Consider the following 50,866-nt stretch of genomic DNA (forward strand, 5'->3'; position numbering starts at 1 on the left):
TCAATCAACAGCGTCAGGTCCGGCTCGCGCCCGATCATCAGGTCGTGCAACTGATCCACCGCCGCGCGCAAATCACCGCGGCTCAGGCCCTGATACATCCGCGTGCTATCGGCAAAGCGGTCACAGATCACCACCTTGCCTGCCGCAATCGCCGGGGCAATCGTGCGTTCTAGATGATCGCGCCGCGCAGCCGTGAACAACAGCAATTCGGTCTCCGCCGACCAGCGGTCGCCATCGCCCTCAAGCACAAGTTTTCGGATTTCCTCGGCCCCGGGGCTTCCGCCCGGTTCGCGCGTCAGCACCACCTCGCGGCCCTGCCCGCGCAGCGCCTCGGCCAAAAGCCGCGCCTGCGTGGATTTGCCCGAGCCGTCGATACCCTCGAAACTGATGAACAGGCCCGGCCCCCTCAAAGCGCCCCCTCGGGCCCTTGTTGCAGCCGCGTCAGCAACAACCCCGACACCGTGCGCAGGCGCGCGACAAAGCCGCCCTTTGCCACGCTCTCGGCGGCGACAAGCGGGACGCGCGTTTCAGGCAGGCCCTCGGGCGCAAACACCAGTTCGGCAATCTGGTCGCCCTTGGTCACCGGCGCACGCACCGGGCCGGTAAAGACCACCTCGGCCTTGAGATCACTTCCCCCGAGGACCGGCATCAGCGTGCTGACATCCTCGGCGGGGGCCAGACTTACGCTATCGGCTTCGCCCATCCAGACCGGGGCGCGGGCCACTTCTTCACCCGCCCTGACGACCGATTTCTGAGCGAACTGGCGAAACGCCCAATTGACCACCGCCTCGGCCTCGCGGGCACGCGCCTGCACGCTGTCGAGACCCGAGAGCACGAAGACTACCCGCCGGTCGCCCTGTTTCGCCGATCCGGCCAGCCCATAACCCGCCTGTTGCGTATGTCCGGTCTTGAGGCCATCCGCCCCCACCCCAAGGTTAAGCAATGGATTGCGGTTCTGCGAGTTGCGCGGCGCACGCCCGTCAAACAGAAACTCGGTCTCGGCAAACATCGGATAGAAATTGGGGAAATCGGTGATGATGTGACGCGCCAGAAGAGCAAGGTCGCGCATGCTCATTTCATGGCCCGGCGCGGGCCAGCCATTCGAATTCTTGAAGGTCGAATTTGTCATGCCCATTTGCTGGGCGCGCTGCGTCATGAAGGCGGCAAACCCGGCTTCTGATCCATCCGGGCTCAGGGCCTCGGCGATCACCGCGCAAGCGTCATTGCCCGACAGCACGATGATGCCGCGCAACAGATCCTCGACCCGGACCCGGTCCGTGGTGTCGAGAAACATCGTCGAGCCGCCATAGCTCATGGCATGGCGCGACACCGGCAAACGCTCTTCAAGCGACAGGCGGCCATCGCGGATCGCCTCGAAAGCAACATAAAGCGTCATCAGCTTGGACATCGAGGCCGGCGGCATCGGCACGTCGGCATTCTTGTCAAGCAGCACCGTACCCGTGGTCATGTCGAACACGAAGGCCGCCTTGGCGCTGGTGTCAAAGGCCTTTGCCGGCAGGGCAAGGGCAAGCCCCAGCACAAGGGATGACAATACGGTGCGGATGAAAAGCGTCATGACGCCCCCCGATCAGTTGGTGACAGGATAGGCATCGTCAAAACCGATACCCTTGATCTTCTTGAGCAGAACCCCCCGTTCCGAGCTGTTGGTGGCAGGGCCGACAATCACGCGCCAGAACGTTTTGCCCTGCGATGTCTGCTCGATCACGGTGGGCAGCATACCAGCCTGCCGCATCGCGGTGGCGGTGTTGCTCGCGTTCTGCTCGATGCTGAAAATCCCGATCTGGATGAAGGGCTTTTCAAGCGATGTAGCGCGGGGGGCAGGTGCAGGCGCAGGTGCCGCTTTTGGCGCCGCTGCCGCAGCTTCGGGTTTGGCCTCGTCCGACGCGGCCTGGGCCTCGGCGGCATCAATCGCGGCGGCGGCGCCTGCGATCGGGTCAAGGCTGGTGGCCTCGATCTCGCCTGGCGCGGCAAGCTCTTCGATCGGCGCCTCCTCTGCTGCCGGGGCCGCCTCGGGGGTTTCCTCGCGCCGCAGCGCCGTCACGTTAAGCTGAACCGGCGCGCCGGCCAGCATGCCAAGGGCGTTGGCGGCATCCGACGAGACCTGCAACGCGGGGCCGGGATTTTCACGCTCGCGCCGGAACAGGGCACCGATTACGAATTTGGAATTGTCCGTATTGCGGATGATCACGCGCTCGGGTTCCTTGACATCGGGATGCGCCACCCAGACACCGCCAAGCGAGGGGCGCCCGTCCCAGAGGCCCATGTCGGTCACCTGAAACACATCGGGAGCCTCGACATCACGCTCGACCAGCTTGACCGAGGACGAAGGGCTTGCGCCTTGCGCAGCCTGCTCCGGTTTGGCCTGAAACGGATTGAACCCTCCGGTTTCGTCACAGCCCGCCAGAAAAACAAGCCCGATCCCCGCCATCGCCAGCCCGCGCCACCGTGACCTCTTGCCACCCGATTGAATAAACATGCATTGCCCCTTGCCTGTTGACGCCTTCAAGATGCGCGCCCCGCCGGTTGATCCGGACCTGTTGATACTCGATTGCGGCGTCCCGCCCGCGCGCAGTCTAACGCCTTGCCCCGCGCAAGAAAAGGACGCAGGTGAACCATGGGCGAATTTCCCCGCAAAACAACATCTTTCAGAATCGCAAAAGCCGTTGTAGAGCGGTGACCGTCGGAGGAGTGGCAGAGTGGTCGAATGCACCGGTCTTGAAAACCGACGAGGGTGAAAGTCCTCCGTGGGTTCGAATCCCACCTCCTCCGCCATTACCGGAAATTCCAAATAAAGCACTGATTTAAAAATCTTTTCCGTGGTGTTGGATTTTGCCGCCACACATGAACTGACGCCAATGATTGCCCACGTCGGCTTTCAAAACATGCCAGCTGGCTAGCGCCACTCTGGTGTATTCCACCACTTTGCCGCTCAAACTGTAATTTGGATCTTGGAGTTGCGGGTGGATACGCGGTGGGCCAAAACCGTTCGCGAATGTCCTGGCGATGCCCTCCTGACGGCACAGCATCGAGATGCTTTCTTCGCCGCGCATCCCCGCACAACGACACGGATATTATCCTCTGCCGACCATGTCTGGCGGGTCTTGCGACGGAAGTTCTTTACCAATTCATCTGCCGACGCCTTGCTGCGTCCGAATTTCTTGTTCGTCTTCACCCCATGCAGGTTACGATGAACCCGAAATCCTCGGCTGCGCAATAACGCCGAGCTGTCCCATGGGTGCTGACGTCAGGCACTCCATGACGCGCATTTCAGCTTCTGGTCAGGCCGCGAGCCGTATTGTTGCGACGTTCGGGGCCAACATCTGCGAAATCAGGACACGCGCCTCAGGCGCTCTCAGGCACATGCGCGCCGTGTTGCCATGGGCCCCCGGATTGCTGCGCAGTTGCGGGAAGATGGCAAACATTTCTTCACGCGCCTTGTCCGATATCGCGGCGAGACCCGCGTCGCCTGCATGGAAGCTCTCAGCGGCCGCGCCCTCAGCGTAGATCACCTCGTGCCGGTCAAACATGATGTGGAAATACCTCACCAGACTGCGCTCAACGATGCGCACATCGCGCCCGTCAACCAGATGCTTGGCGGCAACCAGAACCTCATCCGTACCAAACAAAAGCTCGGCCTTGTGCCCGGTGAACAGGACCCGATGCTGTGGCGAGACCAAAAGCGGCCGTCGCGCCCCGTCCAAAACGGTTGGATTGATCGCTATGGGGGCAAACTTGCCGCGCCCTTCAACGGCGCTGTTCCCGATCCAGCGGATCGGCTGGAACCCGTGGTCGCGGGTCAGAACCATATCGCCCTGCCGGAGGGTCTCGATCGCGCGATCTCCCTTATCTGTCAGGATCAACGTGCCGGGGGTGAAGCAGATGATGTTCTCGATTTCCGAGAACGTAACGGTCGTGCCATCGGCCATGGTGAAGCTGCCCGACAGCCCGCCATTCGTATCGTCAGTGTTGGTGAAGATGATGTCGTCGTAGCCGACATCTGGTGTCAGCTGCAGCGTGTCGCCATTTGTTTCGCCTGTCTCACCGCCGATGATTGTGATTGTGGAGGCCCCCGCCTCGCCCAGATCGCCCAGCACGAAGAGGTCATCGCCATCCCCGCCATCGGCGCTGTCACCCTCGGCGACATGCAACTCGTCATCGCCGAGGCCACCGATTAGCTGGTCTGCTCCCGTGCCGCCGATAAGCGTGTCATTTCCGTCCTCGCCCAACACCGTATCGTCGCCGGAGCCGGAGTCGACATAGTCATTGCCCGCGCCAGCCGTGACCGAGTCGTTATTGCCACCCGCAGCACCCGGTTGCAGCGGGTTACCATCATTATTGTCGATCCGGTCGCCTTCGAGATCGCCGGAATAGTTGACGTCGATGATGTCATCCCCGCTGGAGCCTTCGACGATGTAATCGGATGTGGGTTCGGTCACAACGACCTGAAGGTCGATCGCGCCCTGGCCGAAGGAATCCATTTCAGCCTGGGTCGCGCCTTCGTCCGGCAAAAAGGTGAGGCGCATCGTATCCCCGGCGATCGGATAGTCGTGCACGGTGATGGTAAAGACCGTGGAGCCTTCAAACTGGTCCGGGACCTTGCCCGCGCCGTCTTTATTGAGTGTCGGAAGCTGTGCTGCCAGCTCGAAGGTGAAATCATATAGCACGCCGCCAATCATGACCTGCGTGTCAGGATCGGGGGCGCCCGCATTGGTTTCGAGATTCAAATCGCCATTCGCGCCGAATTCGACGAATGTTATCTGCGTCGACGGATCGCCCGTCAGGTTCAACGCCGGATTGTTCGCGGAATTGCTGTCCGTTCTGGCCCAAAAAGTCGACATACCATTACTCCATTTACACTACAGCCAACGGTGCAGACCGTTGTGTCCATAATGGATACAGACTGTTGATGGCGCCAAAACGTACAGTTCTTGTCAAATTTTAGATAAGTTGCGTCACAAATATGGCCACGCCTCAGTTGACGGAAACGAAAGCCACGTCACCACCGGCGCTACTGGTCTGGAAGTTATCGCCGCCATCGCCAAACAATGCCCCGGCCCAAATGCGGCGAAGTTCGGCTGTTTCGAGAGAGGCGCGCGGACGACGGCCGCAGGCCGAAGGTGACGCAGGCCAGCGTGGGGGCCGCCAAGCGCCGCGACGGATCGGATCAAGAAAAGCAGCGCACCGGAGGGCTTTCGTTTTCAGGCCGCCGCGGCACGGCACAGGCAACTTGCACGTATCGGGATATCCGCGCGCGCAATCGCCTGATCAAGCGCGAGCTTCACATGCGGCAGTTCAACACTCTCGCCGCGTCTTGCCAGACACTCATGCAAGCCGTGCAGCGCCCAGACATTGCGCGGGTGCTGGCTCGGGCGCGGCAGCTTGCCGTCGAGGCCCAGATCCGCGCGATAGGCAGCTTCGGCCTCGTTATATTCGCCCGCCTCCATGAGCAGTGCGCCCAAGGCGTGGCGCGTGGGTTGCGGCCAGGACCAAGGTTCTTCGTATTCCAGATTGTCGTCCAGATAGACCGCCTTGCGAAGATGCTCGAGCCCTTCCTCGCGGCGGCCTGCTTTGAACGCGATCTCGCCTTTCATCATCGCTTCGGCCACGGCAAGCACATCGCGCGCCAAGTTGTTGAACAGCATCCGGCTTTCAGGAACCTTCGCATAGGCCGAGGTGAAATTCGCCATCGCTGCCGTGGCGTCTTCGTGTCGGCCAAGATTAGCAAGCGCCACCGCCTTGGCATAATAGATAAGGGCGTTGGTGGTCACATACAGTTCCTTGTCTTCGGGTTGAGCGAGTTCAAGTATCTCGGACCACATACCAAAGCGGATATAGACGTGCGGCGCAGCGGCCACGAAGGTTTCGAAGATATCGGGGTATGTGCGGACAGCCTCGTCGGGAACTTCGTCACGCAAACGTATGGCTGCATCGACCGCCGCGGCCTTTTGGCCAAGAAACATTGCGCCATAGAAGGCGAAATGCAGATTGTGAATGCGATAGAGCGCATAGAAATTTGCCGGACCGGCGTAGGCCTTGAACTTTTCGTCTACTTTGGCGGCCTGAAGATTTCTGTAGAGGACGTTCTGGTATTCACCGCACAGCACATCAATGTGGGTCGCCATATGCACGAGATGGCCGGCATCAGGGACCAAGTCCTTTAGGCGGTCGCCGTGGCGCAGGGCGCGTTCAGGGTACGGCGACATCTCCATCAGGTGGATATACATGTGTAGCAAGCCGGGATGGTCCCAGGCCCCGGACGTTTGATCGAAAGCCCGCTCAAGCACGGCCATCGCCTCGGGCGTCGAGGCATCAGGGTTGGGAACACCCTTATGAAAGTCCCAAAGCTGCCAAGGGGTTCGATTCATCATCGCTTCAGCATAGACAAAGGCGATATCCAGATCATCGGGATTTGCCTCGTAAACCGGCTTCATCGCGGCTGCGAACCCGTCATTGAAGGGCTGGTAATCTTCGATTTCCGGATCAGTCGGGTAACGCGACGCAAGCGCCTGGATCAGGGCGTACTCCAATGGCTTGGCGTTTTCGAGCGCAAGGCCCGCTTCAAGCGCTGCATGTGCGCGTTCCAGGGCCGGTGCTTTTTCCTCTGGCGTAAAAAACTCCCATGGCTTGTTGTAATTCGGACCGATGGCATAGGCGATCCCCCAGTGCGCCAAAGCACAGGCCGGATCGGCCTCCAGTGTCTTTTCAAAACACGCAATGGCCTCTTCATGATTGTAAGCGAACAGCCAGACCAGGCCACGGTCAAACCAGGTTTGCGCAATAGGAACATCACTTGCTGAGCGGCTGTAGTTGCCCAAGTTGAAATAATCTGACATGGAAATACTCCTCGTTGGTTCGAAAACGATACCACAAACTCGAGGGGCAGTCTGCCCAGCCCGATATCCCCGGCACGCTTTGCGACGCCGACACTCCGGGCCCGGTCCTGCCAGTCTTTGCGTCGCGCCTTGGGGCGCAAGGCCAGCGCGCCCCGGAGGTATCCGGCGGCTATGGCGAGCTAAATAAATGGTCCGCTCTGCGGAAAGCAGCGGTTGCCGGGGGCATTCGCCCCATTTTCCGCGTGACCTGCTGCTGTGTGAGATGGCGCGCTTTGCATTGCACGAAAGCGCGCCAAATTTACGATCAGACCTTGAGAGGCGTTGCGCCGCGTTGCCATGCAAGCGGTTTGAACACCTCATCAACCGGTGTTTCCGCAACGTGGTTGATATAGTTTGACATGGTTTTCTGGGCGAGACCCAAGATCACGTCGAGCACCGCACGGTGGCCATACCCTGCATCAAAAAATGCCTGCATCTGGCTCTCGGAGAGATTGCCGCGTTCGCGCACCATGCGAATGGTGAATGTCCGAAGGGCCTCAAGCTTTGCAGTTGGCAGCGGGGCTTCGTTGCGCAGCGCCTCGGAGAGTTCATCCGAGACCTTCATAATCTTGGCGATGCCCGTATGGGCCGGAACGCAATAGTGACAGCCGTGCTCTACATTGATGGATTGCCAGACAACAGTCAGCTCGTCCGCATCAAACTCCGTTTCCGTGAAGAGTTTATGAAGGAGCTGATACGCCTCATATGCCTGCGGGCTTTCGGCCAAAACCTTATGCAAGCCGGGGAGGCGGCCAAAGGCCTTCTGCGATTTTTCCAGGAGTGGCTTTGACTCTTCTGGTGCCGTGTCCTGATCGTGTGAGGGAAAGTTCATCATTTTGGGCGTCTTTCATAAAATTTGAACAGACACTATTTACCCTTTATTGAGCGATCACTCAAGTATATAATTGAGTGATCGCTCAACACCTGGTGACCCAATGCCCCGCAAGCCGAATTATGACCGCAATGAATTGATTGAGCGCTCGCGCGACCTGTTTTGGCGGCGTGGGTGGGCTGGTACCTCTCTGAAAGACCTGGAAGCCGTTTTGCAGATGAAACCTGGCAGTTTCTACGCGGCATTCGGTTCAAAGGATGCCTTGTTCAAACTTGCCATGGAAAAGTATGCCGTTGATGGCCTTGATCGCCTCAAGCGATTGGCAACTGAATACGGCCCGATCAAGGCCCTCCAACGCTTTCCTCAGATGGTCATCGAGAACGAAGAGGCCCCCGCCAAGGCTTGCATGCTGTCAAAGACACTCCTTGAACTCCAAGCGCACAACCACCCGCTGGCGCATGAGGCAAACCTGCATCTTTTGAAGATGGAGAGCCAGTTTGCGGAGTTGTTTGAGCAAGCGCAATCATCCGGCGAAATCGACAGTGCCTACGATCCGCAGGTGCTTGCCCGCAGGTATCAGTCTGACCTTTTGGGCCTGCGCGTCTCTGCCGAACGCGAGGGTGTCGACGCAATGGCGATCGCAGCAGAGATTGCCGACAGCCTGACAAGGCTTTGACGCAACCGTTTCTTCGACCCATCCCGGCCCTTTATGATGCCGCCGGTCTCGTGAAAGCTAGCCCCTCGCGTATCAGCCTTTCACAGGCACACGAAATCCCGCCGCATCAAGGCGGGTCACATCTATATACGCAAACAAATGGCGATCGCGATGGGTATCACTGCATCCGGTTACCGGACGCAGTGATACCCAACCTGACCGCCGCTATGGTACGCGCCAACTGGTCAGAGACAAACATCCGCAAGGTCATGGGTGAGAACTGGCTTGCACTCCTCGATCGCGTCTGGTGACAGACGATATTGCGAGGCAGCCTTGGTAAAGGGCTGCACCATGTTGGTCTGGTTCCATCGTCACGAAAATGTTTGGGTTCGCGACCCGCGATTTCCTCAACAAGGATTTCCGGGTCAAGAGTGTCTGACGTCGGCTAAGGGCTGTCCAGGACACCCGTGAAGCGCGTGCGTGGCACGGATGCCGCAGCGCACAAAGCGGTGGGTTTAGGCCCTGTTTGGGCATTCGTCAGATGCATGATATAATAGAATATGTTCCTATTGTTTAATGACCGGGAGCACCAGCATGGCAGGCAGCGCTGCCGAGTTTGTCGGTAACATTCCCAAACATTACAATGCCGAACTCGGCCCTATTCTCTTCGCGGATTTCGCCGATCGATTGACTGGCGCCTGTTGCGATGGCGCGCCGACACGGGTCATAGAACTGGCAGCCGGGACCGGCATTGTAAGCCGGAAACTTCGGGACCAGCTGCCTGCCGAGACGTCGCTTCAGGTCACCGATCTCAATCCTCCGATGCTCGACGTGGCCCGAGGCAAGTTCGCTGACGGCGAGAACGTGGGTTTCGCTGTCGCAAACGCGATGGAACTTCCGTTTGACGACGCGGAGTTCGACCTTGTGGTCTGCCAGTTTGGTGTGATGTTCTTCCCTGACAAACCCGCCGCCTTTCGCGAAGCGGCGCGCGTTCTCAAGCCGGGGGGCCGCTTTGTCTTCAATGTCTTCAGCGCGATGCAGGAAAATCCCTACTCGCAGATTGCCTATGCGGTTCCGGCACAGTTCTTTACCGGCGAGCCTCCGGGGTTCTACAAGGTACCTTTTCATTATGGAAACCCTGAAAAGGTTCGCGCGGATCTGTCGGCCGCCGGATGGCGGGAGGTGAGCCATGATACGATCCGGTTGAAGAAAAAGATCGCAAATCCGGAAGGTTTCGCCAGGGGTCTCGTTTACGGCAATCCATTGATCGACGAAATCACCAACCGAGGGGACATCGACCCCGAAACGGTCGCCAAAGCCGTGCTCAGGGCGTTAAACGTGACCTTCGGCCCGGCCGACATGACAATGCCGCTGGAAGCAACGATTTTCACCTGCGTCAAGACCTGACAAAGCCGACACGCGACGACGCCAGGCGTAACGCGTTCGACTACATCGAGATGTTCTACAACCCGAAGCGCAAACACACGTACAACGGCTTGCCGTCGCCCGTTGACTACGAAATCAGACAGCAGAAACTGAACGAGGCGGGCGTCCGGTCATCAGGTGCGGAATGGAACCGCCTGGCCTTGCCGGACCAGGCGTCGATACGTATCGCGCACTAAGATGGCGGCGCAACGATCCTTACCGGATGTTGCGCCGCTCGCAGGGTTGCCCTGTCTGGTGACATACCAGATGCAAAGGAAGCCTTCGCACATGCATGGGGCGGCTCGCGCCCTATTTCAATTCTGTCACCGTGAGCTTTCCATTCACCCGTTCCGCGACGAATTCGATGTTGGCGCCGGGTTCGAGCTGACCGAACATAGCCTCGTCGGCGACACGAAAGACCATGGTCATCGCAGGCATCTCCAGATTGATCAGCTCTTCGTGAATGATGGTGACCTTGCCCGCATCAGGGGCCACTTTCTTGACGACACCCTTGGTATAGGCCGGCTCTGCGAAGGCCCCGGTTGCGGTTGTAAGGGCAAGACCCAGCAGGATGGATTTGAACAGCTTCATAGTGTTTCCTTTCAGGTTATGGGGTTAATTCGACGTCACATTAAGCGGGCCGTGCATTCCCATTTCCATGTGGCCCGGTATCAGGCAGGCAAAGTTGAATTCGCCCGCATTGGCAAAGGTCCAGATGATCTCGCCGCTTTCGCCGGGGGCAAGGCGCACCGAATTGGGATCATCATGTTCCATCTCGGGAAACTTGATCATCAGCGCGCGATGTTTTTCGTTATTGGCGAAGGTATCCATGACAAACTCATGGTCGACCTCACCGGCATTGGTGATCTTGAAATGCACGGTCTCGCCTTCGGTGAATTTCAGGTCGCCCGGTTCAAAAAGCATCTCGCCATCGGCGGTTTCCATCATGGTAACCTTGATAAGGCGATCGACGTCATCCGTGTTGCCCGGCATGCCGATCTGCATCATGTCCATTTGGCCCGCGCCATGCGCATGATCATGTACATGGTCGTGACCCTCCTGCTTTTTCATGTGGCCTGCATCATGCCCGTGACCGCCATCATGGCTTCCGGCGGCGATTGCCAGGCTTGCCGATACTGCCAGGATGCCTGTGGCGAGGATAAGTTTTTTCATTTCTGCTCTCCGTTCATTCAGGTTTTCCGCGCCCTGTCCGGGCGGGGTGTGAGGATGGTTTCCGCTTTTGTGTTAGAGGTGAATTCCGGCAGTTCACCGGTCCATTCATAGGCCTGCGTTCCGGGCGGGTTGTCGTACCAGCCGGGATCGGAGTAATCATTTGCCTCGATGCCCTCGCGCACCTTAACGACCGAGAACATGCCGCCCATCTCTATCGGTCCGTGCGGGCCCCAACCGGTCATCATCGGCACGGTGTTCTCGGGCAGTTCCATTTCCATCATGCCCATTTCGGCCATGCCATTGCTGCCCATCGGCATATATTCCGGCTGATGCTTGCGGATCATTCCGGTCAGTCGGCGCTTGTCGGCACCGATGAAGTTCGGCACGTCGTGGCCCATGGCATTCATCGTGTGATGCGACTTGTGGCAATGGATCGCCCAATCGCCGGGATGGAACGCGTCAAACTCATAGGCGCGCATGGCCCCTACCGGGATGTCGATCGAGACTTCGGGCCACCGCGCCTCCTTGGGAACCCAGCCACCATCGGTGCAGGTCACCTCGAAATCATAGCCATGCATGTGGATCGGGTGATTGGTCATGGTCAGGTTGCCGACACGCACGCGCACCCTGTCGCCCAGGCCTACAACCAGCGGGTCGATATCGGGAAACACCCGGCTATTCCAGGTCCAGAGATTGAAATCGCTCATGGTCATCACGCGCGGGATATAGGTGCCCGGATCAATATCGAACGCGTTCAGCATGATGCAGAAATCGCGGTCCACCGGCATGAAGGCCGGGTCCTTGGGGTGGACGATGAACATGCCCATCATCCCCATCGCCATCTGCACCATTTCATCGGCATGCGGGTGATACATGAAGGTGCCCGATTTCACGAGATCGAACTCGTAGACAAAGGTTTTGCCGGGGGGGATGCCGGGATGGCTAAGCCCGCCGACCCCGTCCATGCCCGAAGGCAGGATAAGCCCGTGCCAATGCACCGTGGTATGTTCCGGCAGCTTGTTGGTGACAAATATCCGCACCCTGTCGCCCTCGACCGCCTCGATCGTGGGGCCGGTGGATTGGCCATTATAGCCCCAGAGATAGGCGGTCATGCCATCGGCAAGCTCGCGTTCCACCGGCTCGGCGACCAGGTGGAATTCCTTGACGTTGCCATTCATGCGATAGGGCAGCGTCCAGCCATTGAGCGTGACCACCGGGTTATAGTCGGGACCGGAATTGGGCCTGAGCGGGGATTGCGTGGAGGCATTGTCCATCACCGCGGCCTCGGGGAGGCCCATGTTTCGGGATTTTGCCATTGCGCCGGTGGCCATCAGCCCCGCGCCGGCAGTGAGAAGTTGACGTCTGTTCATCATCTTATGTTCCTTTTCAATGCCCGCCGGTGCCGTCACCGGCCACCGACGCCTGAGCACCGCCACCGCTGCCTGCGCCACCGCCTCCGCCATGCACGGCGGCCACAAGGTTGGCCTCTGCCAGCCAGAAATCGCGTCGCGCACCGGCCTCGGTCAGGTTGGAATTCAGCCGCGCGCGGGTGTCCGCCAAAAGCTCGAATGTGTTGGTGATCATGCCGTTGTAGGACAACAGCGCCTCTTCCTCGATGCTCTGACGCAGCGGCAGGACCGCATCGCGATAGTGACGCGCGATCTGGTGCGTGCCGAGATAAGACGCATGCGCCGCACGCGCCTCGGAGCGCACATTCACCGCCCGTTCGGCAAGCTGATGCGCGGCCAGCATATAGGCCGCCTCGGACCGCTTGAGACGTGCCTTTCCGCTGTCGAAAACCGGGATCGCGAATTCAAGCTCGACCTGTGGCGTGGTCTCTGTTTCAGTCCCGCCGCCATCGTTCTCGCGCTCACGCTCGGCCCCGACCACCAGTTCCAGATCGGTGACGTATCGTGTCGCTTCGGTCATTCCGCGTGCTTTGGCCATGCTGTCCAGTTCAAGTCTCGCAAGCGCCAGATCGACCCGCGACCTAAGTGCGTCGCGCTCGATATGCGGGCGGCTTTTCACCTGTCCGGGCAGGCGTGGCAGGGCATTGGGCACAAAATAATTCACGTCCTGCCCCCAAAGACCCATCTGCCGGGTCAGCGCCTCTTTCGCCAGCGAGGCGGCAAGCCTGGCCTGTGCCCGCTGGCCGGTCAACTCGGCATAGAACGCATGTTCGCGCGCCTGATCCGCCTTGTTGAGATAGCCGGTCTCGCCAAGCCGCGCGGCCAGTTCGGACGCCGCATCGGCGGTGCTCTGGGCCTCGCGGACCAACCCGGCGGCCTCGAAGGCGGCTACGGCATCGACCCAGGCACGCCGGGTGTCGAGAGCAACGCTCAGGGTCTTTTCGACCGCAGCAAGCTGTGCCTGACGGAATTTCACATCCGCCATACGGCTGCGCCCCTGTTGCGTGAAGGCCGCCAAAAGATTGCTGGCGATGGTCGCTTCGATGGAGCGGTACGCGCCCAGCCCATCGGCATTGATCCCCAGCACCCCGATGGAAACCACCGGATTGGGCATCATGATGGATTGCCAGGCCTCGGCCGCAGACACGCCAAGCTGTGCATAGGCCGCCTGAAGGCCTCGGTTGTTCAACAGCGCGACCTGCACGGCGGCATCGGCGTCAAGCGTCTTGCCCTGAACCATGGCATGCACGCGCTTGGCATTGGCCTCGATCGCGGGGGCATCCATCAACAGGGCGGTGTCCTTGCCCAGCACCTTGCGCCCATTGTCCGCGACCGGCGCAAAGGCGGCCTTGGGATCGGCAAACTTCGCCACCTGCTGCGGCGAGGCACAAGCCGAAATCAGCAGGGCGGCAGAAAACGCCAGCCCGGTTTTGCGTGGCACTCTCATTCGTGGCCCCCCTTGTGATCGGGGGATTGCCGGTCATTGAGCGCGCGCCACGAGGCGGGCCCCGTGACCGGACGCGCGGTATAGCCGGTCAGCAGCGACGCAGCGTTGGCGTGGTCATGGCTGGTCTCAGGGGTAGCAGCAGCAGCCAATCGGGCTGGTGGTTGCGGTTCGGTCACCGCGCCACAGGCCGCAAGGGCTATGGGAAAGCCCAGTACAATATAGAATTTCATGATTTTTCCTGATCGAAAGAACGCTATACAGGACCCTCACGTCAACCGTGTGTCCCGCTCATTCAGACCCGGCACGGCCGGGGATCAGGTATTTGGGGGCCTCAAAAGGCCGTCAGCGCGCTCAAGCGCCAAAAGCTGCTGTTCCCGCGAGGAGATCACCACCGACAGCAGAACCGAGATCACAACAGCCTCGGACGGCTCATATGCCACAGCCGAGCACGCGTGCATCATACAGGTCTCGTGATCATGCGCGGATGTGGCGTCATCGCTCGCCGCGGAATGGTTTTCGTGATCCATCACCATCGGCGCAGCCTTCGTCGCATCGGATGCGGCATGCGCACAATGGTCCTGATGCATCACGCCAGTCGAGGCCATCGCCGCACCATTGGCCGCGATCGCCACGATCAGCGCCAGCAGGAAGGTTTGAAAAATGACCCGCAGATACATCATTTCTTTTGGATAAACCGTGGGGTTCTGCCACGCAACCCAAATAAGCCCCTGCCCCGCTTGCGGGCAATTGTCGGCGCATCCCGAAGGCAAAGGAAACCCTCCTTTGCCGCCCTTTGCAACCATCGTCGGACCGTCTGGCCAGGCACGGGACCAAATTATGTCAGGCGCGAAACCGATTATTGTGATAGAAAACAGTCAGGGCGTGTCTGCTTTGTGCAGCATCATAGACCCGATACGCCTCAGTCAAAAATGATGCCCCCAAGGGGCACAGATTTCTATTGGGAGGTGGAAATATGACCCTTAGACCAGATCCGACATTTCACGCATCGCCGAAACTTGCCATGCAAGCCCCGGCTGAAACCTATGGCTTTACCGTCATGCTAAGCCCGGATGGAAAGCAATCGGACGGGATCGCGGTCGTCGACCTCAAACCCGGTTCTGACACCTACGGCAAGATCGTGCACCAGGTAATCGTGCCCCACAAGGGCGACGAGTTTCACCATTTTGGCTGGAATGCCTGTTCCTCTTCGCTTTCGCCGCTCTCCGGGCATGCGTTTCTCGAACGTCGCTATCTGATCGTGCCCGGCATCCGCTCGTCGCGCATTTATATCATTGACGTCAAGGATCCGCTCAAGGCCCATATTCACAAGACGATCGAGCCCGAAGAGGTTTTTGCAAAGACCGGGTACTCGCGCCCGCATACCATCCATTGCGGCCCAGAGGGCATCTATGTCTCGACCCTTGGCGGCGGCGGCCCCGATGGCACAGACGGCCCACCGGGCATTTTCATCATGGATTGCGAAACCTTTGAGATCATCGGCCGCTACGAGATGGATCGCGGCAAGCAGGACAAGCATTATGACTTCTGGTGGAACCTGCCGCAGGACTACATGGTCAGCTCCGAATGGGGCCTGCCGCCGCAATTTGAGAACGGCATCGTGGCCGAGGACCTCTTGAGCAACAAATACGGCCACTCGATCCACTTCTGGGATTTGCGCGCGCGTAAGAATATCCAGACGATGGATTTGGGCGAGAACCACCAGATGGCGCTTGAAATCCGTCCGGCGCATGACCCGACCAAATCCTATGGGTTTTGCGGCGTGGTGGTGGATACAACCAACCTTCAGGGTGCAATCTTTACCTGGTGGCGCGATGACGATGGGGTCTGGCAATCGAAAAAGACCATCACGATTGATCCTGTGCCCGCCGATGCCGACGACCTGCCTGATCTGCTCAAGGGATTTGGCGCGGTGCCGCCATTGGTCACCGATATCGACCTTAGCCTCGACGACAAATATCTCTACGTCGCCTGCTGGGGCCTCGGCGAGATGCATCAATACGATGTCAGCGACCCGATGAACCCGGTTTTGGCAGGCAAGGTAGAGCTTGGCGGCATTGTCGCCCATCACAAGCACCCCAATGGCGGCGATTTCGCCTTTGGTCCGCAGATGGTCGAGATAAGCCGCGACGGTAAACGGGTCTATTGGACCAACTCGCTTTATTCGACCTGGGACAATCAGTTCTATCCCAATGACGACGGCGGCCAGATGGTGATGGCCCATGTCGGGGAAAAGGGCGGGCTGACACTAGACAAGGATTTCTACGTGGACTTCCCCAAGGGCCTGCGGGCACATCAGATCCGGCTTGAAGGCGGCGATTGCTCGACCGACAGCTTCTGCTACCCTTCGGTCTGAATGCTTGCTGATCCGTCCTCGGTGACGGCCCTTTGGGGGGCTGTCGTCTTTGCGGGCATCTATCACGGCATCAATCCGGGTATGGGCTGGCCGCTGGCGGTCTCGGCCGCCCTGATGGAGCGTCGCCACGGCGCCCTGGCATCGGCCCTCGCGCTTTTGGCGCTTGGTCATTTCCTTGCCATGCTGGCCATCCTCCTGCCGTTCTCGATGATGGTGGTCTTGCTGGACTGGCAGGTCAGCATCCGTATCGGGGCCGGCCTTATCGTGATCGCGATGGGGGGGTATCTTCTGATCAACCGGCGCCACCCCAAGGTCCTGGCGCGCATCCATCCCGCGCGGCTGGCGCTGTGGTCGTTCCTCGCGGCCATGGCGCATGGGGCCGGGTTGATGCTTTTGCCCATCTTTCTGGGAATTTGTACGGTGAACGCGGGCGAAACCGGCCATATGGCAGCGCAGAGCCTGATGACCGGCAGCCTTGGGACGGCCTTGCTCGTGGCGGGGGTGCATACGCTTGCGATGACTGTCGCGGGCGGGGTGATCGCGACGGCGATCTATCTCTGGCTTGGTCTCAAGTTCCTGTCCCGGACCTGGTTCAACCTTGATCTGGTCTGGGCACTAAGCCTTGTCTGTGTCGGGCTTTTCGGCATCTGGGCGGCGGTTCAGGGGCATTGAGGACCCGCGCCTGACACATGAAAACTGCCCCGCCCGGATCACCCGGCGGGGCAGGTCAATGCATAGTGTCGCGCCTGTCGGGCCCGCGCTTAGCCCTGCGCGGCCAGAAACGCGTCAAGCCCGGCCTGGGCAACGTCGCGATCCTGTGCCGGCGTGCCCGAGCTAACGCCGATCCCGCCGACGACATCGCCGTCAACCACCACCGGAAGGCCGCCGCCAACGACCATAAGCCGCCCGCCGATTGCCGAGGCAATGCCGTAAACCGGCGCGCCGGGCTGGCTGACTTCGCCATATTCATGGGTCGCCTTCTTGGCCCCCGAGGCGGTAAAGCTTTTGTCGATGGCGATGGTGATCGAGGTCACCTTGCCGCCATCCATCCGCTCGAAGGCCACGAGGTTGCCGCCCTCGTCGGTGATCGCGATGCACATCGGCACGCCAATCTCGGCGGCGCGGGCACGGGCCCCCGCCAGCAATACGCCGGCATCGCCAAGGTCCAGTCTTTTGATCGTCATCATGTCGGTCTCTCCTCAGATCGCCTTGGCGCAGCGGCGCGCGGCATGCAACAGCGGTTCGGTATACCCCGAAGGCTGTTCCGCGCCCTTGAAAATAAGATCGCGCGCGGCGTTGAACGCAACCCCGTCAAAACCCGGCGCCATCGGCACATATGCCGGATCGCCCGCATTCTGGGTATCCACCTTGGGGGCCATGCGCCGCAGCGAGGCATCGACCTCTTCCGGCGAGCAAATCCCGTGAATAAGCCAGTTGGCCAGGTATTGCGCCGAAATCCGCAGGGTGGCGCGGTCTTCCATCAGGGCCACATCGTTGATGTCTGGCACCTTGGAACAGCCGATCCCCTGATCGACCCACCGCACCACATAGCCAAGGATCGACTGACAGGAATTGTCGAGCTCGCGCTGTACCTCTTCGCCCGACAGGTTGCGCCCGATCATGAGCGGTGGCGTCAGAAGATCGCTGCGCGAGGCCTTTTCGCGTCCCTTCATCTCGTCCTGCACGGCGGCCACATCAACGTGGTGGTAATGCGTGGCATGAAGCGTCGCCGCCGTCGGCGAGGGCACCCAAGCCGTATTTGCACCGGCAAGCGGATGGCCGACCTTGACCTTGAGCATCTCGCCCATGGCGTCGGGCTTGGCCCACATGCCCTTGCCGATCTGGCCCTTGCCGGACATGCCGGCGGCAAGACCCGCATCGACATTGCCCGCCTCATAGGCGGCGAGCCAGACGGCCCCCTGCATTTCGCCCTTGGGAATGACCGGCCCGGCCTGCATCGAAGTGTGGATTTCGTCGCCGGTACGATCGAGGAACCCGGTATTGATAAAGACGCAACGGTCCTTCACGGCCTTGATACAGGCCAGAAGGTTGGCCGAGGTGCGCCGCTCTTCGTCCATTACGCCAAGCTTTACGGTATTGCGCGCAAGGCCAAGGATATCTTCGACCCGGCCATAAAGCGTATCGGCAAAGGCAACCTCTTCGGGGCCGTGCATCTTGGGCTTGACCACATAGACCGATCCCGCGCGCGAATTGCGCGCACCGGTCTTGGTCAGGTCATGCATCGCGGCGGCCACCGTAACAGCGGCGTCAAGCATGCCCTCGGGGGTCTCCTGACCATCCAGAAGCACAGCGTCGGTGGTCATCAGGTGGCCCACGTTGCGCACCAGAAGAACCGCGCGGCCCGGATGGGTCACGGGATTGCCCGCCGGATCAAGGTATTCGACGTCCGCGTTAAGGCGACGGGTGATCACCGTGCCGCCTTTTTCGACCTCTTCGCTCAGATCGCCGCGCATCAGGCCAAGCCAGTTGGCATAGACCACGCATTTGTCTTCGGCATCCACTGCGGCAACGGAATCTTCGCAATCCTGGATCGCCGTCAGCGCGCTTTCCAGGCGGATATCGGAAATGCCCGCCGGGTCGGTCTTGCCAATCGGCGATGTGCGGTCGATGACGATCTCGACCAACAGGCTGTTCACGCGCAGAAAGACGTTGCCGTTCTCTTTGTAGCCCGCGAATTGCGCGGCATCGGCAAGGCCGGTTTCCCCGGCCCCGGTGGTGACGCCAAGCGCGCCGCCCGCGACCTCAAGTGCGGTGACATCGGCCCATGATCCGGCCGCCAGCGGGGCGACGACATCAAGATGCGCGCGCGCCCAAGCGATGACCTCTGCGCCGCGAGCCGCGTCAAAGCCCTTGCCCTTTGGCGCGCCTTCAATCGCATCGGTGCCGTAAAGCGCATCATAAAGGCTGCCCCAGCGAGCATTGGCGGCATTGAGCGCAAAGCGCGCATTCATCACCGGCACGACAAGCTGTGGCCCGGCGACACTGGCGATCTCGGGGTCGACATTCTGCGTTTCGACGGAAAACGGCTCTGGCTCGGGAAGCAGATAGCCGATCTCGCTCAGGAAGGCGCGATAGGCCTCGCCATCAAGCGGCTGGCCGCGGCGCTCAAGGTGCCAGGCGTCGATCCTGGCCTGCAAATCCTCGCGCTTTTCAAGCAGGGCGGCATTGACAGGCCCCAGCTCGCGCAGCATTGCCGCGTAGCCGGACCAGAACTGATCGGCGGTTACGTTCAGAAGGATGTCGTTCTCGATCAGCGCTGCAAGAGGTTCAGCCACTGACAGGCCGTGGCGGTCTACATATGTGGTCATGTCCGGTCTCCATTCATTTGTTCGGGGGCGTAACGCGGGATCACGAGACTTGTAAGAAAAGGAAAAATGTTTTCCATTGTATGGAAAGGTATACCGAAAAATGACTGATTCAAAGACAGAGGGCGTTCAATCCGTCGCGCGCGCGCTCAGGCTTCTCAAAATCCTGAGTCTGAACGACGAGGGCCTGCGCGTAAGCGATATCGCGCGACAGGCAGGGCTTGCCGTATCGACCACGCATCGGTTGCTGACCACGCTGGAACTTCAGCATTTCACCCAGTTCGAGCCGGATCGCGCGCTCTGGCATGTGGGCCGAGAGGCCTTTGCCGTGGGGGCGGCCTTTGGGCGGCGGCATAATTTCGTGGCCCCTGCCCTGCCCTATCTGCGCCGGTTGCGCGATCTCACGCGCGAGACCGCCAATCTTGGCATTCTCGATCAAGACGAGCTGGTGACCATAAGCCAGGTGGAAAGCCGCGAGATCATGCGTGCGATTTCGCCGCCGGGCGGGCGGGTACCGGCCTTTTGTTCGGGGATGGGCAAGGCGATCCTGGCCACATGGGAGGACGCCGATATCGCCGCCTTCGTTGCCCGCACCGGGTTTCACCCGATGACCAAGCGCTCGCATCGGAGCCTGACCACGGCGATGGTGGACATCAAGCGCATCCGCGCACAGGGCTATGCGCTGGATGACGAGGAACATGTGACCGGCCTGCGCTGTCTGGCGGCGGTGGTGTGGTCGGCGCAGGGCGAAGCGGCCTGCGCGATCTCGGTCTCGGGGCTTGCGGCGCGCCTGCCGGATACGCGGCTTGATGCCATCGGCAAACAGGTGGCCGAAGCGGCGGATGAACTTACCGCAAAGCTTGGCGGTCATCCGCCCGGTTGATCGCCACCCAGAAAATCGGCCAGAAGCATGTTGAACAGCATGGGCTTTTCAAGGTGCGCGGCATGGGCGGTGCCGGGTAGCACAGCAAGGCGCGCATCCGCCAGCCCCTCCCAGAGCGCCTGAACCTGCGGCCAGCGATAGGACCGGTCGCCATCGCCCCATATCACCAGCGCGGGCATGGTGAGCCCGGAAAGCGCCGCGCGCCCGTCCCAATGCGCCATCGCATCCAGCGCCGCCAAAGCGGTGGCGGTGCTGGCCCGGCGGCCAAGCGAGGCGACAAGATCATATCCCCGCCCCGCGCTGCCCTGCCGAAACCATGTGGCGCCGATCCGGGCAATGGTTTCGGCCACCCCGTCGGCGCGCAGGCGCTCGCGGGAGGTCTCGATCGGCTCGAACCGGTCGGGCATCATGCCAAGCGGCCCGGTGCCATAAAGCACAAGACGCGTGACGCGATGAGGCACAAGCCGGGCCAGTTCCTGGGCGATCATGCCACCCATCGAGTGCCCCAGAAGGGTGAACTCGGTCACGTCGAGATCATCGAGAAGGGCCAGAACCGCCCGCGCGAAATCGCCGATGCGATCCGGGCCCTGCTGATCGGCATTGCCGCCGCAGCCGGGAAGATCCGGCGCGATCACGTCAAAGCCCGGCGCGAAATGCGCGATCATGTCGTGCCACTGATCGGCCCCGCCGAGATAGCCATGCACCAGCACCAGCGCCGGCCCCGACCCGGCGCGCCGATAGCTCTGCGGCACGGCGCTCAACGCATCTGGTCGGGCAGCCATAGGGCAGTCTCCGGCCAGAGGATCAGAAGCGCGATCAGCGCCACAAGCGCGCCGATAAAGGGCAGGCATCCCATGATCACATCGCCGATGGTGACCTGCCCGCGCCCGATGCCCTGAATGACATAGAGGTTAAGGCCCACGGGCGGCGTCAGCACCGCGATCTCCATGGTGATGGTATAGACCACGCCGAACCAGATCAGATCGAAGCCCGCCGCCGACATCAGCGGATAGATCGTCGGAAGGGTGATGAAGGTCATCGAGACCGGCTCAAGGAACATGCCGAGCACGATGTAGAATGCCAGCACGATGACCAGCACCACATAGGGCGACAGATCGAAGCTCAGGAAAAGTTCGGTGAATTGCTGCGGCACCCGGTAATAGGTCAGAACGAACCCGAACAGCACCCCCGCCGACAACAGCAGACCAAGATAGCCCATGGTGCGCATGGTCGCGAAAAGCGCCTCTTTAAATCCCAGCCAAGTCAGCCCGCCGATGCCAAAGGCAAGGGCCACGGTCAACAGGGCGGCCACGGCGGCGGCCTCGGTCGGGGTGGCAATACCGGCGTAAATCGCGACGGTGATCACCAGACCGATCAGCAGGATCGGCCCGACGGTGGCGAAAATCTGCATCAGCGGCATGCGCATCGCGTCTTCGCGGTTCGGAATGTCCTGCGGGCGCAGGATGCCCCAGATCAGCACCACGACGACAAAGGCCGTGACCAGGACCAACCCCGGAATGACGTCCGCGATGAACAGATCGCCAATGCTCTGATCGGTGACAATGCCGTAAAACAGCAGGATCAGGCTTGGCGGGATCAGCACCGAAAGCGTACCCCCTGCCGCCAAAACCCCGGCCGAAAGCCGCTTGCCATAGCCAAGCCGGAGCATTTCCGGCAGGGCCACACCACCAATCGTCAGCGCCCCGACCATCGACGAGCCGCAAACCGCGCCGAACCCGGCACAGGCCCCGATCGAGCCATAGGCGGCAGAGCCGCGAATGCGCACGCCCTGATGCAGGAACTGATAGAGGTTCGGACCGATCCGCGACTTGCCGATCAATTCGCCAAGAAAGACGAAAAGCGGCACCGCCAGCAGGATATAGTCGATCCACACGCCCCAGAGCTTGAGTTGCGACGACACCAGCGAGGTCTGGAAACTCTGGATTTGCCAGAGAAACGGCAAAGAGGCCGCCGCCAGTGCGAAGGGGATCGGCAGGCCGATGGCAATCAGCAGCATCAACAGCCCCAGAAGGCCAAGGCCGACTTCGTACCATTCCATGTCAGATCTCCGATTTCAGGTCGCGGGCCGGGGTCACCACCAGTCGTGCGAACCGCAATGCCGCGTAGATTGAAAACAGCACAAGCGCCGCCGCGCCCGGTGCCCAGAATGCATAGCGCGGCCAGAGCAGGATTTCCGACGAGGCCCCGGATTTGAACGCCCCCATGGTGGCCTTGATCGCCGCCAGCGAGAAGAACAGCCCCACCGCCAGCATCAGCCCCATGTTGAGCAGGGCAAAGCCCTTGCGCGCATCAGGCCCGAACCTGTCGGTCAGCATGGTCACGCGCGGATAGGCATCTTCGCGCAGCGCATAGGCAAGCCCGGCAAAGGCCACCGGAAACAGCAGGAGCGCGGTTGCCTCGGTCACCATCCGGTCGGGCGCGTTCATCGCATAGCGGGTGAATACCCCGTAACTGATCCAGACCATCTGGATCAGGACGAGCACACCCCCGAGAGCGGCCATGAAGATCACCACGCGCTCAAACAGCGCGATCGTGCGAGAGAGGGACATGAGACTGCCTCCGGTTTTGCGGGATTGGCCCGCCCCGGCATTGCCAGGGACGGGCCGAATGGGCACGGCTTATGGCGCGTGCGAGGCGAAAAGCGCGCGGATATCGCCCGCCAGATCGCCGCCACAGGCCGCATCGACCTCTTTGTCCCAAGTGCCCTGCACGCTGTCGATCAGGGCCATGCGCTGATCCTGCGGGATCGACACAGCGGCACCGCCGCCCTTCATCACCGCATTGCCAACGCGCTGATCGACCCAGTCTTCATAGCGCGGCTTGAGCCAGGTTTCGGTCTCGCTGGCGGCGGCCATCACCGCGGCCTGTTCGTCGGCACTCATGCTGTTGAACTTGTCGAGGTTCATCATGTAGTTGATATTGCCGTAAAACAGGTTGGCGTTGACCATATAGGGCATCACATCCCAGAGCTTCCAGCTTGAATAGGTGGCAACGCCCATGTTGATGCCGTCCACCACGCCGCGCTCGGCCGATTGGAACACTTCCTTGGGGGCCACGAAAACCGGCTGACCGCCCCAGGTTTCGATCATCAGGCTGACCAGCGGCCCGATCGAGCGCACGAGCTTGCCGTCAAGCTTGCCGAGATCTTCGATGCCATCCTCGAACCACCATTCCTGATCGTAGGAATAATTCGAGTTGAAGACCGGCACGAGATTGACCTTGGCCGCCTCGTCCTTGACCAGCGCGGCATAACCCGCGTCAAGCGCGACCTGATTTTCAAGATCAATCGCCACCGGGTAAAGCGAGGTCACGCGATAGCACGGCAAGCGCTCGTCGGCGGGAATCCAGCTCATGTCGGAGACACCGCCCTGAACCGCGTCAACCCCTTCGGACCAGCCATGCAGCGTGGCAGAGGGGAAGATTTCAACCTTGACGCTGCCGCCGGTCTTTTCACTGACCAGTTCGGCAAAATGCACGAAACCATCGTAGCGGATATCGGCCTCGTTCACATAGGTCGACAGACGGATCACGGTTTCCGCCGTAGCGGGTAGCGCGGTGCTCGCGAGTGCGGCGGCAACGATGGGGGCCAGCGCTTTGCTTGTAAGTGTCATGTGTCTCTCCTGTTGGGTTGAGAAGTGGGAACTGGCCGTTGGTCCGGCCTTGTTTTCATGTCTCAAGCCTAGGCAAGTGCGGCGTCAAAATGCCAATTCAAACATGGTCTGGAACTATTCCAATCTTGCATGATTTCAGAAACCACCCCATTCTGTGCTTTGAAAGCGGGGGATGGGCGATGGATATCAACTGGTTGCGGGATTTTGTCTGTCTCGGGCGCACATTGAATTTCACCCGCGCCGCGGAAGAGAGAAACATCACCCAATCCGCCTTCAGCCGCCGGATCAAATCGCTGGAAAACTGGCTTGGCGAGCCGCTGATTGATCGCGCGACCTATCCGGTGCGCCTGTCATCGGGCGGAGAGGCGTTTCTGCCGATTGCCCAGGACACCATCGCGCAGCTGACCGAGGCGCGTCAGGCGATCCGTCAGGCCGCCAGTTCCGACGCCCGCTTTCAGCGCTTTGCGGTGCTGCACGCGATTTCGCTCAATTTCCTGTCGCCGCGCCTTGGCGCACTTGAGGCGGCACACCCCGAGTTGCGCACGCGGGTAATTTCCGACAGCCTTTCAACCTGTTGCCAGTTGCTTGCCGAAGGGTCATGCGAGTTCCTCATGTATTACCGCCATCAGGACGTGGCGCCGGTGATGGACGAGACACAATTCGTGCGCAAGGATATCGGGCGCGAGATATTGCTGCCGGTGGCCGAGGCCGGTGTCGCCACCCGCAAGGGCTGGTATCTGCCGGGCAAGACCGGGCAGGACATCCCCTATCTGTCCTATGACCCCAACACCTTTCTGGGCACAGTCGTCGATCAGATCATCGGCGGTCGGACCACGTCGCTCGTGCAGCGCTACAGGGATGCGCTTGCCGAGGCTCTCAAGCGGCGCGCCCTTGGCGGCAGCGGGGTGGCCTGGCTTCCCGAAAGCTCGGTCACGCAGGAACTGGCAAGCGGGCGACTTGTGCGTGTGGGCGGGCGCGACTGGCAGGCGCGGATGACGATCTCGCTGTTTTGTTCGCCCGAGAAACTGGACGAGACCGGCCGCCTGATCTGGGAGAGTTTTCCCGAGATTTCCTAGCGCGGCCCCTGCCCCGTTCAGGTGATCAGCGCCGACAGCTCTCTTCCGGCGGCATGCATCGCCTCGCGGTATTCAAGCGCGCGGGCGATATCAAAGCGTTGCGTCGGGGCGTGGAACGACAAGGTGGCAATCAGCCGGTCATTCGTATCCAGAAGCGGCACCGCAATTGCGATCATGTCGGTCAGGAATTCCTCGCGGTCCAGCGAATAGCCCTGCTTTCTTATCGTTTCCACCTCGTCCAGAAGCATGTCGATATCGGTGATCGTGTTGGGCGTTCTGGCGACAAGATCGGTCGCCGCCAGATAGCGCTTGAGATGCGAAGGCACCAGTGAACTCAGGTACATCTTGCCGCTGGCGGTGCAATAGAACGGCACCCGCGTGCCAACCTGAAGCTGGATGCGCAGCGGCCATTCGGTCTCGATCCGTTCGACATAGACCATCGCATCGCGGTCCGGCAGCGCGATATTGCAGGTCTCGCCAATCTCTCGGCTCAGCTTTTGCAGGATCGCCTGACGGGCGGTTCTGATCCTGAGCGAGGACAGAATCCCCCCCGCCATCGTGCGCAGGCGCGGCCCCGGAGAATAGCTTCGCCCGTCGAGGTCGCGCTGCACAAAGCCTTCTTCCTCGAGCGTCATGAACAGCCGGTGAATGGTCGGCTTGGGCAGGCCAAGCTTTGCGTTCACCTCGGTCGGGGTCAACGGGACTCCGGCACGCGCCATCTCTTCGATCACGAGCAGCAATCTCAGGTTCGTCGGGATGGTATCGTGTTTGTCGCCCTCCATGCCCAGCCTTCCATCAATGTTGTGGCAATAGCACAGTCGAGAAGAACGGCACCAATGCCACCAGGATCCACACGGCTATCAATACGATAAGATAGGGCACCGTATAGCGAAGCAATCTGAAATAAGGAACGCCCGTCACGCCCGATGCGACATAAAGGTTCAGGCCATAAGGCGGGGTGATGAACCCGATCGAGGCACCGACCAGGAAGATCACCGAAAAGTGGATCGGATCAATCCCGACAGAGGCCGCAATCGGCGCCAGAATGGGGGCAAGGATGATGGTGACCGGCAGGCTTTCAAGGACCATGCCGGAAAAGAACACGATCACCATCGAGGTGAACAACACCGCGTGATAGCCGCCCATCGAGGTCACGAAATCGCCGATCACCGCCTGCGCGCCAAGCAGCGAAAGGATTTGCTGCATCACCACGGAGATCGCAATCAGCGGCGCAAGGATGCCCGAGATCTGCGCCGAGCGGACGACAATCGACGGAATGTCGCGCACCCGGAAGCCATCAACCACCAGCATTCCCGCAAAGGACCGCTCGGTCGCGGGAAGATCGCGCTGAGCGCGCATCAAGTTGTTGAGGGGATAGCTGACCAGCCCTGCGATGACGCAAAAGCCCACGGTCACGCCGGCCGCCTCGGTGGGGGAAAACTTGCCCGTGTAGATGCCCCAAAGCACGAGCCCGATGGCGAAAAACCCAAGCCATGCGCCAAAGGCGGTCTTGAGAACCCGGTTCAGTTGCAGCGGGATAAGGTGGCCCCAGCCGTTGATCCGGCAGATCACCCAACAGGCGAACTGCATCCCGACCACCATCATGGCACCGGGCAGGATACCGGCCACGAACAGCTCGGAAATCGGCAGGTTCATCAGGAACCCGTAGACGATGAAGATGATCGAGGGCGGGATGATGATCCCCACCGTGCCGCCCGCCGCCGCCGTGGCCGCGGAAAAGCGTTCGTCATAGCCGCCCTTGACCATTTCAGGATGCAGCATGGAACCGATGGTCGCCGTTGTGGCGCTGTTGGACCCCGAGATCGCGGCGAAAAGCCCGCAAGCGCCAAGCGCCGCCATCGCAAGCCCGCCCCGCATCCAGCCAAGGCAGGCATAGGCAAAATCCGAAAGCCGCCGCGCGATGCCCGACTTGTTGATCAGGTCGCCCGTGAGAATGAAAAGCGGCATCGCCAGAAGGGCAAACCCCTTGTTGAAGACGTTCAGCAATTCGGCCCCCATGTTATCGAGCGTCAGCCCGAGGACAAAGGAACAGCCGATCACCCAATAGGCAATCACCAGGAACACCGGCACGCCCATCATGAAAAAGAATGTGACCCCGACCGAGATCAATGTGACCCATGTACCGTCGGTCATGCCGGTTCCTCCCCGATGATGGCCTGCTTGATCAGCGGCTCACCCGATTTGTAATTGGCGATGTCATCCATCAGATTTTCAAGCACTCGCGCGCCCATCAGCACGAAGGCCACCGGAATGGTGATCAGGAACCACCACAGCATGATATTGTCGGTGCCGCCCACGATCTGGAAATTCGTCGCGGACAGGGCGGTCACCCGCATCGTCGCGGTAAAGACGATCACGCAGAACCCGTACCAGAGCATCGAATCAAGCACGAGACAGGCCATCTGACCGATCCGCGGCATCATTACCCGAAACTCGGCAAAGCTGAGATGGGTGCGCAGCCGCACGTTGTAGGCACAGCCATACCAGGCCATGATCATGAACAGCAGCGGCGGCACCGTGGTCGACCAGGGCACCTGTTGATTAAGGGCAAAGCGGCGGAACACTTCGACAAAGATGATCGCGGCGATCAGAAGATAGCTATAGACCATGATCGAGCGTTCCAGGTGCTTGTCGAGAAACGGCACCAGCTTGTAGAGCCAGAGCACAAGCGCCGACCCCAGCAAAAGCAGGGTGCCGCCAAACAGCCAGGCCCCCGTGGTCCGCAGGGCCTGGTTTATCTCCCAAGAATCGTTGCTGGCAAAAGCCGGGATGATGGCCCAGGCTTCGGACATGATGGACATCCGTTTCATTCCTTTTGGCTGTGGCACGCGTGGCCGCAAGTCTGGGCCGGCGCGGGTATCCCGCACCAGCCCTTTTTGACATTATCGGATGTGGCTTAGCCTTTCCACCACCGGCGCGGCTCGACATTTTCGGGCAGCATGTCGGCGGGGACTTCGCGGGCGACGTCATAGATTTCCTGATAGGTATCAAGACCACCCGACCATTTGTTCAACCGGTCGCGCCATTCCGTCCAGAGCTGGGGCTGGAACTCGGGGCTGCACATTTCCTCGGCCATCTTGATCTGATCGTCGGCGAGGAAGGCGTTGCGCACGTTGTTCTCGGCAAAGATCGTGCCGGGCAGTTGCGGGTCGCTGAAACCGACCGTTTTGACAAGTGCCGCCTCGTTTGCCGCCTGCACATGGACCTGGGCCCAATAGGCCGATTCCATGACCGCATCCTGAAGATACCCCTCCAGCCCGTCGAACACCGAAGCGTTCATCGAGGTATGCTCGGTCCCGCAGAAGAACCGCAGATCGACGCATTGGCTGACCACCGGGGACATGTTGGCATATGCCACGGCAGAGGCCCATGTTTCGGCCCCGTCAATCAGGCCCTGCTTGAGGCCGTCAAGGGTTTCTTCCCAAGCCACCGGCACCGGGTTGAGGTTCAGCGCCTGCATTGCGATTCGGCCAAGCTGTGTGCCGGTAACGCGGTTCTTGGTGCCAAACAGCTGTTCAAGCTTGGTCACGGTCGGCTTGTCTTCCCAGCTCAGGCCAAGCTGAATGCCGCGCAATTCGCAATGGCTGAAGAGGAACTTCAGACCGTGGCGCTTTTCCAGCGGGTCGCGCAGAACTTCCTGGCTCTTGGGATGATAAAGGAAATGGTACTGCGACGCGCGGCCCGGGAACATGAAAGCATAGTCGAGCACATTGAGATAGGGCGCACCACCTGCCGAGTTCTGGGTCGAGGCGGCATAGATGTCGACGATGCCCTGCTGGGTCTTTTCAACGCAGGACAGCTGACCGCAAATCTGGTTGTCGCCGATGAATTCGATGCGGATTTCGCCATCTGTACGCGACTCGAGATCACGGGCGAATTCCAGTGCCCCTGCCCGCTCGATCAGAAGGTTGCGGGCATTAAACCCCGCTGCGCCGAATTTCAGTGTATGCTTGGCGGGCTTGGAAAAGCGCCGCTCATAAGTCGATTCGGCCGCGCTCGCCAGGTTGGCAAGGCTCATTGCTCCGCCAAAGCTTCCGGCGGCAAGCAAGGTCGAGCTCATGCCATAGCGCCCCGCGATGCGGAACAGGTCCCGCCGCGAAATCTGCCCCATTTTATCTGTAATTCCCATGGTCATTCCTCCCTGAATTCCATTTTTGAGACTCTTGGTATCAAAAAATGCTAGTATAATTCTTGCAATCTGCATAGACTTTTTTTCAACAACTTTCAGGAGGGGCGCGTTTTGCAAGCGGATTATATCGTCGTCGGGGCCGGATCAGCGGGCTGTGTGATCGCCAATCGACTAAGCGCCGACCCAAGCGTGCGGGTGATTCTGCTTGAGGCAGGCGGGCGCGATCTCAATCCGTGGATCCATATCCCGGTCGGCTATTTCAAGACCATGCACGACCCCAAGGTTGACTGGTGCTACAAAACCGAACCCGACCCCGGCCTGAACGGGCGCGCGCTTGACTGGCCGCGCGGCAAGGTGCTTGGCGGGTCGTCCTCTTTGAACGGGCTGCTCTACGTGCGCGGACAGCCGCAGGATTATGACCGCTGGCAACAGATGGGCAATCGCGGCTGGGGATGGGATGACGTTCTGCCACTGTTCAAACGCTCCGAAGATCAGGAACGCGGTGCCGACGAGTTTCACGGCACCGGCGGCAACCTGTCGGTGTCCAACATGCGCATCAGCCGCCCGATCTGCGATGCCTGGGTCAAGGCGGCGCAGGCGGCAGGCTATCCGTTCAATCCCGATTACAACGGCGCGAGCCAGGAGGGCGTCGGGTATTTCCAGCTCACCACGCGCAACGGCTTTCGCTGTTCTTCGGCGGTGGCCTTTCTAAACCCTGCCCGCAAACGCGAAAACCTCACCATTCTCACCCGTGCACAGGTCAAGGAACTTACCTTCGAGGGGCGCCGCGTTACCGGCCTTGTCTATCGTGATCGGGCCGGTGCAGAGCATAAGATCACTGCCCGCCAAGAGGTGATTCTCTCGGCCGGTGCGATCAATTCGCCGCAAATCCTCATGGTGTCGGGGCTTGGGCCCGCCGATCACCTGGCCGAGCACGGCATCACCGTGCGCCATGATCTTCCCGGCGTGGGCCAGAACCTTCAGGACCATTTGCAGGCGCGGCTTGTGTTCAAATGCAACCAGGCGACTTTGAATGACGAGGTCCGCAGCCTGTTCAACAAGGCACGGATCGCGTTGAAATATGCGATGTCGCGCTCGGGGCCGATGGCGATGGCCGCAAGCCTTGCCACCGGTTTCATGCGCACCGGCGATCATGTCGACACCCCCGACATCCAGTTCCACGTTCAGCCCTGGTCCGCCGACAGCCCCGGCGAGGGCGTGCATCCGTTTTCGGCCTTTACGATGTCGGTCTGTCAGCTGCGCCCCGAGAGCCGGGGACAGATCCGCCTCGCCTCGGGTGATCCGCGTGTCTATCCCAAGATTCATCCCAACTATCTTGCGACCGACACCGATTGCCGCACCATTGTCGAGGGCATCAAGATTGCCCGCCGGATTGCCAAACATGCCCCGCTGAGCGGGATGATTTCATCCGAATTCCGCCCCGACGCCAGCCTTGAGCTTGACGATGACGCAGGCACGCTTGACTGGGCGCGCAATTTCTCGACGACGATCTATCACCCGACCGGCACCTGCAAGATGGGTCAGGGCCCGGATGCGGTGGTTGACGAACGCCTGCGCGTGCACGGCGTGACCGGTCTTCGGGTGGCGGATTGCTCGATCATGCCGGAAATCGTGTCGGGCAACACCAATGCGCCCGCGATCATGATCGGTGAAAAACTATCGCAAATGGTGCTTGAAGACCGCAAGCAAGACGCGATGAGCGCCTGAGGCGCACAAGTCTCTGTTCTGTCTGGGAAAATTCCGGGGCTGATCGCCCCGGTGCCTGTCCGGCCCGCTGTCGCGAAGGGCGACAGGCCGTCCTGAAGTGGTGCGGTCGGAGAGACTCGAACTCTCACGGGTGTTACCCCACAGCGACCTCAACGCTGCGCGTCTACCATTCCGCCACGACCGCACGTGATCAGGTAGGTTCGCGCCGTATAAGCAAACTGGCGGGGCTTGTGAAGGGGCAAAACACATTGCCCCCACAGTTTTTCATTCCAGAGGGATTTGCCTCATTCCAGCGTAAAGGTCGGCAGCGCCGAAGCCGGTTGGACAGCCTGCGATCCGCCCGCGTCATTTGCCCCATCCGCGGGGAATGCCGCCTTGCGGATAAGACCCGTGCGCTCTGTATTTCCAGGTGCAAATGCAGGCTCTGCGCCACGCTCCACGGCCTCGACCGCGCCCCTGTACCATGCCAGTGCCAGATCCGGGCGCCGCGTCGTGCCAAAGCCTTCGCTCAGGTGGTGGCCCATCAATTCGGCGTAAACCTCTTCGCCAAGCGCCGTCAGCAACAGGGCCGAGCCGAGCGCGACGTTCATATTGTCGATCCGGTATCCCACCGACAAACAGATCTTGGCCGTCCCTGATAGCTGCGCCGGTGACTGGCCGGATTGCAAAACGAATCCACGAACCTCGCGCACGACCTCGTCTTTCGTATTCAACGACAGGGCCGCCACGTGATCACGCATTGCCGGACCAAAGGCGCGGCACTGGTCTTCAAGTTGTGCGGCAGACACCCCCTTGAGGCCCGCCGCCATGGTTTCACCCTCGGCAATCGCATAGGTCCGGGCCAGGCAGAACTGTTCGTTCAACGCAAAGCGTGGATCGGTCAGCGAGGCCTCGGTAACGAAGCCGCCGTTCGAATTGGTCAGCAAGCTGATCTGATTGCAATGCGAGGCCAGCGACGGGCCATCGCCGCCGGACGCCATCAGATTCGGCAGCGAGGCCAACCCCGTTTCAGGCTGTGCCGCCTGTGCCTCGTCCGGAACCGCCGCCATCGCGGGGGCCTGCGCCGCGGGGTTGGTGACAGCAGGAGCCGCGGTAAAGGTTTGCGGCGCGCCGACGGCCTCGTCACGATAGGCATGCAGCAACCCGCGCGTGCCCTGGCCGCGTTGCGCGATCAACTGTGCGGTGGTGGCCCCACTGCTTTGCGCCCGGTAATAGGAACTGATCAGAAACTGACGTTCATAATCGGCAAGATATCCCGTCACCGGATAGCCCATATGCGCCTGAAACTGGGACACGGCATTGCGCGTGTTGCGCCCGCGGATGCCATCCGGCGTGCCCGCTGGGAAGCCGAAGTAATTGAGCGAGGTCTGTTCTTCACGCACCTGTTGACGGCTCACCGAATCGACCGGCGCCCGATAGATCGTGCGAGGGGCTGTGGTGGTCGCGCGCTTGCGTTCCCGCGCCTTGGCGCTTTCGTTCACGATGACGCCACTTACCGCGCCGCCGACAAGGCCCCCAACCAGGCCATCGGCGAAATCCGCAGCCGCACGCGTTCCGGGCATCGCAACCATGCTGGCCGCCACAGCGCTCATCACAAATCGCTTTGTAAACATCTCCCATCTCCTTTAATCTGGCTCGACAAGACTTTATTCGATGATAGCATAACTCCCCCGCCGGACATGAGCAGAGTCTCGCATTGCCCCTTAAAACACCAATCACAATTGATAAAACCGGCGTTGAATGGCACCGCTCGGAAGGGCTTGTCCCCTATCTTTCAGCGGTTGCCGCGATGGAAGACCGGGCCGAGCGAATCGCCAGGGGCGAAGCGCCCGAGGCGATCTGGCTGTTGGAACATCCGCCGCTTTACACAGCCGGCACGTCGGCCAAGCCCGCTGATCTGACCGATCCGGACCGGTTTCCGGTCTACCCGTCCAGGCGCGGCGGGCAGTATACCTATCATGGGCCCGGACAACGCGTGGTCTATGTGATGCTTGATGCGGGCAAGCGCGGGCGTGATGTGCGCCGCTTCGTGCAGCAGCTTGAGGCATGGGTGATCGCAACCCTCGCCGAATTCAACGTCACCGGCGAAATCCGCGAGGGGCGCGTCGGGGTCTGGGTGACGCGCGACGACAAGCCGCTGACCGCCGCCGGGCAGCCCGCCGAAGACAAGATCGCCGCCATCGGCATCCGCCTGCGCAAATGGATCAGCTTTCATGGCATCTCGATCAATGTTGAACCTGATCTGGAGCATTTCAGCGGCATCGTGCCCTGTGGAATCACCGAACACGGCGTGACAAGTCTTGTCGATCTGGGCCTTCCGGTGGGTATGGACGATCTGGATGTGGCGTTACGCCGCTGCTTTGCCCGGACCTTTTGAGGGGGCGGCGCGCCGCCGATGCAAACTTCAAGGTTGCAAGCCCTCAGGGCCGGGCTATGGTTATGGCCAGACGCACGGACCAACATGCTAATGAGGTACCTTATGAAGACCATTCTTGCAGCTTCCGCCACGCTCATTGCGCTAGGCCTTCCCGCGCTTGCCGAGGGCGACGCCGCCAAGGGCGAGAAAGAATTCAGAAAATGCAAAGCCTGCCACATGATCGCATCCGATAGCGAAACGATCGTGAAAGGCGGCAAGACCGGCCCCAATCTTTATGGCGTCGTCGGCCGCACTGCGGGCTCTGACGAGGGGTTCAAATACTCCGACGGTCTCGCCGCAAAGGGCGAAGAAGGACTTGTCTGGGACGAGGCAGAGCTTGCCGCGTTCATCACAGACCCCAGCGATTACCTTGGCAGCCGCTCCAAAATGACCTTCAAACTCAGGAAAGGCGCCGAGGATGTGGCGGCCTATCTGGCGACCTTCTCGGAATAAGCGACGCCCTGGACACCATCGGAAACGCCGCGCAGAGCCACCTTTGCGCGGCGCTTTCATGTCCGGCGCCCAAGCCCGCGAGACGCGACAACCACGCCGCCGGTGCGCCCCTGCCCCCGACGTCATGCTTTTGCACATAGGATAGGCTTTTGCCGGGTCGCGCCATTTCAATGCGTGACGGGGCTTGCCCCGCTATCCGCAAGGGGGTGCGACAAAATTCTTTGATTTGGATCAAATTCGCGCATTGCCGCGCCCGGGCATCCGCTTTAAAACCAATAGGGATCACAGGCGTGTGAGAACGGCTCTCACCCCGCGCCTAGCAACACACCAGCAGGAGGCAAACAATGGCAGATGCAGCCATTCACGGCCACGAGCACGAAGATCAGCGCGGGTTTTTTACCCGTTGGTTCATGTCCACGAACCACAAGGATATCGGTATCCTTTACCTGGTCGTTTCGGCAATCGTCGGCCTGATTTCGGTTCTTTTCACCGTCTACATGCGGATGGAACTCATGGAGCCGGGCGTTCAATACATGTGCCTTGAAGGCGCACGTTTCATCGCTCAGGCAACGGCGGATTGTACGCCAAACGGCCACCTCTGGAACGTCATGATCACCTATCATGGTGTTTTGATGATGTTCTTCGTTGTTATCCCCGCGCTTTTCGGCGGCTTCGGCAACTACTTCATGCCGCTGCAAATCGGCGCGCCGGACATGGCGTTCCCGCGGATGAACAACCTGTCCTTCTGGCTTTATGTTGCAGGTACCTCGCTTGGTGTGGCCTCGCTTCTGGCGCCGGGCGGCAACGGTCAGCTTGGCTCGGGCGTGGGCTGGGTTCTTTACCCGCCGCTGTCGGTCAACGAGGGCGGCATGTCGATGGATCTGGCGATTTTTGCCGTGCACGTTTCGGGCGCAAGCTCGATCCTGGGCGCGATCAACATGATCACCACCTTCCTGAACATGCGTGCACCTGGCATGACCCTGTTCAAGGTTCCGCTGTTTGCATGGTCGATCTTCGTCACAGCCTGGCTGATCCTGCTGTCGCTGCCGGTTCTGGCGGGCGCCATCACCATGCTGCTGACCGACCGCAACTTTGGCACCACCTTCTTTGATCCTGCGGGGGGCGGCGACCCGATCCTCTATCAGCACATCCTGTGGTTCTTTGGTCACCCCGAAGTGTATATCATCATCCTTCCGGGCTTTGGCATCATCAGCCACGTGATCGCCACCTTCTCGCGCAAGCCGATCTTTGGCTACCTGCCGATGGTCTGGGCGCTGATCGCGATCGGTGTTCTCGGCTTCGTCGTCTGGGCGCACCACATGTACACCGTCGGCATGTCGCTGACCCAGCAGTCCTATTTCATGCTGGCCACGATGGTGATCGCGGTGCCAACCGGCGTGAAGGTGTTCAGCTGGATCGCCACCATGTGGGGCGGCTCGATCGAGTTCAAGACGCCGATGCTCTGGGCGTTCGGCTTCCTGTTCCTGTTCACCGTTGGCGGCGTGACCGGCATTGTCCTTAGCCAGGCGGCTGTGGACCGGGCCTATCACGACACCTATTACGTGATCGCGCACTTCCACTATGTAATGAGCCTTGGCGCCGTCTTCGCGATCTTTGCCGGCATCTATTTCTACTTCGGCAAGATGACCGGGCGGATGATTCCGGAATGGGCCGGCAAGCTGCACTTCTGGGCAATGTTCATCGGTGCGAACCTCACTTTCTTCCCGCAGCACTTCCTTGGCCGCCAGGGCATGCCGCGCCGCTATATCGACTATCCCGAGGCCTTCGCCTTCTGGAACTACTGGTCGTCGGTCGGTGCGTTCATCTCCTTCGCCAGCTTCGTGTTCTTCTTTGGCCTCGTGATCTACACGCTGATGCGTGGCGCCAAGATCACCGAGAACAACTATTGGAACGAATACGCCGATACGCTGGAATGGACCCTGCCCTCGCCGCCGCCCGAACATACGTTCGAGCAGCTTCCCAAGCGCGAAGACTGGGACAAGGCCGCGGCCCACTAAGCCCCGGCTGACATAAAAACATAGGACAGGCCCCGGAACACTCCGGGGCCTGTTGCATTTCAGGGCAGATAAGACCGACGCGCGGCCATGCGCTATAGCCCCGTCAGCGCGAAATACCCGCCAGCCCCCAAAAGCAACGCCCCCGTCCCCCGCGTCAGCCAACGGCTATGCGGCAAGGTCTTTTCCGCCAGCACATAGAACGCCAGCCCGACAATCCACCACAGGTTCATGATACCGCCCACGAACAACAGCGCCATCAGCGCCCAACAACATCCCAGGCAATAGACCCCATGATACGCGCCCAATCTTAACGCCCCTCCCCGCCCCGGCCGATTATGGGTCGTGAGAAATTTCGCCGGTGACTGGCAATGGCTCAGACAGGCATCCTTGAGGCCCGAGAACTGAAAGAGGCCGGCCATCAAAAGGATCCCCCCCGCGCTCAGGCGCGAGTTCAGCCGCATCAGCCCGTCATTCATCAATCCGATTTGCCCCAGGGCCCATTGCAGGCCCGTCGCCAGAAGGCTGAACGCCGCCCATACAAACAGATAGCCCAGCAGGAACCACAAGGTCAGGGCAGTTGCCTGCACCCGTTCCGTGCCAAGGCGTTTGACGGCTGCATATAACAACAAGGCAGGCGCTGCGCTTGGCGTCATCATGGCAATCATCATCACCCACCACATGAAGAACACGAGCAGGCCATGCGACAGTGACCATGCCATCCCCATCGGCATCGCCTTGCCTGCCCCTGCCCCCGGCGCCATCCGCGTCACGTCCAGTGCCGACATATCCATGCCGACCCCCATGACGGTATATGCCCCGGCCAGGGCGACGATCACTGCCACGGCAACCAGGACAATGGATCGGTCCCGGCGCAAAAGCCGCTCAACCGGTCCCGGGGTCATGTCTTTTGGGCTCATCGCCCGCTCACGCCCTGACGACGCCCTCGCCGGTCAGATGCAGACTGGCAAAATGCGCATGGGTGCCATTGTTCTTCGGCAGATCAATCGCGCCTCCCAGGGTTTTTGTCGCGCCGCTCGCCAGCTCTGCCGTGGCAAACTCAAAGCCATGCGGCAGGTTGATCGAAATCCTGTGCGGCTCGCCGGTCAGGATATGCGGAATCGGCTTGGCCGCCAGTTCGAATACACCGTCAACAGAGACCTGCGCCTTGCGCTCTTCGAGATCCATCTTACTCGAGATCGGCGCAGTCAGAGTGTCATGCTTGGTCGGGCACATTGCACTAAAGACAAACCACATCGTGGCCATCTCTTTCGTGTCCTGCCCGGTCATGATCTTTTCAAGCGCCAAGCGTTGCGCGTCATCGGCGCGCTCGTCGATGATCAACTGCATCTCGCCGTCGCCTTCGTGAATGGCGCCGGGCCATTTGTACACGGCCGCGGCCCGCAGGCCATCCAGGTTTGTGTTGCCATGGTGGCCTTTCTTGATGTCATAAACTACCGCTGCCTCGCAGCTGCCATCCGTGGGCAGTACCCCGAATTGGCAGGGGCATCCGAAATTGCAGTTACAATTGGCAACCTCTTGCCCCTGAATACTCCAGTCAGTCATGGTTTCCCCCAAAATTGAAACAGTTAATGGACGGCCTGCCGTCGCGGCGGCCGTTTGGAACAAACGCCACTTGTCACCTGGATATTTAACAATGTTACTTTGAGACCGCTAAACTACCACATACGCCTTCAAAAATACACTAACTTTCAATGACTTAACCTAGGATAGAGGGTTCGCCGCCTGAAAACATCCCGTGGTTGCGATCGGACGCCCCTTGCGTCGGGCATCACAAAGCAAGGGGCCGAATGTTGCAAATCAGGCCTTCTTTGCCGCTTTAGGCCATGCTACACCCCCACGGATGTGCAGGATGGGCCCTGCCGTACGCCTTAACCGGAGCGCCCTATGAGCCATGAAATCCGCCTCGCCTTTGAACACCCGTCCGAGCGCGCGCATGCCACTGCGCCCGACGGCCCGCTTGACCGCATTTCGGTGCGCGATCATGTGGTCGAGGTCGAGATCGGCGCCTTTCAGGCCGAGCGCGGCACCACGCAACGAATCTCGTTCAGCGTCGTCGTCGAGGTCCGCCCCATAACGGACCCGGTTGATGACGATGTCGACCGCATCCTGAGCTATGACAAGGTGACCGAGGCGATCGCCGCAGAGCTGGCTGCGGAACGGCTCAATCTTCTGGAAACCCTGGCCGAGCGGATCGCCGAACGCATCCTGTTTGAACCGCAGGCGGTCCGCACCTTCGTGCGCATCGAAAAGCTTGATCGTGGCCCCGGCGCGCTTGGCGTTGAAATCGTCCGCTCGGTCGATGACCTGGCAACCAAGCCGGCAAGCCCGCACGCGGACACCACACCGCACCCGCATGTGGTGTTCCTGAGCAATGCCGCCGTCCGCTCGCCCAATCTGGCGCGCTGGCTGGATCAGCTCGACGCGCGCGCCGAACCGGTGATCCTCTGCGTCGGGCGCGCTGACGAACGCGCGCCACAGACCGGCCACCGCATGACCCAGCGTCGGGTCGATCTTCTGGCGATGGAACAGAACGCCTGGGTGCTGGCCGGTCGCGATGATCGCTGTGTCGTGGTTGCCACCCGGACCGAACTTGACTGGGCCATGAAGAACGGCCAGGTCAGCGTCTGGGCCCCCTCGAAAATCGTGCTGGATGCGGTCGACGGGCCCGGTGTCGGCACCGATGATCCGGTCGCCCTCGCGGCCTGGTTCGCGGGCCATGTCGAGGCCTCTGACCTGCTTGTCATCGGCGGGGCCGCGCCGAAGTCCTGCCCGGTGGTGGTTGGCCTTCAGGACATCGCACAGTCGGGACTCTGAGCATGGCGACGCCCTATTTCCGACCTATCGCACGCACCGATCATGCCCGCCCTGCGGGCGCTCAGCGCCTTGCCGGTGGCTGGTGCTGGTTTGACACGGTAGAGGTATTGCACCGCGATGCGCCGTCTTACCTGATGCCCGCCGCAGACCTGCCCCAAGACGTGCTTGATCGCCTCTGTGCGCCGCGCGTACCGCTTGCCGGGATCGGCTTTGATACACCGCGCATCATGGGCATCCTCAACGTCACCCCCGACAGCTTTTCCGACGGCGGTCAGCATTTCGATCCCGCCGTCGCCATCGCCCATGCAAGCGCCATGGCCGATCAGGGCGCAGCGATGATTGATGTGGGCGGTGAATCCACCCGCCCCGGCGCACCTGCCGTCGCGATCGAAGATGAAATCGCGCGCACCGCACCGGTGATTGCCGCGATCCGGGCACAGATCGCCACGCCTATCTCGATTGACACCCGCAAGGCCCCGGTCGCGCGCGCCGCCCATGCCGCAGGGGCCAATCTGATCAATGATGTGGCCGGGCTTACCTATGATTCCGACCTTGCACCCTATGCCGTGGAAAGCGGCCTGCCGGTTTGTATCATGCATGCCCAGGGCACGCCCGAAACCATGCAGCGTGACCCGCGCTATGACAACGTGATCCTTGATGTCTATGACTGGCTTGCCGCGCGGATCGACGCGCTTGAAAGCACCGGCATCGCCCGCGCGATGATCATGACCGATCCGGGCATCGGCTTTGGCAAGACGCAGGCGCATAACCTTGCCCTGCTGCAAAACCTGTCGCTGTTTCACGCGCTTGGCTGTCCGATCCTGCTTGGGGCGTCGCGCAAGCGCTTTATCGGCGACCTGAGCCAGACCCCGCTTGCCGCCGACCGCGTGCCCGGTTCTTTGGCGGTGGCGCTTTGCGGCGTGGCGCAGGGCGTGCAGATGCTGCGCGTGCATGACGTGGCCGAAACCCGTGCCGCGCTGAAACTCTGGCAGGCGGCGACCTATGGCGCCTCAGCCGCGCCCGAATAACCGCCGAAGCGCGCCGTATTGGCTAAGTGCGACCCCGCAGAGGATCAGTGACAGCGCCATCAAAAGGCTTGGCGGCAACGGCTCTGACAGTATCAGGGCGCCAAGGGCCACCGACCAGACCGGCACCTGGTAATTTACCAGTGACATGAACACCGGCCCCGCCGAGCGGATCACCAGCACCCGCAAAAGGCTTGCCCCCGCCGTTGGCACCAAGCCCAGAAAGATCAGCACATAGAACGTCTTGCGATCGGTCGCGGGCGGCGCGCCCTCGACCCAAAAGGCCGCGGCGATCACGATCACCGCCCCGATCAACAGGGTCACCGCATTCAATCCGATCGGATCGACCTTGGGCAGGCTGCGCATCTGAACCGAGCTTAGCGCATAGCACCCCGCCGCCCCAAGACAGGCCAGGCGGCCAAGCGGTTCCATCACGTTGCCGGTGGTTTCAAAGGCCTGCCCGCCGATCAGCAGCACGACGCCGACAAAGCCGATGACAAAGCCGATCACCTTGCGCAGGTTAAGGCGCTCGCCCGGCACCATGAAATGCGCCAGCGGCAAGACCATCAGAGCCACCGCCGCCATCGAGACCCCGGCAAAGCCAGACGTCACCGATTGAAGCCCCCAGCTGAGCAACATGAAGGGCACCGCGCTGCTCAGGGCGCCGATGACCAGAAGGTTGAAGATGTTAGCGTTTCCAAGCGGTTCCTCGAACAACTTAAAGTCACGCAGCCCCCAGATTGCCAGCATCAACAGGGTTGCAAAGCCAATACGCGCCGCCGCAAGCCAGAACGGCGTGATCCCCTCAAGGGCCACCGACATTACCAGGAATGTTGCGCCCCAGACCAACCCGAGGGCGCCCACCATGGCCCAGCTTTTTCCGGTTATCTCAGGCATTTGTGCGGCTTTCTTCAGGGGTGGAATGAAAAGACCCCGGCACTCTGCCGGGGTCAATCCGATTTACGTCACGACAGGTCGAACAAACCTAGGGTGGGTGAACCCCACGCCCGCTTAGTTCTTTTCCTGATCGACCAGCTTGCCGGCAGAGATCCACGGCATCATGCCGCGCAGTTTCGCGCCGGTGGCTTCGATCTGATGCTCGTCGTTGATGCGACGGGTCGCTTTGAACGACGGCTGGCCGACAGCGTTTTCAAGCATGAAGTCACGCACGAATTTGCCGTTCTGGATGTCGGTCAGAACCGCTTTCATCTTCGCCTTGGTCTCGTCATAAGGCAGGATGCGCGGACCGCTGACATACTCGCCGTATTCGGCTGTGTTCGAGATCGAATAGTTCATGTTGGCGATACCGCCTTCATAGATCAGGTCGACGATCAGCTTCACTTCGTGCAGGCACTCGAAATAGGCCATTTCCGGTGCATAACCGGCCTCGACAAGCGTTTCGAATCCGGCACGGATCAGCTCGACCAGACCGCCGCAGAGGACGACCTGCTCGCCGAACAGGTCGGTTTCGCATTCTTCGCGGAAATTGGTCTCGATGATGCCCGAACGGCCGCCGCCGACGCCGCAGGCGTAGGAGAGCGCGAGCTCGAGCGCATTGCCGGAGGCATTCTGGTGGACGGCGACCAGGCACGGCACGCCGCCGCCCTTCTGGTATTCGCCGCGAACCGTGTGGCCAGGGCCCTTCGGTGCGATCATCACGATGTCGACGGAGGCCTTCGGCTCGATCAGGCCGAAGTGGATGTTGAGGCCGTGGGCGAAGGCGATCGCCACGCCGTCGCGGATGTTCGGAGCGATCTCGGACTTGTAGATGTCGGCCTGCAGTTCGTCCGGCGTCGCCATCATCATCAGGTCGGCCCAGCCGGCCGCTTCGGCAACGGTCATCACCCTGAAGCCGTCGGCTTCGGCCTTCTTGGCCGTCGGCGATCCGGCCTTCAGGGCGATCGCCACGTTCTGCGCTCCGGAATCCTTCAGGTTCAGCGCATGCGCGCGCCCCTGGGAGCCGTAGCCGATGATGGCGACCTTCTTGGACTTGATCAGGTTGAGATCGGCATCGCGATCATAATATACGCGCATCGTTTGGTCCTTCCCTATGCGTTTTTGCTGTTGCTGGTCTTTAACGTCCCGAAGAGAGGCGCAGCGCCTCCCCCGATTCCTGTCGCACGCCGTAGAGCGCGAGAAAGGCGGACACCGCCCTCTCCGCCTGGCGCGCCGTGTCTTTCAGCCCCGGCTCTCCGAGCAGCATGCGGACATGCAGGTCGGAGACGGCAAGGCCGTAAAGCGTGTGATAGGCGGCATCCGCATCGTCGAAGCGCAAGAGGCCCGCGCGCTTTGCCGTGTCCATCAGCGCGACCGCGCGCCGGTCGATCTGCCGACGGCCGTGCTCCACCAGAAGCTTGCCGAGCTTCGACCCGTCGCGGCTCGACTGCCCGATCGCCAGACGGTTGAGCGCCAGAGAGATGTCGCCCGAAAGAACCTCGATCAGGTCCCGCGCGAAAGTCTCCAGATGCTCGCGCAGGTTTTCCGCCGTCAGGCGCTCCTTGCTCCGTTCCAGCGTGCGCACCTTGCTGGCCTGATGCGCGATCATCGCCGCCAGCAGCCCGTCGCGGTCACCGAACCACTTGTAAAGGCTTTCCTTCGAGCAGTTGGCCGCCCGTGCCAGTCCCGACGTCGTCAGCGCCCTGTCGCCGCCTTCCACCAGCAGGCGAAGCGCCTGCTCCAGAACCTCGTTCTGTCGCGGTGTAAACTCCGGCATCTGGCTCGCGTCAGCGATCAAGGCAACCACTCCAACAAAAGTACCGTACGGTACGGTTCTTGATGCTGTTATGCTGAACCCGGTGTCCGCCGTCAAGCGGATTCTTGCGCCACGATCCCGAACGGGAGCAGCGCGATGCGGCGGCATCCGCCGGCTGCGCACCCGAGTTCGCAATCTCGGAGGATCGTGCAAGAACCAAGTTGCATCGAACTACCACCCGGCAACTCTTCCGGTGCATAAGCGTTGTCTCACCGCCCTTCCCAACCATCAAAGAACGGAGCTGTCCCATGGCACTTGCACGAGGCTATGCCGCCACTGACGCGTCGAAACCGCTGGCACCCTTTACCTTCGAACGGCGCGAGCCGAACGCCGACGACGTGGCGATCTCGATCCAGTATTGCGGCGTCTGCCATTCCGACATCCACACCGTCCGCAACGAATGGAAGAACGCCGTCTATCCGATCGTCCCCGGCCACGAGATCGTCGGCGTCGTCACCGCCGTCGGTTCGGACGTCACCAAGTTCAAGGTGGGCGACAAGGTCGGTGTCGGCTGCTTCGTCGATAGCTGCGTCGGCTGCGCCAGCCGCGACCTCGACAACGAGCAGTACATGCCGGGTCTGGTGCAGACCTACAACAGCGTCGAAGCCGACGGGAAGACCGCCACGCAGGGCGGCTATTCCGACCACATCGTCGTCAAGGAAGGCTACGTCCTGTCGATCCCGGACAACCTGCCGCTCGACGCCACCGCGCCGCTGCTCTGCGCCGGCATCACGCTCTATTCGCCGCTTCGCCACTGGAACGCCGGCCCAGGCAAGAAGGTAGCGATCCTCGGCATGGGCGGCCTCGGCCACATGGGCGTCAAGATCGCTCATGCCATGGGCGCCGAGGTCACCGTCCTCAGCCATTCGCTCTCCAAGAAGGAAGATGGCCTGAAGCTCGGCGCCGATCACTACTATGCGACGAGCGATGCTGAAACCTTCACCAAGCTCGCCGGAAGCTTCGACCTGATCATCTGCACCGTCGGCGTTGCCATCGATTGGAACGCCTATCTCGGTCTCCTGAAGGTCGATGGCTCCATGGTCATCGTCGGCGCGCCGGAAGATGCCATTCCCGTCCACGCCTTCTCGCTGATCCCCGGCCGCCGCAGCCTCTCCGGCTCGATGATCGGCTCCATCAAGGAAACCCAGGAAATGCTGGATTTCTGCGGCAAGCACGACATCGTCTCCGAGATCGAGACGATCGGCATCCAGGAGATCAACGAAGCCTACGAACGCGTCCTTAAGAGCGACGTCCGCTACCGCTTCGTCATCGACATGGCCTCGCTGGCCGCCTGATCCGGCACCCCGGTGACACCTTCCAGAGGGCGGCAGCATCTGCCGCCCTCTTTCGATTCAGGCGAGGCCCGCGTCGTCGAAGGAGCGCCTCGCCGCGCGAACCGCATCATGGTTCTCCGCCGCCCACGCCAGCACTTTGGACAGCGGCCCGAACAGCGAGCGTCCTAGCGGCGTCATCCGGTATTCGACGCTCGGCGGCTTGGTCGGAAACACCTCCCGCTCGATATAGCCGTCCCGCTGCAGGTCTCGCAGCGTCTGCGTCAGCATGCGCTGCGAGATGTCCGGCACGAGACGCCTGAGCTCACCGAACCGGTGCGGCTTTTCGGCCAGCGCCTCCAGAAGCAGCGTCGACCATTTTCCGGAAATCCGGTTCATCACATCGCGCACGGGGCAGTTGCCCGCATCCCAGGCGTTGCGATCGCAGTCGGCGGTCGCAGCCTTTACGGCTGAGCGGACGGCTTGGTCCATGGCAGGTGGTTCCCTCAAGGTAACGATCTCCCCGAAAACTGCCTCCTTTACAGCCGAAGATCAATTCCCTTTATAGTGCTGGTCTATTTTTGAGACTGACATCGTCACCGACCCCTGAATGGAGCCCACGCATGACCCGTCTGTTCGTTACCGGCGCCAGCGGCCATCTTGGCCGAGCCACTCTCCGACACCTGCTGGAGACACAGAAGATCGCGCCGTCCGACATTGTCGCCGGCAGCCGGGATCCGTCAAAACTGACAGAATTCTCCGACCTCGGCGTCGAGACCCGCAAGGTCGATTTCGACGACAGGGAGGGTCTGGTAACGGCCTTCACCGGCATCGACCGCCTCCTTATCGTCTCGACGGACGAACTGGCGACGCCCGGAAAACGCCTCAAGCAGCATCGCAACGCAATCGAGGCTGCGGTTGCAGCCGGCGTCGACCACATCGTCTATACCTCCATGCCGAACCCCGACCGCTCGCTGGTCACCTTTGCTCCGGATCATCTCGGCACCGAGCAGGCCATCAAGGCGAGCGGCCTCCCCTACACGATCCTGCGCAACGCCTGGTATGCGGACAACCATCTGATGGCCATGCCGCACAACCTGCAGGCCGGCAGCTGGTACACGGCCATGGGCGACGGACGGGTGTCCAACATCTCCCGCGACGACTGCGCCCGCGCCGCCGCTGCAGCCCTCGCAAAGCCGCCTGTAGGCAATGCCACGCTCACTCTCACCGGTCCAGAGAGTTTTACTGCCTCCGAGATTGCCGCGATTGTATCCGCCGTTGCCGGCAAGCCGCTGCAGGTCGTTCCGGTCTCCGACGAACAATTGGCAGAGGGGATGACGGCCGCCGGTCTGCCCGGCTTCGTGGTCACGATGCTGGTCTCGGCGGACGCCAACATCCATGCCGGCAATTTCGACCTTGTCACCAACGACTTCCAGGCACTGACGGGTGCCACGCCGCAGTCCCTGAAGGCGTTCTTCGAAGACCATCGCGCCGCTTTGGCCTGACCCGGATGCGGGCGCCGCTCGTGGCGCCTGCATCCTCACACGGCATAATCCACCGGCAGCGTCTGGCCGCTCTTCAGCACCTCCATGGAAATGAAGGCCGAGACGTCGAAGAGCTCGATGCGCTTGACGAGGCGTCTATAGACGACGTCGTAGTGCTCGACCCGCGGCAGCACCACCTTCAGGATATAGTCGTAGCTGCCGGTCAGCCGGTGCGCCTCGACGATTTCGCCGATGTCGCTGATCGCCCGCCGGAAATTTTCGATCCAGTCGTCGGAATGATGCGCCGTCTTGATCAGCGCGAAGACCGTCGTCGGCACGCCGATGCGCTCCCGGTCGAGAACGGCGATGCGCCGCTGGATATAGCCCGCCTCTTCCAGTCGCTGGATCCGCCGCGAACAGGCCGAGGCCGAGAGCGACACCTGCTCGGCCACCTCCGCCACCGGAATGGCGGCATCCTTCTGCAGCAGTTCGAGGATTCGGCGATCACGCTCGTCCAGCATCGATTGTCTCCCAGAGTCTGCACACAACGTGCATCATTACAACGATGCGCGCAATCCGGATGCAGCGGAATCCCAAATCACCACTGACATCGCACGCATCCACCGCCCGACGCGCCATATCATCCTGCCGTTCACCAGAGGGAGACCAGAGATGAAGACGATTGGCCTGATCGGCGGCATGAGCTTTGAGAGCACGGCAGTCTACTACCGCATGATCAACGAGATGGTACGTGAACGCATCGGCGGTCTCGCCTCCGCAGACGTTCTCCTGCATTCGGTCAATTTTGCCGAGATCGTCGCCCTCCAGAAGGCCGGTCGCTGGGATCTCGCGGCCGACGCCCTGACGGCCAGCGCTCGCCGCCTGCAGGAGGCCGGCGCCGATTGCGTGCTGATCTGCACCAACACCATGCATCTGGTCGCGCCCGAGGTGGCCGGCGGGATCGACGTGCCGCTGATCCACATCATCGACGAGACCGCCAAGGCGTTGGCCGCCAGGGGCCTGAAGCGCCCGCTCCTGCTCGCCACCCGCTATACGATGGAGCACGGTTTCTATGCCGAGCGCATGCGCGAGGCCGACATCGAGGTGATGGTACCGGAGGCCGATGACCGCGGCGCCATGCACGACATCATCTTCGACGAACTCTGCGCCGGCGTCGTCAAGCCCGGCTCCCGCGAGCGCGCCATTGCCATGATCGAGGCGGCCAAACGCCAGGGCGCCGACAGCATCATCCTCGGCTGCACCGAGATCTGCCTCCTGCTCGATCCGCAAGACCTGCCGCTGCCGGGCATCGATTCCACTGCCGTCCACGCCTGCGCTGCAGTCGAATTCGCGCTGGCAGAGACCGTCGCCAAGCGCGCCGCTGCCTGATACTTGACTCAGTCAATATTTTATTGGATGGAGTCTCCGAAGGGAGGCTCCATCCATGCTCGACGACACGACGGCCGACACCATTCGCGCCTTCAACCGCTTCTACACCAACAAGCTCGGCCTGCTCGACAAGGGTTATCTCGAGACGCCCTACACGCTGACGGAAGGACGCATCCTCTATGAGATGGGTGCCCGGCAGTCGGTCTCGGCCAGCGAACTCAACCGCGATCTCGGGCTCGATCCCGCCTATCTCAGCCGGATCGTGAAGAAGTTTCGCGAAGCGGGCTTCATCGACAGCACGTCCGATCCGTCAGACAAACGCAGCCAGATCCTGCGTGTCACCGCCAAGGGACAGGAGGTCTGCGACATGCTGGGACAGCGCTCCCGCCAGCAGATCGCCGGTGATCTTGCAGGCGTCAACGAGGGCGACCGCGGCAGGCTGATCGAGGCTATGCGTACGATCCGGGCGATCCTCGACTCTTCGTCGCAACCGGCGAGCCCCGCCCCCGTGATCCTGCGCCCCTACCGGATCGGCGACATGGGCTGGCTCATCGAAAGCCAGGCGACGGCCTATGCCCGCGAATACGGGCTGAACGAGAAGTTCGAGGCCTTGATTGCACAGGTCGCGGGCAAGTTCATCGCCGACTTCAACCCGCAGCGCGAACGAAGCTGGATCGCCGAACAGGGCGGCAAGCGGGTGGGCTCCGTGCTGGTCGCCGACGGCGGCGGAGACACCGCAAAGCTGCGCCTGCTCTATCTCGACCCGCAGGTGCGCGGGCTTGGCCTCGGCCGCACGCTGGTGGAGGAATGCATCCGCTTCGCGATCTCGGCCGGCTACGCCAGGCTGTCACTCTGGACGAACGACATGCTGACGGCGGCCATCCGCATCTATGAGACCGCCGGCTTCAAGCTTGTCTCCGAGGAGAGACACGCCATGTTCGGGCCGGAATGCGTCGGCCAGACCTGGGAGCTCGACCTCGCCGAAGCGAAGCTTTCGACCACCTAGACCGTCGCCTAGACTGTCTGGCCGCAGGCGCGACGGAAGCGCCGCACGGTTTCCGCCATGCCGAACTCCAGCGCGTCCGCCGTCAGCCCGTGACCGATCGAGACTTCCGCAAGATCCGGAATCCGCTTGACCAGAAGCGGCAGGTTGGCGACCGTCAGATCATGTCCGGCATTGACGCCCATCCCTTCGGCGCGCGCCGCGTCGGCGGTCTGTCCGAGCTTCTCCACGATCTCCGCTGCCCGTTCCGGGGCGTCGTAGCAGCCGCCATAAGGGCCGGTGTAAAGTTCAAGGCGATCGGCACCCGTCGCCTTTGCAAGCCGGACAGCCTCCACATCGCCATCGCCATCGGCAAACAGCGAGACGCGCATGCCGCCCGCCTTCAGCCGCGCCACGATCGGCTTCAGCATCTCGCCCTGGGCTCTGAAATCGAAGCCATGGTCGGAGGTCGCCTGGCTCGGATCGTCCGGCACCAGCGTCACCTGCTCGGGCTGCGTCCGTTCGCAGAGCGCCAAGAAATCCTCGCTCGGATAGCCCTCCATGTTGAACTCGGCCTGCGGAAACTCGTCGTCGATCAGCGCCCGGATGACCGGCAGGTCGGAAAAGCGGATGTGCCGCTGGTCCGGCCGCGGATGCACGGTCAGGCCGCTGGCGCCCGCCTGCAGCGCGATGCGACCGAGATGCTCGAGGCTCGGCCACGGCAGGTCGCGGCGATTGCGCAGCATGGCGATGGCGTTGATGTTGACCGAAAGCGTCGTGGGCATGGCGAAATCCACTTCAGAAGATGCGCTTCCTGCTTATGCCAAGCCGCCGCCGATGACCAATGGCTTTCGCAGATCCGGCCATTGAAACTTTTGATGGGCCGCTCGCAGAAAGCCCTATCGGACGATGGTGATCGTCTCCGCCGCGCGGGTGATGGCGGTATAGAGCCAGCGCTCGCGAGTATCGCGAAATGCCCAGCTCTCGTCGAACAGCACGACATTGTTCCACTGCGAACCCTGCGCCTTGTGGACGGTCAGCGCATAGCCGTAGTCGAACTCGTCGTAGCGCTTGCGCGTCGACCACGGGATCTCCCCCTCGACGTTCTCGAAGGACGCCTTGAGCAGCTTGATCTTGGCGGCGCCGCGATCCATGTCGTCGTCTTCGGGCCGGATCATCAGGTTGATGCCCGGCTTCACCGTCTCCTTGGACGAACTCATCACCTGCCACAGCGAACCGTTCAGCAGACCCTTCACCTGGTCGTTGCGCAGGCACACCAGCTTGTCGCCGGACTGCGGATATTCGGTCGCAAACCCTTTGAGCTCGCGGAGCCGCTGGTTGTAGCGCTTGCGGGTCTTGTTGGTGCCGACCAGCACCTGGTCGGCCTCCAGCACCAGCTCCTGGCTGACGTCGCCGCGGGAGATCACCTGGGCGGTGCCATAGTCGCCGTGCATGATCTCCTTGCCTTCGCGCACGTTCATCGCGAGCTGGATGATCGGATTGTCGCGCGCCTGGCGATGGATGTCGGTCAGCAGGTAGTCGGGCTCCTGCTCGGTGAAGAAGCCGCCGCCGGACACGGGCGGCAACTGCCCTGGATCGCCGAGCACGAGGATCGGCGTCCCGAAGCTCATCAGGTCGCGACCGAGCTGCTCGTCCACCATCGAGCATTCGTCGATGACGATCAGCGGCGCCTTGGCGAGCGGGCTCTGCCGGTTGATGGAGAACATCGGCGAGACCGAAGTCTTGCCGGTCTCCTCGTCGGAGACCTCTTCCTCGCCGCGCGGCCGGTAGATCAGCGAATGAATGGTGCGGGCGTTCTTGGCACCGCGCGAGCGCAGCACCTGCGCCGCCTTGCCGGTGAAGGCGGCAAACAGCACCTCGCCGTCGACGTTCTCGGCAAAATGCTTGGCCAGCGTCGTCTTGCCGGTACCGGCATAGCCGAACAGCCGAAAGACCGGGCTGCGGCCTTCCTTCAGCCAGCGCGAAACGGCTTTGAGAGCCTCGTCCTGTTGCGGTGCAAATTGCATGGCTGCGACATGGCAGGATTCTGGAGCTCACCGCAACCGAAAAGAACGAAAGAGGATCAAAAGGGCCGGCAAACCGTGGTCAGCGCTCCGGATCGTTCGCCAGCTCGATCGGCTGCCCGTGCGGCGTCGCCTCCGCCGCCCGCTGCCAACTCCGCTGCAGCCCGAGGATCTGGTCGGCATCGGCGATGCCCTTGGCGGCAAGCAGCGCCGAAAGCGCCTCCACCCAGCAGTCGAAATAATCGCTGCCGTCCTCGGCACGGCCCGGCCTGTGCACTTCGGCAGACAATGCCGCGGCCCATTCCGTCCAGGAGAAGACGCCCCGCGCATGCAGATGCACCGTCATCGCAAAGGCTTCCGCCGCCCAGGGCTCCGGAAACACCGGATCTCCCTCCGAGGACATCGGCAATCCCGGCGACCGGGCCAGGGGAGATGGGTCGACCGGCGATCCGGTCTCACAGGCGCTCAAGATAGCTCTCCCAGGCATCGATCGAGACGGTCAGCGTCGGGTCGGCACCCTCGCCCCAGATCTCGGTCCCGTCGAAGACGAGAGTATAGAGCCATTGCGGGTTCTCGCCGCGGCCATGGGCATTGTCGTCGGCAAAGACGAAGGAGCCCTGCACCGCCTCTATCACGCCCGCCTTGGCCCGCGCATAGCGCGGCAGCCGCGTGTGCGTCTCCGGATTGAAGTTCTTCGTCCGCACGCGGTCGCCGACGGCAAAGCGCGGCGCCGTCTCGACGGGCCGATCGCAGGGCCCGCCGCGTGCCAGCACGCCCGCCACCATGTCTGCGGTCAGCACCCGCTTCGGCGTCGCCGGCGCCCGCAGCATCCGCCCCGCCTCGATCTCGTCCTGGCCCGCGAAACCGTGCCGCTCCAGCAGCACCTCCAGCGCCCGGATCCAGATCTCGTAGTAGCTCGCCGACAGATAGTTCGCCGGTGGGATGGTTTCCCGCGCATGCCGGCTCTCGTCGATGGTCCAGGCGCCGAAGGCACCGCAGGACAGCGTCAACCCAAGCGCCCGCTTTTCCCATTCTGCGTGGAAATAAGGTTCATGCGGCTCCGGCGCCACTGGCCCGAAACCCATCTGGCCGCCGAGATCATGCGGGCCGTTCATCGCCCGGCCTCCGGCGCCAAGGCGAGCCCCGTGCCGATCATCGAATCGCGCGTCACGAGGTCCGCCAGTTCGGTCTCGCTCATCCCCTCCGTCCCGGAG

General features: G+C 61.4%; 51 protein-coding genes, 2 tRNA genes and 2 pseudogenes. 18 read left to right on the forward strand and 37 right to left on the reverse strand.

What is annotated here, in order from left to right:
* From tmk to QZ522_RS01950, 3 genes are all read right to left on the reverse strand, one after another.
* The coding region (tmk, locus tag QZ522_RS01940; RefSeq protein WP_294606886.1) for a dTMP kinase at window positions 1-410 on the reverse strand (410 nt) is incomplete at its 3' end.
* Window positions 407-1,576: a D-alanyl-D-alanine carboxypeptidase family protein gene (locus QZ522_RS01945; RefSeq protein WP_294606887.1), complete on the reverse strand. Its 1,170-nt coding sequence runs from the start codon at window positions 1,574-1,576 to the stop codon at window positions 407-409. The genes QZ522_RS01945 and tmk, both read right to left, overlap by 4 nt.
* Before the next feature lie 12 nt (window positions 1,577-1,588).
* Window positions 1,589-2,497, reverse strand: a complete 909-nt coding sequence (locus QZ522_RS01950) for an SPOR domain-containing protein (protein ID WP_294606889.1) — start codon at window positions 2,495-2,497, stop codon at window positions 1,589-1,591.
* 206 nt (window positions 2,498-2,703) lie between these two features.
* Here QZ522_RS01950 and QZ522_RS01955 point away from each other — a divergent pair.
* A tRNA-Ser gene (locus QZ522_RS01955) sits at window positions 2,704-2,793 on the forward strand.
* 29 nt (window positions 2,794-2,822) lie between these two features.
* On the opposite strand, the gene QZ522_RS01960 is transcribed toward QZ522_RS01955, so the two are convergent.
* From QZ522_RS01960 to QZ522_RS01975, 4 genes are all read right to left on the reverse strand, one after another.
* Window positions 2,823-3,071 carry a hypothetical protein gene (locus QZ522_RS01960; protein ID WP_294606891.1) on the reverse strand — a complete coding sequence of 83 codons (249 nt, stop codon included), beginning with the start codon at window positions 3,069-3,071 and terminating at the stop codon, window positions 2,823-2,825.
* Window positions 3,072-3,299: 228 nt separating this feature from the next.
* Complete coding sequence (locus tag QZ522_RS01965; protein WP_294606893.1) at window positions 3,300-4,859, reverse strand: Hint domain-containing protein; 1,560 nt, start codon at window positions 4,857-4,859, stop codon at window positions 3,300-3,302.
* A gap of 360 nt (window positions 4,860-5,219) precedes the next feature.
* On the reverse strand, window positions 5,220-6,854 hold the full coding sequence (locus tag QZ522_RS01970; RefSeq protein WP_294606895.1) for a hypothetical protein: 1,635 nt from the start codon (window positions 6,852-6,854) through the stop codon (window positions 5,220-5,222).
* 304 nt (window positions 6,855-7,158) lie between these two features.
* Window positions 7,159-7,725, reverse strand: coding sequence for a carboxymuconolactone decarboxylase family protein (locus tag QZ522_RS01975; protein WP_294606978.1), 567 nt, complete (start codon window positions 7,723-7,725; stop codon window positions 7,159-7,161).
* A 103-nt stretch (window positions 7,726-7,828) separates the two neighbouring features.
* Here QZ522_RS01975 and QZ522_RS01980 point away from each other — a divergent pair, with 103 nt between their 5' ends.
* The 3 genes and pseudogenes from QZ522_RS01980 to QZ522_RS01995 form a co-directional block, all read left to right on the forward strand.
* On the forward strand, window positions 7,829-8,401 hold the full coding sequence (locus QZ522_RS01980) for a TetR/AcrR family transcriptional regulator (protein WP_294606897.1): 573 nt from the start codon (window positions 7,829-7,831) through the stop codon (window positions 8,399-8,401).
* A 573-nt stretch (window positions 8,402-8,974) separates the two neighbouring features.
* Window positions 8,975-9,787, forward strand: a complete 813-nt coding sequence (locus QZ522_RS01990; RefSeq protein ID WP_294606903.1) for a class I SAM-dependent methyltransferase — start codon at window positions 8,975-8,977, stop codon at window positions 9,785-9,787.
* 8 nt (window positions 9,788-9,795) lie between these two features.
* Window positions 9,796-10,002: pseudogene (locus tag QZ522_RS01995) on the forward strand (IS3 family transposase); the annotation flags it as partial.
* 112 nt (window positions 10,003-10,114) lie between these two features.
* Here the strand turns inward: QZ522_RS01995 and QZ522_RS02000 are convergent.
* From QZ522_RS02000 to QZ522_RS02025, 6 genes are all read right to left on the reverse strand, one after another.
* Window positions 10,115-10,396, reverse strand: a complete 282-nt coding sequence (locus tag QZ522_RS02000; protein WP_294606905.1) for a copper-binding protein — start codon at window positions 10,394-10,396, stop codon at window positions 10,115-10,117.
* A 24-nt stretch (window positions 10,397-10,420) separates the two neighbouring features.
* Window positions 10,421-10,978: a plastocyanin/azurin family copper-binding protein gene (locus QZ522_RS02005; protein ID WP_294606907.1), complete on the reverse strand. Its 558-nt coding sequence runs from the start codon at window positions 10,976-10,978 to the stop codon at window positions 10,421-10,423.
* Between the two features lie 17 nt (window positions 10,979-10,995).
* Complete coding sequence (locus QZ522_RS02010; RefSeq protein WP_294606909.1) at window positions 10,996-12,351, reverse strand: copper oxidase; 1,356 nt, start codon at window positions 12,349-12,351, stop codon at window positions 10,996-10,998.
* 13 nt (window positions 12,352-12,364) lie between these two features.
* Window positions 12,365-13,834: a TolC family protein gene (locus QZ522_RS02015; protein WP_294606911.1), complete on the reverse strand. Its 1,470-nt coding sequence runs from the start codon at window positions 13,832-13,834 to the stop codon at window positions 12,365-12,367.
* Window positions 13,831-14,064 (reverse strand): hypothetical protein, encoded by a 234-nt coding sequence (locus QZ522_RS02020; RefSeq protein WP_294606913.1) that lies wholly within the window; start codon window positions 14,062-14,064, stop codon window positions 13,831-13,833. Before QZ522_RS02020 ends, QZ522_RS02015 begins: the two co-directional genes overlap by 4 nt.
* 84 nt (window positions 14,065-14,148) lie before the next feature.
* Window positions 14,149-14,514: a hypothetical protein gene (locus QZ522_RS02025; RefSeq protein WP_294606914.1), complete on the reverse strand. Its 366-nt coding sequence runs from the start codon at window positions 14,512-14,514 to the stop codon at window positions 14,149-14,151.
* A gap of 293 nt (window positions 14,515-14,807) precedes the next feature.
* Here QZ522_RS02025 and QZ522_RS02030 point away from each other — a divergent pair, with 293 nt between their 5' ends.
* Window positions 14,808-16,208 carry a selenium-binding protein SBP56-related protein gene (locus QZ522_RS02030; protein ID WP_294606916.1) on the forward strand — a complete coding sequence of 467 codons (1,401 nt, stop codon included), beginning with the start codon at window positions 14,808-14,810 and terminating at the stop codon, window positions 16,206-16,208.
* Complete coding sequence (locus QZ522_RS02035) at window positions 16,209-16,880, forward strand: hypothetical protein (protein ID WP_294606918.1); 672 nt, start codon at window positions 16,209-16,211, stop codon at window positions 16,878-16,880.
* 89 nt (window positions 16,881-16,969) lie between these two features.
* On the opposite strand, the gene QZ522_RS02040 is transcribed toward QZ522_RS02035, so the two are convergent.
* Both QZ522_RS02040 and QZ522_RS02045 read right to left on the reverse strand, forming a co-directional pair.
* Window positions 16,970-17,395: a heme-binding protein gene (locus QZ522_RS02040; protein ID WP_294606920.1), complete on the reverse strand. Its 426-nt coding sequence runs from the start codon at window positions 17,393-17,395 to the stop codon at window positions 16,970-16,972.
* A gap of 12 nt (window positions 17,396-17,407) precedes the next feature.
* The gene (locus QZ522_RS02045) at window positions 17,408-19,537 is read right to left on the reverse strand and encodes a malate synthase G (RefSeq protein ID WP_294606922.1); all 2,130 of its coding nucleotides are present in this window, start codon (window positions 19,535-19,537) and stop codon (window positions 17,408-17,410) included.
* Between the two features lie 100 nt (window positions 19,538-19,637).
* Here QZ522_RS02045 and QZ522_RS02050 point away from each other — a divergent pair, with 100 nt between their 5' ends.
* Window positions 19,638-20,417 (forward strand): IclR family transcriptional regulator, encoded by a 780-nt coding sequence (locus tag QZ522_RS02050; protein WP_294606924.1) that lies wholly within the window; start codon window positions 19,638-19,640, stop codon window positions 20,415-20,417.
* On the opposite strand, the gene QZ522_RS02055 is transcribed toward QZ522_RS02050, so the two are convergent.
* The 4 genes from QZ522_RS02055 to QZ522_RS02070 all read right to left on the reverse strand — a co-directional run bounded on the left by QZ522_RS02055 (window position 20,402) and on the right by QZ522_RS02070 (window position 24,049).
* Window positions 20,402-21,199: an alpha/beta fold hydrolase gene (locus QZ522_RS02055; protein WP_294606925.1), complete on the reverse strand. Its 798-nt coding sequence runs from the start codon at window positions 21,197-21,199 to the stop codon at window positions 20,402-20,404. The two genes, QZ522_RS02050 and QZ522_RS02055, sit on opposite strands and share 16 nt — an antisense overlap.
* Window positions 21,175-22,476 carry a TRAP transporter large permease gene (locus tag QZ522_RS02060; protein ID WP_294606927.1) on the reverse strand — a complete coding sequence of 434 codons (1,302 nt, stop codon included), beginning with the start codon at window positions 22,474-22,476 and terminating at the stop codon, window positions 21,175-21,177. Before QZ522_RS02060 ends, QZ522_RS02055 begins: the two co-directional genes overlap by 25 nt.
* Before the next feature lies 1 nt (window position 22,477).
* A complete protein-coding gene (locus tag QZ522_RS02065; RefSeq protein ID WP_294606929.1) occupies window positions 22,478-22,987 on the reverse strand; it encodes a TRAP transporter small permease in 510 nt (169 codons plus the stop codon).
* Between the two features lie 69 nt (window positions 22,988-23,056).
* Window positions 23,057-24,049 carry a C4-dicarboxylate ABC transporter substrate-binding protein gene (locus tag QZ522_RS02070; RefSeq protein WP_294606931.1) on the reverse strand — a complete coding sequence of 331 codons (993 nt, stop codon included), beginning with the start codon at window positions 24,047-24,049 and terminating at the stop codon, window positions 23,057-23,059.
* Between the two features lie 179 nt (window positions 24,050-24,228).
* Here QZ522_RS02070 and QZ522_RS02075 point away from each other — a divergent pair, with 179 nt between their 5' ends.
* A complete protein-coding gene (locus tag QZ522_RS02075) occupies window positions 24,229-25,125 on the forward strand; it encodes a LysR family transcriptional regulator (RefSeq protein ID WP_294606933.1) in 897 nt (298 codons plus the stop codon).
* Window positions 25,126-25,142: 17 nt separating this feature from the next.
* On the opposite strand, the gene QZ522_RS02080 is transcribed toward QZ522_RS02075, so the two are convergent.
* The 4 genes from QZ522_RS02080 to QZ522_RS02095 all read right to left on the reverse strand — a co-directional run bounded on the left by QZ522_RS02080 (window position 25,143) and on the right by QZ522_RS02095 (window position 29,275).
* Window positions 25,143-25,907, reverse strand: coding sequence for an IclR family transcriptional regulator (locus QZ522_RS02080; RefSeq protein ID WP_294606935.1), 765 nt, complete (start codon window positions 25,905-25,907; stop codon window positions 25,143-25,145).
* Window positions 25,908-25,920: 13 nt separating this feature from the next.
* The gene (locus QZ522_RS02085) at window positions 25,921-27,279 is read right to left on the reverse strand and encodes a TRAP transporter large permease (protein ID WP_294606936.1); all 1,359 of its coding nucleotides are present in this window, start codon (window positions 27,277-27,279) and stop codon (window positions 25,921-25,923) included.
* The gene (locus tag QZ522_RS02090; RefSeq protein ID WP_294606938.1) at window positions 27,276-27,947 is read right to left on the reverse strand and encodes a TRAP transporter small permease subunit; all 672 of its coding nucleotides are present in this window, start codon (window positions 27,945-27,947) and stop codon (window positions 27,276-27,278) included. The genes QZ522_RS02085 and QZ522_RS02090 overlap by 4 nt, the downstream gene beginning before the upstream one ends.
* Before the next feature lie 95 nt (window positions 27,948-28,042).
* A complete protein-coding gene (locus tag QZ522_RS02095) occupies window positions 28,043-29,275 on the reverse strand; it encodes a TRAP transporter substrate-binding protein (protein ID WP_294606940.1) in 1,233 nt (410 codons plus the stop codon).
* Window positions 29,276-29,386: 111 nt separating this feature from the next.
* Here QZ522_RS02095 and QZ522_RS02100 point away from each other — a divergent pair, with 111 nt between their 5' ends.
* On the forward strand, window positions 29,387-31,003 hold the full coding sequence (locus QZ522_RS02100; RefSeq protein ID WP_294606942.1) for a choline dehydrogenase: 1,617 nt from the start codon (window positions 29,387-29,389) through the stop codon (window positions 31,001-31,003).
* A 98-nt stretch (window positions 31,004-31,101) separates the two neighbouring features.
* On the opposite strand, the gene QZ522_RS02105 is transcribed toward QZ522_RS02100, so the two are convergent.
* Both QZ522_RS02105 and QZ522_RS02110 read right to left on the reverse strand, forming a co-directional pair.
* Window positions 31,102-31,187, reverse strand: a tRNA-Leu gene (locus QZ522_RS02105).
* A gap of 100 nt (window positions 31,188-31,287) precedes the next feature.
* A complete protein-coding gene (locus QZ522_RS02110; RefSeq protein WP_294606945.1) occupies window positions 31,288-32,616 on the reverse strand; it encodes a peptidoglycan-binding domain-containing protein in 1,329 nt (442 codons plus the stop codon).
* An 83-nt stretch (window positions 32,617-32,699) separates the two neighbouring features.
* Here QZ522_RS02110 and lipB point away from each other — a divergent pair, with 83 nt between their 5' ends.
* The 3 genes from lipB (at window position 32,700) to ctaD (ending at window position 35,890) form a co-directional block, all read left to right on the forward strand.
* On the forward strand, window positions 32,700-33,380 hold the full coding sequence (lipB, locus tag QZ522_RS02115; protein ID WP_294606947.1) for a lipoyl(octanoyl) transferase LipB: 681 nt from the start codon (window positions 32,700-32,702) through the stop codon (window positions 33,378-33,380).
* Window positions 33,381-33,482: 102 nt separating this feature from the next.
* Window positions 33,483-33,872 (forward strand): c-type cytochrome, encoded by a 390-nt coding sequence (locus QZ522_RS02120; protein WP_294606949.1) that lies wholly within the window; start codon window positions 33,483-33,485, stop codon window positions 33,870-33,872.
* 344 nt (window positions 33,873-34,216) lie between these two features.
* Window positions 34,217-35,890 carry a cytochrome c oxidase subunit I gene (gene ctaD / locus QZ522_RS02125; protein ID WP_294606951.1) on the forward strand — a complete coding sequence of 558 codons (1,674 nt, stop codon included), beginning with the start codon at window positions 34,217-34,219 and terminating at the stop codon, window positions 35,888-35,890.
* 92 nt (window positions 35,891-35,982) lie between these two features.
* Here the strand turns inward: ctaD and QZ522_RS02130 are convergent, their stop codons facing one another.
* Window positions 35,983-36,792, reverse strand: coding sequence for a DUF2182 domain-containing protein (locus tag QZ522_RS02130; RefSeq protein ID WP_294606953.1), 810 nt, complete (start codon window positions 36,790-36,792; stop codon window positions 35,983-35,985).
* 22 nt (window positions 36,793-36,814) lie between these two features.
* Entirely contained in the window at window positions 36,815-37,453 is a 639-nt protein-coding gene (locus tag QZ522_RS02135; protein WP_294606955.1) for a DUF1326 domain-containing protein, read from the reverse strand.
* Window positions 37,454-37,795: 342 nt separating this feature from the next.
* On the opposite strand from QZ522_RS02135, the gene QZ522_RS02140 reads away from it, so the two are divergent.
* Both QZ522_RS02140 and folP read left to right on the forward strand, forming a co-directional pair.
* A complete protein-coding gene (locus QZ522_RS02140) occupies window positions 37,796-38,725 on the forward strand; it encodes a dihydroneopterin aldolase (RefSeq protein ID WP_294606956.1) in 930 nt (309 codons plus the stop codon).
* A gap of 2 nt (window positions 38,726-38,727) precedes the next feature.
* Complete coding sequence (folP, locus tag QZ522_RS02145) at window positions 38,728-39,753, forward strand: dihydropteroate synthase (protein WP_294606958.1); 1,026 nt, start codon at window positions 38,728-38,730, stop codon at window positions 39,751-39,753.
* Here the strand turns inward: folP and QZ522_RS02150 are convergent.
* The 3 genes from QZ522_RS02150 to QZ522_RS02160 all read right to left on the reverse strand — a co-directional run bounded on the left by QZ522_RS02150 (window position 39,736) and on the right by QZ522_RS02160 (window position 42,484).
* Window positions 39,736-40,647, reverse strand: a complete 912-nt coding sequence (locus tag QZ522_RS02150) for a DMT family transporter (protein WP_294606960.1) — start codon at window positions 40,645-40,647, stop codon at window positions 39,736-39,738. The genes folP and QZ522_RS02150 overlap by 18 nt on opposite strands.
* Before the next feature lie 114 nt (window positions 40,648-40,761).
* The gene (ilvC, locus tag QZ522_RS02155) at window positions 40,762-41,784 is read right to left on the reverse strand and encodes a ketol-acid reductoisomerase (protein WP_294606962.1); all 1,023 of its coding nucleotides are present in this window, start codon (window positions 41,782-41,784) and stop codon (window positions 40,762-40,764) included.
* A 40-nt stretch (window positions 41,785-41,824) separates the two neighbouring features.
* Window positions 41,825-42,484, reverse strand: a complete 660-nt coding sequence (locus QZ522_RS02160; protein ID WP_294606964.1) for a TetR/AcrR family transcriptional regulator C-terminal domain-containing protein — start codon at window positions 42,482-42,484, stop codon at window positions 41,825-41,827.
* A 266-nt stretch (window positions 42,485-42,750) separates the two neighbouring features.
* Here QZ522_RS02160 and QZ522_RS02165 point away from each other — a divergent pair, with 266 nt between their 5' ends.
* A complete protein-coding gene (locus QZ522_RS02165; RefSeq protein WP_037163025.1) occupies window positions 42,751-43,797 on the forward strand; it encodes an NAD(P)-dependent alcohol dehydrogenase in 1,047 nt (348 codons plus the stop codon).
* Between the two features lie 57 nt (window positions 43,798-43,854).
* Here QZ522_RS02165 and QZ522_RS02170 read toward each other — a convergent pair whose 3' ends face one another.
* Window positions 43,855-44,265: a helix-turn-helix domain-containing protein gene (locus QZ522_RS02170; RefSeq protein ID WP_037163021.1), complete on the reverse strand. Its 411-nt coding sequence runs from the start codon at window positions 44,263-44,265 to the stop codon at window positions 43,855-43,857.
* A 131-nt stretch (window positions 44,266-44,396) separates the two neighbouring features.
* On the opposite strand from QZ522_RS02170, the gene QZ522_RS02175 reads away from it, so the two are divergent.
* Complete coding sequence (locus tag QZ522_RS02175) at window positions 44,397-45,278, forward strand: SDR family oxidoreductase (RefSeq protein ID WP_294606969.1); 882 nt, start codon at window positions 44,397-44,399, stop codon at window positions 45,276-45,278.
* A gap of 35 nt (window positions 45,279-45,313) precedes the next feature.
* On the opposite strand, the gene QZ522_RS02180 is transcribed toward QZ522_RS02175, so the two are convergent.
* Window positions 45,314-45,778 (reverse strand): Lrp/AsnC family transcriptional regulator, encoded by a 465-nt coding sequence (locus QZ522_RS02180; protein WP_037163014.1) that lies wholly within the window; start codon window positions 45,776-45,778, stop codon window positions 45,314-45,316.
* 151 nt (window positions 45,779-45,929) lie between these two features.
* Between QZ522_RS02180 and QZ522_RS02185 the strand changes: the two genes are divergently transcribed.
* Window positions 45,930-46,646 carry an aspartate/glutamate racemase family protein gene (locus QZ522_RS02185; protein ID WP_037163011.1) on the forward strand — a complete coding sequence of 239 codons (717 nt, stop codon included), beginning with the start codon at window positions 45,930-45,932 and terminating at the stop codon, window positions 46,644-46,646.
* A 55-nt stretch (window positions 46,647-46,701) separates the two neighbouring features.
* The gene (locus tag QZ522_RS02190) at window positions 46,702-47,652 is read left to right on the forward strand and encodes a helix-turn-helix domain-containing GNAT family N-acetyltransferase (protein ID WP_037163008.1); all 951 of its coding nucleotides are present in this window, start codon (window positions 46,702-46,704) and stop codon (window positions 47,650-47,652) included.
* A gap of 8 nt (window positions 47,653-47,660) precedes the next feature.
* Here QZ522_RS02190 and QZ522_RS02195 read toward each other — a convergent pair whose 3' ends face one another.
* The 5 genes and pseudogenes from QZ522_RS02195 to QZ522_RS02215 all read right to left on the reverse strand — a co-directional run.
* Complete coding sequence (locus QZ522_RS02195) at window positions 47,661-48,413, reverse strand: pyridoxine 5'-phosphate synthase (RefSeq protein WP_037163458.1); 753 nt, start codon at window positions 48,411-48,413, stop codon at window positions 47,661-47,663.
* Between the two features lie 114 nt (window positions 48,414-48,527).
* The gene (locus QZ522_RS02200) at window positions 48,528-49,655 is read right to left on the reverse strand and encodes an ATP-dependent RecD-like DNA helicase (protein WP_029618898.1); all 1,128 of its coding nucleotides are present in this window, start codon (window positions 49,653-49,655) and stop codon (window positions 48,528-48,530) included.
* A gap of 79 nt (window positions 49,656-49,734) precedes the next feature.
* On the reverse strand, window positions 49,735-50,055 hold the full coding sequence (locus QZ522_RS02205) for a nitrile hydratase accessory protein (RefSeq protein WP_245280194.1): 321 nt from the start codon (window positions 50,053-50,055) through the stop codon (window positions 49,735-49,737).
* 52 nt (window positions 50,056-50,107) lie between these two features.
* A complete protein-coding gene (nthB, locus tag QZ522_RS02210; protein ID WP_037163002.1) occupies window positions 50,108-50,767 on the reverse strand; it encodes a nitrile hydratase subunit beta in 660 nt (219 codons plus the stop codon).
* Window positions 50,764-50,866, reverse strand: a pseudogene (locus QZ522_RS02215) (nitrile hydratase subunit alpha); the annotation flags it as partial. The pseudogene QZ522_RS02215 and the gene nthB, both read right to left, overlap by 4 nt.

The organism is uncultured Roseovarius sp. (assembly GCF_913054395.1).
GTDB lineage: Bacteria > Pseudomonadota > Alphaproteobacteria > Rhodobacterales > Rhodobacteraceae > Roseovarius.

Excerpts from the sequence above, each read along its gene's own strand:
- QZ522_RS02185 (WP_037163011.1), top strand. The coding sequence starts at position 45,930 with ATGAAGACGATTGGCCTGATCGGCGGCATGAGCTTTGAGAGCACGGCA.
- QZ522_RS02080 (WP_294606935.1), bottom strand. The coding sequence starts at position 25,907 with ATGGAGGGCGACAAACACGATACCATCCCGACGAACCTGAGATTGCTG.
- QZ522_RS02000 (WP_294606905.1), bottom strand. The coding sequence starts at position 10,396 with ATGAAGCTGTTCAAATCCATCCTGCTGGGTCTTGCCCTTACAACCGCA.
- QZ522_RS02180 (WP_037163014.1), bottom strand. The coding sequence starts at position 45,778 with ATGCTGGACGAGCGTGATCGCCGAATCCTCGAACTGCTGCAGAAGGAT.
- QZ522_RS02165 (WP_037163025.1), top strand. The coding sequence starts at position 42,751 with ATGGCACTTGCACGAGGCTATGCCGCCACTGACGCGTCGAAACCGCTG.
- ilvC (WP_294606962.1), bottom strand. The coding sequence starts at position 41,784 with ATGCGCGTATATTATGATCGCGATGCCGATCTCAACCTGATCAAGTCC.
- QZ522_RS02175 (WP_294606969.1), top strand. The coding sequence starts at position 44,397 with ATGACCCGTCTGTTCGTTACCGGCGCCAGCGGCCATCTTGGCCGAGCC.
- ctaD (WP_294606951.1), top strand. The coding sequence starts at position 34,217 with ATGGCAGATGCAGCCATTCACGGCCACGAGCACGAAGATCAGCGCGGG.
- QZ522_RS02130 (WP_294606953.1), bottom strand. The coding sequence starts at position 36,792 with ATGACCCCGGGACCGGTTGAGCGGCTTTTGCGCCGGGACCGATCCATT.
- QZ522_RS02170 (WP_037163021.1), bottom strand. The coding sequence starts at position 44,265 with ATGGACCAAGCCGTCCGCTCAGCCGTAAAGGCTGCGACCGCCGACTGC.
- QZ522_RS01965 (WP_294606893.1), bottom strand. The coding sequence starts at position 4,859 with ATGTCGACTTTTTGGGCCAGAACGGACAGCAATTCCGCGAACAATCCG.
- QZ522_RS02020 (WP_294606913.1), bottom strand. The coding sequence starts at position 14,064 with ATGAAATTCTATATTGTACTGGGCTTTCCCATAGCCCTTGCGGCCTGT.
- folP (WP_294606958.1), top strand. The coding sequence starts at position 38,728 with ATGGCGACGCCCTATTTCCGACCTATCGCACGCACCGATCATGCCCGC.
- QZ522_RS02015 (WP_294606911.1), bottom strand. The coding sequence starts at position 13,834 with ATGAGAGTGCCACGCAAAACCGGGCTGGCGTTTTCTGCCGCCCTGCTG.
- QZ522_RS02065 (WP_294606929.1), bottom strand. The coding sequence starts at position 22,987 with ATGTCCCTCTCTCGCACGATCGCGCTGTTTGAGCGCGTGGTGATCTTC.
- QZ522_RS02095 (WP_294606940.1), bottom strand. The coding sequence starts at position 29,275 with ATGGGAATTACAGATAAAATGGGGCAGATTTCGCGGCGGGACCTGTTC.
- QZ522_RS01990 (WP_294606903.1), top strand. The coding sequence starts at position 8,975 with ATGGCAGGCAGCGCTGCCGAGTTTGTCGGTAACATTCCCAAACATTAC.
- QZ522_RS01960 (WP_294606891.1), bottom strand. The coding sequence starts at position 3,071 with ATGCGCGGCGAAGAAAGCATCTCGATGCTGTGCCGTCAGGAGGGCATC.
- QZ522_RS02075 (WP_294606933.1), top strand. The coding sequence starts at position 24,229 with ATGGATATCAACTGGTTGCGGGATTTTGTCTGTCTCGGGCGCACATTG.
- QZ522_RS02070 (WP_294606931.1), bottom strand. The coding sequence starts at position 24,049 with ATGACACTTACAAGCAAAGCGCTGGCCCCCATCGTTGCCGCCGCACTC.
- QZ522_RS02190 (WP_037163008.1), top strand. The coding sequence starts at position 46,702 with ATGCTCGACGACACGACGGCCGACACCATTCGCGCCTTCAACCGCTTC.
- QZ522_RS01975 (WP_294606978.1), bottom strand. The coding sequence starts at position 7,725 with ATGAACTTTCCCTCACACGATCAGGACACGGCACCAGAAGAGTCAAAG.
- QZ522_RS02025 (WP_294606914.1), bottom strand. The coding sequence starts at position 14,514 with ATGATGTATCTGCGGGTCATTTTTCAAACCTTCCTGCTGGCGCTGATC.
- QZ522_RS02205 (WP_245280194.1), bottom strand. The coding sequence starts at position 50,055 with ATGTCCTCGGAGGGAGATCCGGTGTTTCCGGAGCCCTGGGCGGCGGAA.
- QZ522_RS02135 (WP_294606955.1), bottom strand. The coding sequence starts at position 37,453 with ATGACTGACTGGAGTATTCAGGGGCAAGAGGTTGCCAATTGTAACTGC.
- QZ522_RS02150 (WP_294606960.1), bottom strand. The coding sequence starts at position 40,647 with ATGCCTGAGATAACCGGAAAAAGCTGGGCCATGGTGGGCGCCCTCGGG.
- nthB (WP_037163002.1), bottom strand. The coding sequence starts at position 50,767 with ATGAACGGCCCGCATGATCTCGGCGGCCAGATGGGTTTCGGGCCAGTG.
- QZ522_RS02030 (WP_294606916.1), top strand. The coding sequence starts at position 14,808 with ATGACCCTTAGACCAGATCCGACATTTCACGCATCGCCGAAACTTGCC.
- QZ522_RS02045 (WP_294606922.1), bottom strand. The coding sequence starts at position 19,537 with ATGACCACATATGTAGACCGCCACGGCCTGTCAGTGGCTGAACCTCTT.
- QZ522_RS02200 (WP_029618898.1), bottom strand. The coding sequence starts at position 49,655 with ATGCAATTTGCACCGCAACAGGACGAGGCTCTCAAAGCCGTTTCGCGC.
- QZ522_RS02060 (WP_294606927.1), bottom strand. The coding sequence starts at position 22,476 with ATGGAATGGTACGAAGTCGGCCTTGGCCTTCTGGGGCTGTTGATGCTG.
- QZ522_RS02050 (WP_294606924.1), top strand. The coding sequence starts at position 19,638 with ATGACTGATTCAAAGACAGAGGGCGTTCAATCCGTCGCGCGCGCGCTC.
- QZ522_RS01950 (WP_294606889.1), bottom strand. The coding sequence starts at position 2,497 with ATGTTTATTCAATCGGGTGGCAAGAGGTCACGGTGGCGCGGGCTGGCG.
- QZ522_RS02120 (WP_294606949.1), top strand. The coding sequence starts at position 33,483 with ATGAAGACCATTCTTGCAGCTTCCGCCACGCTCATTGCGCTAGGCCTT.
- QZ522_RS02055 (WP_294606925.1), bottom strand. The coding sequence starts at position 21,199 with ATGGCTGCCCGACCAGATGCGTTGAGCGCCGTGCCGCAGAGCTATCGG.
- QZ522_RS02090 (WP_294606938.1), bottom strand. The coding sequence starts at position 27,947 with ATGTCCATCATGTCCGAAGCCTGGGCCATCATCCCGGCTTTTGCCAGC.
- QZ522_RS02195 (WP_037163458.1), bottom strand. The coding sequence starts at position 48,413 with ATGCCCACGACGCTTTCGGTCAACATCAACGCCATCGCCATGCTGCGC.
- QZ522_RS01970 (WP_294606895.1), bottom strand. The coding sequence starts at position 6,854 with ATGTCAGATTATTTCAACTTGGGCAACTACAGCCGCTCAGCAAGTGAT.
- QZ522_RS02010 (WP_294606909.1), bottom strand. The coding sequence starts at position 12,351 with ATGATGAACAGACGTCAACTTCTCACTGCCGGCGCGGGGCTGATGGCC.
- QZ522_RS02035 (WP_294606918.1), top strand. The coding sequence starts at position 16,209 with ATGCTTGCTGATCCGTCCTCGGTGACGGCCCTTTGGGGGGCTGTCGTC.
- QZ522_RS02005 (WP_294606907.1), bottom strand. The coding sequence starts at position 10,978 with ATGAAAAAACTTATCCTCGCCACAGGCATCCTGGCAGTATCGGCAAGC.
- QZ522_RS02040 (WP_294606920.1), bottom strand. The coding sequence starts at position 17,395 with ATGATGACGATCAAAAGACTGGACCTTGGCGATGCCGGCGTATTGCTG.
- QZ522_RS02085 (WP_294606936.1), bottom strand. The coding sequence starts at position 27,279 with ATGACCGACGGTACATGGGTCACATTGATCTCGGTCGGGGTCACATTC.
- QZ522_RS01980 (WP_294606897.1), top strand. The coding sequence starts at position 7,829 with ATGCCCCGCAAGCCGAATTATGACCGCAATGAATTGATTGAGCGCTCG.
- QZ522_RS01945 (WP_294606887.1), bottom strand. The coding sequence starts at position 1,576 with ATGACGCTTTTCATCCGCACCGTATTGTCATCCCTTGTGCTGGGGCTT.
- QZ522_RS02110 (WP_294606945.1), bottom strand. The coding sequence starts at position 32,616 with ATGTTTACAAAGCGATTTGTGATGAGCGCTGTGGCGGCCAGCATGGTT.
- QZ522_RS02140 (WP_294606956.1), top strand. The coding sequence starts at position 37,796 with ATGAGCCATGAAATCCGCCTCGCCTTTGAACACCCGTCCGAGCGCGCG.